Annotated in this window: 46 protein-coding genes and 2 tRNA genes; 11 read left to right on the top strand and 37 right to left on the bottom strand. The window is 40.3% G+C overall.

The window, feature by feature from the left end; genetic code table 11:
• Window positions 1–389: 389 nt before the first annotated feature.
• From BM291_RS20765 to BM291_RS20665, 21 genes are all read right to left on the bottom strand, one after another.
• Window positions 390–584: a DUF6728 family protein gene (locus tag BM291_RS20765; protein ID WP_092901550.1), complete on the bottom strand. Its 195-nt coding sequence runs from the start codon at window positions 582–584 to the stop codon at window positions 390–392.
• A gap of 106 nt (window positions 585–690) precedes the next feature.
• Window positions 691–2,673 carry a (E)-4-hydroxy-3-methylbut-2-enyl-diphosphate synthase gene (gene ispG, locus BM291_RS20760; RefSeq protein WP_092901547.1) on the bottom strand — a complete coding sequence of 661 codons (1,983 nt, stop codon included), beginning with the start codon at window positions 2,671–2,673 and terminating at the stop codon, window positions 691–693.
• Between the two features lie 5 nt (window positions 2,674–2,678).
• Entirely contained in the window at window positions 2,679–3,383 is a 705-nt protein-coding gene (locus BM291_RS20755; protein ID WP_092901544.1) for an SDR family oxidoreductase, read from the bottom strand.
• A gap of 63 nt (window positions 3,384–3,446) precedes the next feature.
• Window positions 3,447–6,911, bottom strand: a complete 3,465-nt coding sequence (locus BM291_RS20750) for a hypothetical protein (protein WP_092901541.1) — start codon at window positions 6,909–6,911, stop codon at window positions 3,447–3,449.
• 46 nt (window positions 6,912–6,957) lie between these two features.
• Window positions 6,958–10,662, bottom strand: coding sequence for a sensor histidine kinase (locus BM291_RS20745; protein ID WP_092901538.1), 3,705 nt, complete (start codon window positions 10,660–10,662; stop codon window positions 6,958–6,960).
• A gap of 56 nt (window positions 10,663–10,718) precedes the next feature.
• The gene (locus BM291_RS20740; RefSeq protein ID WP_092901535.1) at window positions 10,719–10,970 is read right to left on the bottom strand and encodes a hypothetical protein; all 252 of its coding nucleotides are present in this window, start codon (window positions 10,968–10,970) and stop codon (window positions 10,719–10,721) included.
• Between the two features lie 109 nt (window positions 10,971–11,079).
• A complete protein-coding gene (locus BM291_RS20735; protein ID WP_092901532.1) occupies window positions 11,080–11,634 on the bottom strand; it encodes a DUF420 domain-containing protein in 555 nt (184 codons plus the stop codon).
• Window positions 11,615–12,289: an SCO family protein gene (locus BM291_RS20730; protein ID WP_092901529.1), complete on the bottom strand. Its 675-nt coding sequence runs from the start codon at window positions 12,287–12,289 to the stop codon at window positions 11,615–11,617. Before BM291_RS20730 ends, BM291_RS20735 begins: the two co-directional genes overlap by 20 nt.
• A 76-nt stretch (window positions 12,290–12,365) precedes the next feature.
• A complete protein-coding gene (locus tag BM291_RS20725; protein ID WP_092901526.1) occupies window positions 12,366–12,698 on the bottom strand; it encodes a cytochrome C oxidase subunit IV family protein in 333 nt (110 codons plus the stop codon).
• 18 nt (window positions 12,699–12,716) lie between these two features.
• Window positions 12,717–13,493: a cytochrome c oxidase subunit 3 gene (locus BM291_RS20720; RefSeq protein WP_092901523.1), complete on the bottom strand. Its 777-nt coding sequence runs from the start codon at window positions 13,491–13,493 to the stop codon at window positions 12,717–12,719.
• A 27-nt stretch (window positions 13,494–13,520) separates the two neighbouring features.
• Window positions 13,521–14,102, bottom strand: a complete 582-nt coding sequence (locus tag BM291_RS20715) for a cytochrome c oxidase subunit 3 (RefSeq protein ID WP_092901520.1) — start codon at window positions 14,100–14,102, stop codon at window positions 13,521–13,523.
• 2 nt (window positions 14,103–14,104) lie between these two features.
• Window positions 14,105–15,007 carry a heme o synthase gene (gene cyoE, locus BM291_RS20710; protein WP_092901517.1) on the bottom strand — a complete coding sequence of 301 codons (903 nt, stop codon included), beginning with the start codon at window positions 15,005–15,007 and terminating at the stop codon, window positions 14,105–14,107.
• A gap of 2 nt (window positions 15,008–15,009) precedes the next feature.
• Window positions 15,010–16,086 carry a COX15/CtaA family protein gene (locus BM291_RS20705; protein ID WP_092901514.1) on the bottom strand — a complete coding sequence of 359 codons (1,077 nt, stop codon included), beginning with the start codon at window positions 16,084–16,086 and terminating at the stop codon, window positions 15,010–15,012.
• Window positions 16,070–17,953 (bottom strand): cytochrome c oxidase subunit I, encoded by a 1,884-nt coding sequence (locus tag BM291_RS20700; RefSeq protein ID WP_092901511.1) that lies wholly within the window; start codon window positions 17,951–17,953, stop codon window positions 16,070–16,072. The genes BM291_RS20705 and BM291_RS20700 overlap by 17 nt, the downstream gene beginning before the upstream one ends.
• A gap of 18 nt (window positions 17,954–17,971) precedes the next feature.
• Window positions 17,972–19,003 (bottom strand): cytochrome c oxidase subunit II, encoded by a 1,032-nt coding sequence (locus BM291_RS20695; protein WP_092901508.1) that lies wholly within the window; start codon window positions 19,001–19,003, stop codon window positions 17,972–17,974.
• A 23-nt stretch (window positions 19,004–19,026) separates the two neighbouring features.
• Entirely contained in the window at window positions 19,027–20,319 is a 1,293-nt protein-coding gene (locus tag BM291_RS20690) for a quinol:cytochrome C oxidoreductase (RefSeq protein WP_092901505.1), read from the bottom strand.
• A gap of 2 nt (window positions 20,320–20,321) precedes the next feature.
• Window positions 20,322–21,023: a c-type cytochrome gene (locus tag BM291_RS20685; RefSeq protein ID WP_092901502.1), complete on the bottom strand. Its 702-nt coding sequence runs from the start codon at window positions 21,021–21,023 to the stop codon at window positions 20,322–20,324.
• Between the two features lie 13 nt (window positions 21,024–21,036).
• Window positions 21,037–21,567, bottom strand: coding sequence for a DUF3341 domain-containing protein (locus BM291_RS20680; RefSeq protein ID WP_092901498.1), 531 nt, complete (start codon window positions 21,565–21,567; stop codon window positions 21,037–21,039).
• A 2-nt stretch (window positions 21,568–21,569) separates the two neighbouring features.
• On the bottom strand, window positions 21,570–22,934 hold the full coding sequence (gene nrfD, locus BM291_RS20675) for an NrfD/PsrC family molybdoenzyme membrane anchor subunit (protein ID WP_092901495.1): 1,365 nt from the start codon (window positions 22,932–22,934) through the stop codon (window positions 21,570–21,572).
• Between the two features lie 17 nt (window positions 22,935–22,951).
• Complete coding sequence (locus BM291_RS20670; RefSeq protein ID WP_092901492.1) at window positions 22,952–26,035, bottom strand: TAT-variant-translocated molybdopterin oxidoreductase; 3,084 nt, start codon at window positions 26,033–26,035, stop codon at window positions 22,952–22,954.
• 39 nt (window positions 26,036–26,074) lie between these two features.
• Window positions 26,075–27,334, bottom strand: coding sequence for a c-type cytochrome (locus BM291_RS20665; RefSeq protein WP_092901488.1), 1,260 nt, complete (start codon window positions 27,332–27,334; stop codon window positions 26,075–26,077).
• Between the two features lie 364 nt (window positions 27,335–27,698).
• Here BM291_RS20665 and BM291_RS20660 point away from each other — a divergent pair.
• Window positions 27,699–27,769, top strand: a tRNA-Cys gene (locus BM291_RS20660).
• A 78-nt stretch (window positions 27,770–27,847) separates the two neighbouring features.
• Here BM291_RS20660 and BM291_RS20655 read toward each other — a convergent pair.
• The 3 genes from BM291_RS20655 to BM291_RS20645 form a co-directional block, all read right to left on the bottom strand.
• Window positions 27,848–28,441, bottom strand: coding sequence for a porin family protein (locus BM291_RS20655; protein WP_092901485.1), 594 nt, complete (start codon window positions 28,439–28,441; stop codon window positions 27,848–27,850).
• Between the two features lie 288 nt (window positions 28,442–28,729).
• On the bottom strand, window positions 28,730–30,505 hold the full coding sequence (gene rpsA, locus BM291_RS20650; RefSeq protein ID WP_092901482.1) for a 30S ribosomal protein S1: 1,776 nt from the start codon (window positions 30,503–30,505) through the stop codon (window positions 28,730–28,732).
• A 276-nt stretch (window positions 30,506–30,781) separates the two neighbouring features.
• Complete coding sequence (locus BM291_RS20645) at window positions 30,782–32,365, bottom strand: glycoside hydrolase (RefSeq protein WP_245786934.1); 1,584 nt, start codon at window positions 32,363–32,365, stop codon at window positions 30,782–30,784.
• A 192-nt stretch (window positions 32,366–32,557) separates the two neighbouring features.
• Here BM291_RS20645 and BM291_RS20640 point away from each other — a divergent pair, with 192 nt between their 5' ends.
• Window positions 32,558–33,286: a lysophospholipid acyltransferase family protein gene (locus tag BM291_RS20640; RefSeq protein WP_317045676.1), complete on the top strand. Its 729-nt coding sequence runs from the start codon at window positions 32,558–32,560 to the stop codon at window positions 33,284–33,286.
• Here the strand turns inward: BM291_RS20640 and BM291_RS20635 are convergent.
• From BM291_RS20635 to BM291_RS20600, 8 genes are all read right to left on the bottom strand, one after another.
• Window positions 33,273–33,929 carry a DUF2189 domain-containing protein gene (locus BM291_RS20635; protein WP_092901479.1) on the bottom strand — a complete coding sequence of 219 codons (657 nt, stop codon included), beginning with the start codon at window positions 33,927–33,929 and terminating at the stop codon, window positions 33,273–33,275. The two genes, BM291_RS20640 and BM291_RS20635, sit on opposite strands and share 14 nt — an antisense overlap.
• 192 nt (window positions 33,930–34,121) lie before the next feature.
• On the bottom strand, window positions 34,122–35,489 hold the full coding sequence (locus BM291_RS20630) for a pyridoxal-phosphate dependent enzyme (RefSeq protein ID WP_092901476.1): 1,368 nt from the start codon (window positions 35,487–35,489) through the stop codon (window positions 34,122–34,124).
• Window positions 35,490–35,798: 309 nt separating this feature from the next.
• Window positions 35,799–37,439, bottom strand: a complete 1,641-nt coding sequence (locus tag BM291_RS20625) for a putative ABC exporter domain-containing protein (protein WP_092901473.1) — start codon at window positions 37,437–37,439, stop codon at window positions 35,799–35,801.
• Window positions 37,432–38,148 (bottom strand): ABC transporter ATP-binding protein, encoded by a 717-nt coding sequence (locus BM291_RS20620; protein WP_092901470.1) that lies wholly within the window; start codon window positions 38,146–38,148, stop codon window positions 37,432–37,434. Before BM291_RS20620 ends, BM291_RS20625 begins: the two co-directional genes overlap by 8 nt.
• A 62-nt stretch (window positions 38,149–38,210) precedes the next feature.
• Window positions 38,211–39,137 (bottom strand): aspartate carbamoyltransferase catalytic subunit, encoded by a 927-nt coding sequence (locus BM291_RS20615; protein ID WP_092901467.1) that lies wholly within the window; start codon window positions 39,135–39,137, stop codon window positions 38,211–38,213.
• Between the two features lie 2 nt (window positions 39,138–39,139).
• A complete protein-coding gene (gene pyrR, locus BM291_RS20610; RefSeq protein ID WP_092901464.1) occupies window positions 39,140–39,688 on the bottom strand; it encodes a bifunctional pyr operon transcriptional regulator/uracil phosphoribosyltransferase PyrR in 549 nt (182 codons plus the stop codon).
• A 34-nt stretch (window positions 39,689–39,722) separates the two neighbouring features.
• Entirely contained in the window at window positions 39,723–41,345 is a 1,623-nt protein-coding gene (locus BM291_RS20605; protein ID WP_092901461.1) for a hypothetical protein, read from the bottom strand.
• Entirely contained in the window at window positions 41,342–41,740 is a 399-nt protein-coding gene (locus BM291_RS20600) for an EVE domain-containing protein (protein ID WP_092901458.1), read from the bottom strand. The genes BM291_RS20605 and BM291_RS20600 overlap by 4 nt, the downstream gene beginning before the upstream one ends.
• Window positions 41,741–42,014: 274 nt before the next feature.
• Between BM291_RS20600 and BM291_RS20595 the strand changes: the two genes are divergently transcribed.
• Window positions 42,015–43,673, top strand: coding sequence for a DNA polymerase/3'-5' exonuclease PolX (locus BM291_RS20595; RefSeq protein ID WP_092901558.1), 1,659 nt, complete (start codon window positions 42,015–42,017; stop codon window positions 43,671–43,673).
• A gap of 155 nt (window positions 43,674–43,828) precedes the next feature.
• Window positions 43,829–44,116 (top strand): hypothetical protein, encoded by a 288-nt coding sequence (locus tag BM291_RS20590; RefSeq protein WP_092901455.1) that lies wholly within the window; start codon window positions 43,829–43,831, stop codon window positions 44,114–44,116.
• A 109-nt stretch (window positions 44,117–44,225) separates the two neighbouring features.
• On the opposite strand, the gene BM291_RS20585 is transcribed toward BM291_RS20590, so the two are convergent.
• The 4 genes from BM291_RS20585 to BM291_RS20570 form a co-directional block, all read right to left on the bottom strand.
• Window positions 44,226–46,751, bottom strand: coding sequence for an ATP-dependent Clp protease ATP-binding subunit (locus BM291_RS20585; RefSeq protein ID WP_092901452.1), 2,526 nt, complete (start codon window positions 46,749–46,751; stop codon window positions 44,226–44,228).
• An 81-nt stretch (window positions 46,752–46,832) separates the two neighbouring features.
• Window positions 46,833–47,459, bottom strand: coding sequence for a WbqC family protein (locus BM291_RS20580; RefSeq protein WP_175499758.1), 627 nt, complete (start codon window positions 47,457–47,459; stop codon window positions 46,833–46,835).
• A gap of 1 nt (window position 47,460) precedes the next feature.
• Window positions 47,461–48,090, bottom strand: a complete 630-nt coding sequence (locus BM291_RS20575; RefSeq protein WP_092901449.1) for an L-threonylcarbamoyladenylate synthase — start codon at window positions 48,088–48,090, stop codon at window positions 47,461–47,463.
• 3 nt (window positions 48,091–48,093) lie between these two features.
• A complete protein-coding gene (locus tag BM291_RS20570) occupies window positions 48,094–48,528 on the bottom strand; it encodes a (deoxy)nucleoside triphosphate pyrophosphohydrolase (RefSeq protein ID WP_092901446.1) in 435 nt (144 codons plus the stop codon).
• Window positions 48,529–48,614: 86 nt separating this feature from the next.
• Between BM291_RS20570 and mltG the strand changes: the two genes are divergently transcribed.
• The 7 genes from mltG (at window position 48,615) to BM291_RS20535 (ending at window position 54,258) form a co-directional block, all read left to right on the top strand.
• Window positions 48,615–49,658, top strand: a complete 1,044-nt coding sequence (gene mltG / locus BM291_RS20565; RefSeq protein ID WP_092901443.1) for an endolytic transglycosylase MltG — start codon at window positions 48,615–48,617, stop codon at window positions 49,656–49,658.
• A gap of 2 nt (window positions 49,659–49,660) precedes the next feature.
• Window positions 49,661–50,077, top strand: a complete 417-nt coding sequence (locus BM291_RS20560; protein ID WP_092901440.1) for an acyl-CoA thioesterase — start codon at window positions 49,661–49,663, stop codon at window positions 50,075–50,077.
• A 4-nt stretch (window positions 50,078–50,081) separates the two neighbouring features.
• The gene (locus BM291_RS20555; protein WP_092901553.1) at window positions 50,082–51,065 is read left to right on the top strand and encodes a YihY/virulence factor BrkB family protein; all 984 of its coding nucleotides are present in this window, start codon (window positions 50,082–50,084) and stop codon (window positions 51,063–51,065) included.
• Between the two features lie 258 nt (window positions 51,066–51,323).
• A tRNA-Ser gene (locus tag BM291_RS20550) sits at window positions 51,324–51,408 on the top strand.
• A 235-nt stretch (window positions 51,409–51,643) separates the two neighbouring features.
• On the top strand, window positions 51,644–52,879 hold the full coding sequence (locus BM291_RS20545) for a site-specific integrase (protein ID WP_092901437.1): 1,236 nt from the start codon (window positions 51,644–51,646) through the stop codon (window positions 52,877–52,879).
• 49 nt (window positions 52,880–52,928) lie between these two features.
• Complete coding sequence (locus tag BM291_RS20540) at window positions 52,929–53,366, top strand: hypothetical protein (RefSeq protein WP_092901434.1); 438 nt, start codon at window positions 52,929–52,931, stop codon at window positions 53,364–53,366.
• 34 nt (window positions 53,367–53,400) lie between these two features.
• Window positions 53,401–54,258: a hypothetical protein gene (locus tag BM291_RS20535; protein WP_092901431.1), complete on the top strand. Its 858-nt coding sequence runs from the start codon at window positions 53,401–53,403 to the stop codon at window positions 54,256–54,258.
• A 63-nt stretch (window positions 54,259–54,321) separates the two neighbouring features.
• Here BM291_RS20535 and BM291_RS20530 read toward each other — a convergent pair.
• Window positions 54,322–54,592: integrase core domain-containing protein (locus tag BM291_RS20530; RefSeq protein ID WP_139229159.1), on the bottom strand; the 271-nt coding region annotated here is incomplete at its 5' end.

Here is a 54,592-nt window from a genome sequence, read left to right as displayed (position 1 = left end):
TCTTGGACAGCTAATTCTCATTTTGAGCTTTATGTCCTTTGTTCCTTTTGTGGTTCAAAAATAATCTACCACAAAAGGCATAAAGAGAACAAAGATATTGGATAATGTATAGTCCTTTTTTAAACTATGAGAGCTATGTATCTATGTGGTTCTATAAAACTATTGCTTAATCGGTAAAACATTTCCCCCCTTATTTTGATCTATTGATAAAGCAATATGATCCAACTTACTTTTCAAGTGATGAGGAAAAAGGGCATTAGAATTATTATTAGCTAGAAAATATCGGCAGTCCGAAGACTCTATTTTTTTCGGTCAAAGTCAGGAGACTTAACTACTAATAGTTGCGCTTCGATAGCTATCGGGACTCCGCGGACCATGCGGTTAGACTCCTATATAAACCGTTTCACTATCCAAAAAATGATAGCCAATAGAAATACAACAATGGAAATCTTATTGATTCCGTGCATCATTCGCAAGTTGTAATTAGACTTCTGGTTGGGATCAGACTTTTGGAAAACCCGTACGAAGTAGTTTCCAAATTCACCCATATTAAAGAACCCTTTTACTTTATTGTTATCAGACATGGTTTGAATTTTTAATGGTTAACAGATTGGACTGGTAAATGGCTAACTCTATCCTTTGAGGTGCAACCCTTCAAGGTTTTTAAAACCTCGAAGGGTTCTATTAAAATTAAATAATCTCCGGTTCGTTCCACATGCCGTCTTCTTTGATGATTTCGATCAATTTATCTACGGCTTTCTCTGAAGGAACCGAACGCTTCATCACTTCCTTTCCTTTATAAAGTGTGATTTTTCCTTTCCCAGAACCAACATAGCCATAATCCGCATCTGCCATTTCTCCAGGACCATTTACGATACAACCCATGATACCGATCTTCACACCTTTCAGGTGATCAGTCCGCTTGCGGATCATCGCAGTAGTTTCCTGCAAGTCAAATAAGGTTCTACCACAAGAAGGACAGGAAATGTATTCAGTCTTGGACATTCGAGTTCTCGCTGCTTGAAGTACACCGAAACCAACAGAATTATGAAGTTTGATTTGCTCTAGAATTTCTTCACGAGAATGTTCTTGCTCTTTTTCCAAAGAAATAAAGATCCCATCACCCAATCCATCAATCAATAAGCCTCCTACATCCGTAGCGGCATAAAGCATCGTTTCATCCTGAGATTGATCTGGATAACTCACTTTTACGATCACAGGAATGTCAGACTCGGCTTCCAGCAAACTCACCAACGCTCTCCTCATCGCAGGCATTGCATGTTTATTGTCAGTTTTGAGGATAAGCACCGTGTCTTTTCTACCCGAAGCAAGTACTATAGCTTCAGCTATCTGATTATCATTAATTTCCAGAAAATTAACTTCCGCATGGTATTTCTCAGTAGTAGAAAACCCTACCAAATCAAACAGCGGAAACTTGTTTTGCTGATCAGTTCCCGTAGTCCAAATCGCTGAATCCTGTATTTCCTTCATGCCATTTGGAAGCATAAAAGGAATAGGATTGGATCCTGAATACACAAAATCACATCCCTGATCATTCATTTTCCACTTGTCCAATTCTGGCAAATAGAAATGTCCAACTGCCTTTATTTCCTTTTCAGAGATCTTCTCGATCTTAGAAATATCAGTAATTACTCTTGGGACATTATGTCCTCCAAAATTGTATATTTCCTCGCTATTGCGCTTGAAATGCTCGTATGGATTTACAGGATAGTCTTGAATAGGCTTGATCTCAGCATGTCCGGCACGGTTCGCATAGCGATCAATCAATGCTTTGGCAACTGGCGCTTCAAACTCAGGATCTTCAGTCAAGGAAACACGAACCGTATCTCCCAATCCGTCTTCCAGCAAAGTCCCGATCCCAACAGCCGATTTGATTCTACCGTCTTCCGCTTCTCCAGCTTCTGTAACTCCGAGGTGCAAAGGATAAGGCTTGAAGCCTCCTTGATCCAATTTCTCAACCAATAATCGATAAGCTTGAACCATCACTTGTGTGTTGGATGACTTCATCGAAATGACGATATCGAAGTAATTCTCGTCCTCACAGATCCTCAAAAACTCAAGCGCCGACTCCACCATTCCCAGGGGAGTGTCGCCATACCTGCTCATGATTCGATCAGAAAGAGAACCGTGATTGGTACCAATTCTCATCGCTGTTCCATGTTCCTTACAGATTTTCACCAAAGGCAAAAACCGCTCACGAATACGATCCAGCTCATCTTGATACGTGAGGTCTGTATATTCTATTACTTCAAATTTCTTCTTGTCCGCATAATTCCCTGGATTCACACGTACTTTTTCCACGATCCTCGCAGCTACTTCGGCTGCATTTGGAGTAAAGTGAATATCTGCAACCAACGGTGTATTGTAACCTCTTTTGCGAAGCCCATCCTTAATGTACCGAAGGTTCTCTGCTTCTTTGATACTAGGAGCGGTGATTCTTACCAACTCACAACCTGCTTCGATCATGCGGATACTTTGCTCGATTGAGCCTTCGGTGTCCATGGTATCGACGGTAGTCATGGATTGCACCACGATAGGATTATCTCCGCCGACGATGACGTCACCGATTTTCACCGGAATGGTTTTTCTCCTTGAATAACTCGTCAAGCTATCGCAATAAAGCTGATCTAATGATTTGATAAGTGGCTCCATGTGGGTTATATATCTCCTAATTGAGGTCGGATTACTATTTCTTCAACAACTGATTGGGGCGAAAGGTTATAGGCAGCCCATACACTTTCAGCCACATCTTCTGATTTCATGAATCTTTCGATAGGCAAATCAACTCCCTCCCAGCTTGAAGTATAAGTCGCTCCAGCAAGAATTGAGGTCACTTTGATCTGATGAGGTTTCAATTCCTCACGAAGGCATTTGGTCATGCCCAGCATTGCCCATTTGGACACAGCATAGCTTCCACCATTTGGGTAAGCCGTTAAGCCTGCTACTGATCCGATGCTGAAAATATGTCCAGATTTACGAGCGATCATTTCCTGAGCAAAACCTCGTGTCAAGTAATAAGCCGAGTACAAATTCGTCTCCATCATCAACTCGAAATTCCCTTCAGACTCATCATGAATAGTACCTGGGATAAATACGCCGGTATTATTCACCAATACATCAGGAATCCCTATAGTCTTGACTTCATTGACAAATCTAGTGACGTCTGCTTTTTTAGAAAGGTCTGCCTGGATTGCTAGCACCTTGATACCGCTATGTTTTTCTTCTAGAAAAGTCTTCAAACTAGCCAGATCAGCCTCATTTCGCGCGCAAGTGAAGATATCAAAACCCTCAGCAGCAAACCGCTCAATGATCGCTCTTCCTATTCCTTTGGTACCTCCAGTGACGAGGATGCTTTTGCTCATTTGATTCGTAGTTTAATAGTTAGTATGACAACTATTTAGCTTACGCAAAGTTACATTTTTTTATCAAAACAGAGCTGAAACTTGCATTCTCCCTACGTGCACAATACGATCCAATCCTTGAGAATTTCTGCCTTCATACACCAAGTTGAGTTGAAGGCCCTCTCCTATTTTCTGTAGCCAATTTACATTCCAGGTCAAATTAGTTCCTGGTGTCAAGGCTTGTAGCATTTCATAGCCTACCGGAGAATTAGACACGCCATTGTAATCGATCTGAATCAATTTCAAGTTACTTGTTAGGGTTGTCTTTACTGCCCTAGAAAAGCGAAGATCTAATCCTATTTGGTGTAGTTGAGCTTTTTCTTTGAATTCAATATTTGCCGTATTGACTTTTCCTGTGAAAAAGTAAGTTCCTGTAGTCCTGAAATATGGTGTTGGCTGCCAAGAGAACTCAGGGCCAATTTGATTTTGGGAAATCGTGTAGTTCCTATTGTCTAAGAAATCAGAAGAAGAAAGTCGATTACCTGTTCCAGCCAAAATCCTCAAAGTAGTTTGCCCACTGAAATTATACCGCGTATTCAACTTCCAATCTTTCTGAATCAAATCCTCAAAACCTCCAGAAAGCAACTGCTTGAATTGAGAATCGAAATACGATAAGTCAAATCCGTACTTCGCCGAAGCTCGATTGAAGAAAAAACTAGATCTAATAACTTGTCGAAGTGAGAGGATATCTTCTCGATTCACTCCACCCAAAAAGGGATTTATTCTATCCACAAAGTCGTCTGAAGTCACTTTTTTCTCCACACTCAGACTCGTGGTATTGGAGAACTTATGAAGAAAAGTCTGCAGGCCTCCAGCATCTTTCCATGCTTCTGGAAATTTAGCCTGAAATCTGTAATTCAAAATACTTGTGTAAGCCTGGATGTAAGTATCCGTCGGAACAAAAATCTTGATGTATTGTTTCTCTTCTGGGTTGATAGCCAAGTAAAACTCATTCAACTGCTGAACTCCATCTGCGTTATCGTCACGCCAAGTATGTGTACCATCACCATTTGGTGCAGGCAAAAAGACAAACTCGCGCTGCAACTCCCGTCCGTTTCCTATGGCATAGGAGATTTCATTTCGAATGAGGTTTTTACCCAAGCTTCCCTGATAATCCAACTTCCCCATTACGGTGAGCTCGGATTCTAGATCGCGCTGCAAATATTCCAGCTCACGATAAGTAAAGGTACTGCTTAGACTATGCTGAGTCCACTGCTTTCGGAAGGTGAAATTGGAAGTAAAAGCTCGGGTGTCATTTAGCAATTGCCCAGCAAATGGAGCTTTATCTTCTCTCCAGGCAGCATCTGCCAAGAAGGAATAGCTAAGTGAATCATTGCTTCGTAAATAGAGCAAATGCTGTTTAAAGTTCATCGCCGTGCTGACCACAGAGTCAGTCTCGGCATTTCTCAAGACATTCTGATCCAGAGAAAATTGATAGCCTGGAACGATGATTTTTGAATTATAACTCACATCACCCAAATAGCGAGTCCAATCAGAATTGAGCGAATCTTGCTTAGAATTCAACCGGAAGAATTCTTGCCTGATTCGGATTTTAGATCCCAATTGCAAATTCCAATTGGCAGAATGCTGCGTTCCATTCAGGACATTGGCTCTATTTCTAAGGTAAAAAAGATAATCAAAGCGATTGAGCGCATCTTTTGTAAAACCCACTCCAGCTCGGAAAAACTGCTCGGCAGCAGCGTTTTGCAACCCATCTTGGCTTAATCCCCAGTCTCGATCAAACTCAATGTATCTGAATCGATCTATGAAATTGAAGTTGGTGGAATTGTACTCGTATTCAGTCTGAGCTTTCATGGTATACCCCTTGAAAAGTGAGGATTCTCTGCCTTCACTTTGCAATCCTACTTTCATCCCCAGCCCTTGGTTGTCCAGATCATCTAACTCAGAAAAGAGATTTTGATCCGCCGACGAAAGTGCCAGTTCGGTATAAACCTTCTCATGTTCGTTCAGTTTGATTTTTGTACCTGCAGTCACCATTCGCTTGCTATCAGGAAGAGGAAGCTGGGACAAAATGGAGTAATTCCCTTGTGGCTGACCATTAAGACGCGGCACATATTCGTAAACCGTTCCATTGGATAATTGGCTAGCTCGTCTATAATCTCCCTGTCCAGCTCCAATTAGAGAGAACCCCAAATCATAATATGCCAATTCAGGATCATTGGAGTATTGATAATAAACGAATGGATTTCCAAAATCATCGAATTCGGTGACTTTAGCATATAAAATCCTATTCTTATCAAAGGCTACACTATCTATACGTGGAATTCTTGCTAGTTCTGCGCTATCTCCCACGGAAGCCATGAGTCCCAATTCCTGCTGAGAAAAATCAGTAAAAAGCGGACGGTTTCTATTGTCTTTCTCTTGGTAATAATTCAAGTAAACATCTACTTTCCCGTTTGACTGGGTGTGATTTGCTCCGATGATAGATCGGGAATAATTGCGTTCTGCATATTCAAAATCCACCCGAACTCGGGAATATTGTGTGATTAGCACTTTAGGAGTAAAAGTGATTTCTGCCTGATTATAATCAATCACATAATCTTCATTGAATCCACGCTTCAGTTGCTTTCCATCCAGAAATACCCGCTCGGAATTTGCCATGATGATAACAAATCGCTCATTATTTGGCCCACTAACTCTATATGGCCCGAGTACTCCTTCCAAAATCGGCAATTGAATTGACGCAAATTTACCTTTGGCGATAGAAGCAAAAGCTTGAGAACTGGCAGTCCAATTCTCATTCATTTTATACTTTGAAGTAAATTGAAGCCCTTGCACATTTTTGTAATAGCGCAGAAACTCAGATTCTCTTTGCCGCAACACCACGTCTCCAGCTGCCAAGCTGAAATCATCATTATAAAGCTCGATCAGTACATTATCGAAATCCTGGATTTGCTGGGTATTTCCCTCTGGCTGGAAAGGAACATTTTGATCCGTGATGCTTGCACGAATCTTTAGGTTTTCAGAAATATCACCTTCAAGCTGAAGGTTTAGCGCCGAGTTGACGAATACATTTTGAGTATTTCCGAAGGAAATCCCACGTGTAAGACTTCCTGATTTATAAAGGTTGTTTGTAGGGAAAAGCTCCTCCCGAAAGTCAAAGGCAGGCAATTCTGACATTCGGTTATCCTTGAACCGGGCTGTGGAGTCATAATCTGCAAACAAAGTTCTGTGGGCAATTGGCTGATCAAGACGTAGTGAAAAAGTCCGATAGCAAAGCAAAAGTGAATCTGGAATAGATTCAACATCAAAAATCACCTGAAGTTTATTTGTGCTGAGCTCATACTTGAAGTCATACGAGGCCCCATTTTTATCAGTTATCCTCAGGGTCTCCTCAAGTACCGAAAGCGAATCTACTACCGTTGGATTAACAAAACCCCTTGGATCTACCCATCGGCATTTCTCCTGAGCTTTTACCGAAGTAAAAAAGCCAAGCAATAAAACCCAGAAAAGTAGCCAAACTCTCATGCTCACTCAGAAACGCCTTTTGATTTGAAGGTAGTAAAAAGATGAATTAACCCATCAATGGAAAGGTGAGATAGAATGTGGTTCCTTTCCCAAGCTCAGTTTCAAACCAGATTTTGCCGCCAGCTGTCTCTACTCCACTTTTTGCGATAGCCAATCCTAAACCAGACCCTGTAGACTTGGTGGAGAAATTAGGAATGAAAATCTTATCCTTCAAGTCCTCAGAAATCCCTTTTCCGTTGTCTGTGATTTCAAGGAAAACAGCCTGATCGGTCATCCAAAGCCAAATTCTAATAACAGGTTTCACACCCGGTTCCACAGCTTGAATACCATTAATAACCAAATTGGATATTACTCTTCCGAAAAGCTTATCATCTCCCATAATTGGGATATGCTGTGTAAAGGAATCGTCCTGAAAAATCAATTCAACCTGCTGATCACCACTAAATAGCTCTAGGACCTGATTCAGCACTGATTTGAAATTCATCAATTCATTATTCGGTAGAGGCATTTTGGCAAAAGTGGAAAAAGATGACGCAATACCACTTAGTGCATCCACTTGGTGAATCAACGTTTCCAATGATCTTTTTAGCTTTTCCGCATCATCTAACCTACCCGCTTCTTGAAGGCGAATCAAGTGCTGCAAAGTAAGCTTCATCGGAGTCAATGGATTCTTGATCTCATGGGCAACTTGCTTCGCCATCTCACGCCAGGCAGATTCTTTCTCTGTAGAGGCAAGCACTTTCTTAGAATTTTCCAGTTTGAAAAGCATGTTGTTGTATTCATTAACCAACAAGCCAATTTCATCTTTAGAACCCCAATACATAGGCTCGTTATTCTCCAAATTAGTAGCTTTTAGCTTTTGCGTAAGCAACTTAAAGGGAAAAGTAAGATTGGTCGAAACAAAGTAGGAAACGAATAAGAACAGAATGAAAATCACAACAAAGGCATTGAAGATATTACTCAACACATCTGCGATCAGCGTATTCAATTCTGTTTCTGATTCAAAAAAGGGCACAGCCAAAATCCCTAAATTCTCTTGGCTAGCCGTAGCAGGAATAGAAAGATAAACTGCCTTATACCGTAGCTTTCCAATTTGCTCTTCCGCCAGATACTGACTTTGCCCCATTTCCTCGATTTCGGCTATTGCTTTTGGATTGATGAGTGGAGCCAGTATTTTCTTGTCAAAAATATTGGGACGGTTAGTAGACTCTAGCTTGCCCGACACATTGTACAGGTGAATATCACTTGCGGTTGTATTGGCGAGCTCATTCACCTCTTCATTAAGCTCATCGCTGTCCACATCAGCAGGTTTTTGGTTATTCAGAAAGCTCCCCAAATTCCCTCTGATCAAAGCTGCTTTTTGTATATACTGACGGTCTAAATCCTCGCGATAGCTATTTGCCAATAATCCTATAGTGATGATACTGATAATAATAATCGGGAAGAAGAAAGCGAAATTGAGGTAAAGTTGAAGCTTAGTAGAATAATTGAACTCAAAATTCCTCACTCCTGTAAACAAGGTGTTGATCAAGATGGTCAAAAAGGTCATGATCACGAAAAGCACAAAAAACAACGAAATATTACCAAAGAAATGAGCTAGAGGGACATTTCTTGAAGAAACTATAATCAGCTCTTCTCCATTTTTTATTCCAAAATGATGATATCCGTTTTGATGAACTCCCTCAATCAACAAAGCATTTCGTGTCAAAACTCGTTCAAACCCCTTGCTCATGTAATTAAATGAACCTGAGTTTCTTATGAACTCCCCTTCTTTGAAAATAGCATAATCATAAAGGACAGGATCTAGCTTGTCGTTGTACTTCTTATCCAAAAGCAATTTAGGATATACACTTGTCGGCTGTACACGTAGCTGTCGAAGTTCAAGAAAGATTGTTCCTAGGGATGAACCTTCTTTGCTCATCGGAACAAAAGCGATAAAACGATTTCCACTGTTAGACTCATTACCACGTATAAAATACAGATCCTTTACACTAGTAGCATAATCGCTTTTGATAAATTCCAATCGCATCTCCTTGAGGCTCTCGTCTGCTCCTGCCCCTTGTATTTGCTGCCCTGCAGTATTGAAAATACGGAGCTGAACTTCAAACTGATCAAAGTAATTATCCAGATAAATCCGCCGTATTTTAGTTGCTATAGGTTCTTTAGAGAAAAGTGGATCAGCTATTCTATTTTGAATGAATAAATCATTCTTGATACGTGTGAAAATTTCTCCTAAGAAAAACTCAGTCATCACATCATTTTCGATGAGATTTTGATTTGCAAATCGAGTTTTAGATTGAATTAATTCACCTTTCTCCGTCTGAAAAATGCTTATCCCCGCGATAGTCGCTGTCACCAGACAGGCAAAGAAGAACGTTAGGAATGTATCTAAACCGAGTTTAAATGCATTTTTGAATAGCTCCAAACGAATGATAGTGACCAAAAACGCGAGGTGAATCAGCCAAACAACTGCTCCCCAGATGGTAAAAAAGAATAATAAGCCCGCGACAGGAATGCCAATTATCGCTATCCATTTATAATACTCTTGCTTGCGCTGATTGATCTCTAAAAGCAAACTTAAAAGTGTCAGCGAAAGTAAAACGTAAATAGCACCCCAAAGGAAAAGCATGAAAAAGCTAATCCCTTTGAATAAATCAAATTGGGGAATGGAACTGATATCTAATGCCCACTGTGAATTGATAATCAAATCCCGGGGTAGAGACCATACCATGTACACACAACCCGAGCTCACTAGTAATGAGAAAATAAAAAAGACATGAAACTCATTAGGAGTTTTGAGTACTTTAATCTTTTCATGCATCGTCTTTGATGCTAGCTGGTAGATCACCATAGCTAAAATCAAAACTGCACAGAGCGTATTGATCAATAAATCTCCCAAACTCGGGTTAAACCACGATGATGCATAATTAGCTACATCGAACAATGCCAAATTGAGGTAGTTCCCTGGAAAATCGAGCAATAGCATCATCATTCTAAATGCTCCAAGGACAAAAATTGCGTACCCGATTGCCTGCCATCTTCTCCCAGACTTCCACTTGCTCAACACAAAATCAGAGCTTAAAATAAAGTAAAGCAGAAAGACTGAAGTAAAAAAAATCAAGATTGCAGGATTTACCACCCTGCCCGCCGGACTGTAACCAAACAAGAAATTGATCCCAAAAAGAGGTATGCCAGCAGGGTTCTTAACTATGGATGTGGCTTCATCAGGATTGGTAAAAAGCTCGAATCGACCATTCCCAAAGATGGATGGATTTGCTCCAGTGATCAGGTAGTTGTTTTCAATATTTCCCGGCCAAATCAAACGAAGTACATGAAGCATGACATATTCAGCACCATTTCTTTTGACTTTTCGAGTCTTTAGTAGAAGCGTACCATAAGGGTCTTCTAGCAATTGATACTCCTTCAAGAGATCTACTTGAGAGAAATCCAGTGTTAGCGTAAAATCTGACCAATACAACAGGTCTTTTTCTGGACTAAGAATAAAAAAAGGATGTCGATGAATAGGTGTACTAATTTGACCAAAACTTAAACTGTCATCAGGTCTGATATCCATGAGAATTTGAATGAAATCCTCATCAAATTCCTTATCAACAGCTTGAACACGATCCTGCAAAGCTTGCAAATAAGTATCCTGTTCATTTTTCTGGAAGAAAAAGAAATTAAGGATCAATACGGCAAGAAGAGAGAAAATACTGATCAAGATGATCAGGCGGCGGGAATCATGCTTCATTTAGATGTAAAATAAAAAAAGCAAAGTCCTTGATCAAACTTTGCTCCTCTATTCATTTAATGCAAGGCTAATTTAGCCTTCCTTTTTTTAGCATTTCGGTACCAGAAAAAGCCCAACACCATCGCTATTAGGTATGGCATCACAAAAAGGTACATAATTCCAAGATTCAATCCAGCTCCAATGCTGGTATCTCCATTGCTTACATTGTTTTCTACAGATGCTCGACACATGGCACACTGAGCAAAGCTTGCAGTATGAAATAGAAAAGCGACGAATGTAAAGAATCCTATTTTGAGTGCTTTTTTCATAGGTTAACCTAGTTAATTTCTTTTGTCCACAGACCCTACCCCGAACTTGTCTGCCTCAGGAGGGCTGGATTTCGTATTCTTTCTTACGATTTAAGAAGAAAGTAGGTTTTCAATGGACATAATAAGGACTGATCATCAAGTAAACTATCACACCAGTGACGGTCACATAAAGCCAGATCGGAAATGCAAATTTAACAACTTTTCTGTGCTTCACACGCTGATCTGTATATCCGTAGTAATACGCAAACAGAATTGGGAAAAGTGCAACTGCAGCCAAGACGATATGGGTAAGCAGGAAGAAATAATAGAAGCTACGAACCATCCCCTCGCCTCCAAATGATGTGCTTTCTGCTGCAGCATGATATATCACATAGGACACCAGAAATATCGCACCCAAACCAAATGCTACAGTCATTGAAGCACGGTGATATGGGATATTTCCATTTTTGATAAATAAGAATCCAGCTATCAGAGCAAGAGTTGCTGCAGTATTCATCACTGCATTCAAGTGAGGTAGAAAATAAACCCAATCTGCACCTAAGTCAAGTTTAGCTGGCATAAATATAAGCACTGCCACAGCTACTGGGATAATTACGGAAATGGCGATAATCCACCCTTTCACTTTACCCTCGTTTTCTAACAAACTATTCTTCTTCGCTTGCATGTAATAGTACTTTAGTCTCCAACATCAATAAATCCACATCCTCACGAGATGTTCCACTGTAATAACCTCTGATTCGTCCCAATTCGTCCACTAGCACAAACTTATCACTATGGACAAAATCATCCGGAACTCCCAAGCCATCCACACTAGGAATAATAAAGCCACACTTGGCTAGATCATAAGTTTCTTGGACTCCACCAGTAAGGAAATTCCACTTACCCGCTTCCGCATGATGCTCTTCAGCATATTCTTTTAGAATTTCAGGGGTATCAAAGGTTGGGTCTATACTGATGGACATGATCTGAACTTGATCATACTCACGGAACATATCATTCACACGCTCCATTTCAGAAGACATCTTAGGGCAGATACTTGGACATGAGGTAAAGAAAAAGTCTACTATGGTGATCTTTCCTTCCATATCTGTTCTTCCCACTATCTCGCCCTCCTGATTGGTGAAGGAAAATTCTGGAATATAATGCTGAGTAGTATCAGCGATAGGGCATTCTCTAAAAGGGTTATCAACCCCCTTTTCAAAAAAGACAGGTATGTCGTAATTATTGGTTCCAAAGCCTTTAAGAAACAGGAAAATCAAAATGGGCACCAAAAGGATACATACCAATACAAATCCTTGCAATATTCTTATACTTCTCATAATAATTAGCTAACAAAAAAGAAGGTCAAAGTGTCCCACTTCAACCTTCTTTTTAATACATCTATAGAAATTCTGATTAAAACCAGCGCAGTGAAAATATATCTGAGCCTTCTTTAATAAGCACTATTATAAGCCAGAATAAAAATGCGATAGGAACAAGAATGGAATAGATCAAAGGCTTAACCTCGTCACCAAGGTGCATGAATTCCATCATGATATATTTTGCTTTCCATATTGTCAAAGCCATGAACAAAACATAAAGGATAATCCCTCTAGGCATTGTAAAAGCCATCACAAATTCTGCAGCCGTAATAGCAAGCAAAATCAAAGCTGTTTTCCAGATTTTCTTAATCTTATCATCGTTCCTAGGAACAACGTTAAGAGTTGATTTATTTTCTTGAATATCCATAATTCTAATAGTTATAGCTTAGATCAGGTAGAATAAAGTAAATACAAAGACCCATACTAGGTCAACAAAGTGCCAGTATAAACCGACTTTCTCTACCATTTCGTAGTGACCTCTTCGATCGTAAACTCCTACTGCTGCTTGATAAAACACCATGAAAAGAAGGACGACTCCGATAGTTACGTGGAAACCATGAAATCCGGTAATGAAAAAGAATAGGTTGGCAAATGAAGCCGGACCATATTCATTGACAAGCAAATTCGCTCCAAATACGGTTTCAGTCACATTCTGACTAATGCCATTGATATAGTTCAAAACAGCACCTGCTTCTGACCCATGGATAAAGTGATTCCACTCCCAAGCTTGACAGCCCAAGAAAGTAATACCTCCTAGCAGCGTCCAAAGCATCCATTTAACCACATCATTTCTGTCATTTCTATGACCAGCCTCTACAGCCAATACCATTGTAACAGAACTTGCAATCAAGATGAAGGTCATCAAACCAACAAACACTAGAGGTGCATGAACACCATGCACGAATGGAATAGCATCAAATACCAATTCAGGAATTGGCCAGTATTCATTGGAACCTACAAACTCCTTGGCAGGTCCAGCATAAGCGGGATAACTGACACGAATTGAAAGGTAAGTAATCAAAAAAGCGGCAAAAGTAAAGATATCCGAAAGAAGGAAAAACCACATCATGAGTTTTCCATAACTGGCTTTGAGTGGTTCGTTACCACCTCCCCAGACGCCTCTTTTCGAGCTTACTCCTATAGCAGTAGAATGCGTAGACATAAGATATTGATTTGTACTTGGTTAATTTTAATGATTCAAAAGCAAAAACATAAAGAGATATAACCACAATGCAGCTAGAAAATGCCAGAACGTAGTGGCCATTTCAAGTGTATTCATAGACTTGGAATGCACTTTATATCTAAAGGTCGAAATTAATACAATAATCAGAAATATCACACCGCTGATCAAGTGAACAGCGTGCAATCCTGTGAATACGTAGAGAAATGATCCAGAAGGATTACCTACGAAGAACACATTTTCATCTACCAACGCTACCCAGCTGTACCACTGACCAACAAGGAAAGCAATTCCAAACAAGACAGCTAGGCCTAGACCAATTCTAAGTCCAGCTAGATTATCCTTCTTAGCAGCTGAATAAGCATACTGAAGGCAAATGCTACTTACGATGACAATTCCTGAAGTGTACCAGAAAATAGTAGGTAGATCATATTCTAGCCAGTTACCTTCTGATTGTCTTACTATATAAGCACTGGTAAGTGCAGCAAAGATCATCACTATAGTCACTAAGAAAAGCCATAGCGCAAACTTCTTAGGGTGCATTGCAATAGGCTGATCTACTAAATCGACGTATTTAAGTTCTTTTTCCATCGTTACGGTAATTTATCCAATAAGTAAGCGATCTGTACGATAGGTAGGTACAAAAAGGAACCAAACATAATTCTCAACGCAGATTTGCGTGAGCAATCTTTCATCAAGGAGAAGGTCTGCGCTAGGAACAACACGCCACACACAGTCGCTACTATACCCGATGTCATTCCTGTCAGTCCAAAATAGCTTGGTAGCAATCCTAGAGGTAATAGGAACAAGGTGTAAATCATTATTTGAATAGCAGTGTTTAAATCCTTACCACCGCCACTTGGCAATAGTTTGAATCCAGCTGCTTTGTAATCTTCGTCTCCTACCCATGCAATAGCCCAGAAATGAGGGAACTGCCAGATAAATTGTATTCCGAAAATAATCAAGGCTTCGTGGGTAATCGCTCCTGTAGCTGCTGTCCAGCCCAAAAGCGGAGGCAATGCACCAGGAATAGCTCCAACAAAAACTGCTATAGGACCGACTCTCTTCAATGGTGTATATACAAATACATAAAGCACCATACTTAACACTCCTAACCAAGTGGTCAATGGATTAGTAAAGTACCAAAGCAATCCTACACCAAGTACGGCAACTATGGATGTAACCCAAAGTGCTTCTTGAAGGGAAATAAGTTTTAAGGGAAGTGGGCGATTTTGGGTTCGCTTCATCAGCTTATCCAAATCACGCTCCAAGATCTCGTTTGCAGCACAGGATGCGCCACTGATCAGGAATCCGCCAAGCGCCAACCCAATAAAACCAGGCCAGCCAAAGCTAACGCCTCGATCTCCAAGTATGTAGCCGAATACTGCTGAGAAGGTAACCAAAGCTGAAAGCCTCAATTTGATCAACTCAGCGTAAGCTTTGATCTTGCTTACTACTAAACTACTTATATGGTCAGTTACTTCAACTGTCCTCATGATCAATTTGTATTTAATCGAAACTGAATGTTTTCTCTGATTTCAAGTAGCAAAATGACTTGCACACCAATAATAAGAGAACCTAATAAGAGATGGATAGGCTGAAGAAATGCAGGGATACCAAAGTATGCCATTGCCATTCCTGTAGCTATTTCCAGTATAATCAGAATCATCAAGACCTGAGACCAAAGATCAACTTGAGATCTTCTTAGCGTGTACTTAAACGCCCAAAAGAAATACAAAACATGGATTCCAAGCAGAATTATGGAGAAGGACCTATGAATAAGGAAATCTAACCCAATTCGACCAACCCATTCATCTCTAAGCATATCTCCAAGAGAAGAAGAGATAATATCAATCTGCTCCCTAACCTGTGTGCCTAGAACTATCTGAATAAGCATTAAGATAGTACCTACCAATAATACCAATTCAATCCTTTTAGGCACTTCCATTTTCACCCCCCTACTTTTGATCAACCTCCCCGATCTATGATAGACATAGATCAATAGAGAAACCAGCAACAACGCCAGCATCATGTGGAATGTGATCATCCAGTGAAGCAAATTGGTAGAAACTACAATAGAGCCAATCCAACCAATGAAAATCACAAGGATAAGGTTGAAAACAGATAGAATAGTAACCCATTTATCCATCTTACGAAGTGGAAATGACTTCCAAACAGTAAGAATGATCAATAACCCTATCACTACGCCAGCCAATCGATTCAGATATTCAATCCAAGTTTTCACCGCATTAAACTCTTCTTCGATAAGAATTGACTTATCGTTAGCTATTTCTTTAGCCTTTTCTGAGAATCCTAATTTTTCAAGTGTTGCCACGAACCGTTCGTTCTTGGCTAATCTTTTATTGAGATAAATCTCCTGATAATTTACTGGTAGCTGATCCACACTTGTAGGAGGAATGAAGCTACCAAAGCATTTCGGCCAATCGGGACATCCCATTCCAGAACCGGAACTACGTACTATCCCACCGATAAGAATCAGTGCATAAACAGCTATCACCGTGATCACACTCACACGGCGAAAGCTCTTTATAGATTTGTTAATGCTTTGCTTCATTAGAAACCAAAACGTCCTCTTCTTCTTTCATAATTTCCAACTCAACTTTCACCAACTCCTGCTCATGCGGAAGGTTAGATTCTGGAGTAGCAGAAAGAGGAACAGTCTGAGGAATGAAATCCTCCTCAGCGCCAGGCTTAGAATAATCGTATGGCCATCTGTAAACAGAAGGTATTTCACCTGGCCAGTTACCGTGACCTGGATGAAGTGGAGTAGTCCACTCAAGTGTATTTGACTGCCAAGGATTCAATGTTGCCTTTCTACCTTTATACATAGAGTAGAAGAAGTTGAACAAGAAGATGAACTGAGCAGCGAAAGTAATGATAGCAGCTACAGACACGAACATATTCAAGTCCGTGTACATATTCGTAAAGTCAAAGTTCGTGAACGTGTAATATCTTCTTGGGAATCCCGCAATACCAATGTAGTGCATTGGGAAGAATACCATGTAAACACCTACGAAAGTGATCCAGAAGTGAATGTATCCCAATTTGGCATCCATCATTCTTCCAAACATCTTAGGGAACCAATGGTATACACCTGCAATCATTCCAAAGAAGGAAGCAGAACCCATCACCAAGTGAAAGTGAGCTACTACGAAGTATGTATCATGCAATTGAATATCAATAGCTGAGCTACCTAGGAAAATACCGGTCAATCCACCAGAGATAAAGAAGGACACAAGCCCTATCGAGAACAACATAGCTGGAGTGAAGATCAAGTTACCTCTCCATAGTGTAGTCAGGTAGTTGAACACTTTTACCGCAGAAGGTACTGCAATGATCAAAGTCAAGAACATGAAGATAGATCCCAAGAAAGGGTTCATACCTGACACGAACATGTGGTGAGCCCAAACCACGAAGGAAAGAACTGTAATACCAAGCAAGGAGATAATCATCGCCTTGTATCCAAAAATTGGCTTTCTAGAGTTAGTAGCAATTACTTCAGAGGTAATACCCAATGCAGGTAGCAATACGATGTAAACTTCAGGGTGACCTAAGAACCAGAACAAATGCTGGTACAATACTGGGCTACCACCGGTGTTAGGAAGTGCTTCTCCACCGATATAGATATCAGAAAGGTAGAATGATGTACCAAAGCTTCTATCAAATACAAGTAACAATGCGGCTGCAAACAAAACTGGGAATGACAAAAGACCGATAACTGCAGTCAGGAAGAATGCCCAGATAGTCAAAGGAAGCTTTGAGAAAGACATCCCTTTTGTTCTCAGGTTAATAACCGTAGTAATGTAGTTGATACCTCCCATTAGAGAAGATGCGATAAAGAAGGTCATCGCTACCAACCAAAGAGTCATACCCAATCCTGATCCGGGTATAGCTTGCTCCAATGCAGATAGAGGTGGATAAACCACCCAACCACCTGAAGCAGGTCCTGTCTTTAGGAATAAGGAGATAAACATGATCACACCGGAAAGGAAAAATAACCAGTAAGAAAGCATATTCATAAATCCAGAAGCCATATCTCTAGCTCCGATTTGTAAAGGAATCAGGAAGTTGGAGAATGTACCACTCAAACCTGCCGTCAACACAAAGAATACCATGATGGTACCGTGCATTGTCACCAAGGCCAAATAGAATGTAGGATCCAAGTGACCAGTCTCATCAATCCATCCACCTAAAATAGGGCGAAGGAAAGACATGTCCATTTCAGGAAAACCTAATTGAAGTCTGAAAAGAACTGAAAGGAAACCACCCAAAAGAGCCCAAAACATACCTGTCACCAGGTACTGCTTCGCGATCATTTTGTGATCCTGAGAGAATATATATTTTGTTACAAAATTATCATGATGCTCATGATCACCGTGATCGTGTGCTGCGCCATGATTTGCGACAGATGCTGTAGACATAATCTATAATTTTGTTTGTTACTTTTCGCTTAATTGAATTTCTGCAACCTCTTTCGTCTCAGAAGGAAGTCCCGCCGCTAAGGAAGGATTCATTTGGATGAAAGACTTTTGCTCAGCATACCACTTCTGATAAGCTTCCGGCTCTACTACTTCGATAATTTTTCTCATAGAGAAGTGACCACGTCCACAGATTTCTGTACAAGCGATTTCATATTGAAAATCAGGATTTCCAGTCTCTATTCTCATCTCTGCTGTAGTCTTAGTAGGCACAAACCAGAAACGAGTTGGCATACCAGGAACAGCATCCATTTTCAGTCTCATATGAGGTGAGAAAACAGAGTGAAGTACATCTCTAGCTCTAATTTTGAAGAGAACCGGCTCACCCTTTGGTATTACTACCACAGGAGAAGGGAAGTCATCAATTGCATTCTTATCAGTGAAATCAATACCATGTGAGTTGGTCGCTGTGATCAAACGATAATCATAATCGCCCAATACATTGTCTTTACCAGGATATCTAACTTCCCACGCAAACTGATAACCCATTATCTCTACAGTATGTGCATTCTCAGGAGCTGGTGCAGTGATGTCTGACCAAGCCATCCATCCAGAAATCACCAAACCTGCAAGCACGATACCTGGCACAATTGTCCAGATAACCTCTAGCTTATTGTTGTCAGGGTAGAAAGAAGCTTTACGCTTCTCACTGTACTGATATTTATATGGGAAAATGAAAAGCAAAACGTGAGTAATCAAAAACACTACTCCAGTAATCGCCATGGTAACCCAAAATAAGCGATCCGTAACTACACCGTGTTCAGATGCAATAGGCAATTGATAGTTGTGGAATTCTTTGATAGAATACCAGAACATCAAGATGCTAGTACCAACCAAGAAAACTATAAATAAAATTGCATTTACCTTATTACTCCCTGAAGCGATCTTCTTATCAGATCCTTTTACCACAGAGACTAACGTTTGGATTCGATATACCATCCATATTATGGAAAATATCAAAAGAACCCCTACTCCAATCAGAAATCCGTACATACCTTAATTATTTCGGCTGTTTATTAAATGTGATGATGATAGCTTTCCTCAAGCATAGGATGGTTTTTAGGGATCAATTTCCCTTTTGCCAATCCAGAAAGAACTACAAACGTAAAGGCCGCGCCATATACTAGGAACATCCCTACTTCCATAAATCCAACGCCACCGTTATGTCCCAATGTACCAGGCTGAACCATTAGAAAGAAATCTACCCAGTGACCAGCAATGATCAAAGCACAAACTAACTTCAAGAATACTCCATGTCTCTTAGAATCTCTTGTCATTAATAACAGGAAAGGAAGAGCAAAGTTCATCGCTAAGTTCACAAAGATATATGGACCATAAATGTCGCTAGACAATCTTTCGATGAAGTAAACCGTTTCCTCAGGAATGTTGGCATAATAGATCAACAGAAACTGAGAGAACCATAAGTAAGCCCAGAAAATAGTGAATCCAAAAATGAACTTACCCAAGTCATGAACATGATTCTCATTAACCATTTCTAGAAGGCCTTGGCTCTTCAAGAAGATTGTGATCAAAGTGATTGTAGACAAACCTGCTACGAACCAAGAAGAGAATACGTACCATCCAAACAAGGTAGAGAACCAGTGTGTATCAATTGACATCACCCAGTCCCATGCAGCGATGGAGGAAGAAACGGCAAAGAAAATCAAAAAGTAAGCTGACCAGCTTCTGATTTTATACCAGGAAGAGGTGCCACCAATTAAATCTTCGTTATAAGTCAAACTCTGGAATTTCTTGAAAAAGAACACCCAGAATCCAAAGAACAAGACCATTCTAAAGATATAGAATACAGGGAATGTTCCTTTTGCCATAGGCCAGTAGAAGAAAGATCCTTTACCATCAATGATCTTATCATATTCTGGAGATGCTTTATCGAATAGATAGGCATGAGTCCAGTGGAATAAGTCATGATTTGCAATGAAGAAGGTAACGATCATCAATACACCTGCAATTGGCAACCAGTTTCCAAGGGAAAGCATTACTCTAATGATAGCTGTAGACCATCCTGCCTGAGCGGCATATTGAATAGCAAAGAAGAATACACCAATGATAGCAATACCTGTGAAATACACGTTGTTGATCCAAAGGTTAGCGTATAGACGCTCATACCAATGAAATGCATGACCTTCCGCTTCAGCTGCTTCGTGATGACCACCGCCAAACACCGCCATTACGATACCAAGGATCAGTAATGCGGCACCGATACCCAAAACCATAAATACGGCTTTTTTGGTCGCTGCGGTGAATTCAAATTTTTGATCCAGATTATAGTGTTGTACGTCGTGAGCCATAATTAATTAGCTGGAGTTTCTACTTGTGTAACATCTTGGTCAGCAACTGCTGCTACTGCATTATCAGCATTTTGACCTCCTTGGAGTTCTTGCTTCACGTAGTGAACAATTTTCCATCTGTTTTCAGGAGTGATTTGAGAACCGTGGGCTCCCATTCTTCCTTTTCCTTTAGTGATCACGTGGTATATATGACCTTCTGAAAGTGCAGTATATGCACCACCCGTCAGGTTAGCAACACCACCGATGATCTCTCCTACTTTACCGTCACCTTGACCACCTGAACCGTGACATGGTGTACAATACAATTGGAATAATCTCTTTCCATCAGTCAAAACCTCATCCGAAAGTTCGATTGGGTTTTTAACCGAAGTACCAGCTTCTTCTACTTCAAAAGCCTTGTACCTATAAGGCAAATATCCCTGCTTATTACGAGGAACAGTATTAGCAACTGGCTCTCTCATATTCATATTATGAGGATTGTTGATGTTACTGTTATAGTATTCACCTTTTCCATCCTCACGAGTAGAGATAAGATCACCTTTAGTTTCAGAATCCGTGATCTGAGTCAAAGGCTCGTATGCTACGGAGTGATACATCTGAGGCGCATATTCTAAGCCTTGATTTTCTCCTCCAGCTCTACAGCTAGCCAGGGTAATCCCAGCTACTGCAATCCCTAAAATACTTAGTGTTTTAGCAATCTTCATTTTTCCAGATTTACTATTCAAAACTTTTTTTATTAACCTCTGATGCTCCAGAAGATTTCAAGATCTCTTCAATTTTAGCCAATTCAACAGCGGAGTTATTTGCTATGTCAATTGCCATTACATGCTTATCATCAGTAATTCTCAAATCGAAGATTCTAGGCTGAGCCCAAGGCTTCAAATTTGTACTTACCATAAACACGCCTACCATACCGAATGCTGCTAGTAAAACAGTCAATTCAAAGGTAACTGGGATGAAATCTGGAAAGGCTGCGTAGTCTTTACCACCAATGATCATCGGCCAGTCAAATCGCATCATGTAGAACTGCATGGTCAAAGCCAGGGAAGTCCCAAGTAAGCCGAATAAAAATGCCGCAATTGGCAATTTACTTCTCTTATATCCGAGGTAGTCATCTATCCCGTGAACAGGATATGGTGAATAGACCTCATGGATTTTGATGCCTGAAGATCTTACTTGCGTAATCGCATCGAGTAATACATCCTCATCTTCATAAACTCCAGTAACAAAATGTGTATCTCTTTCCATGATTATTTATTCACTTTATCAGATGAAGACTTCAATACAGCTTTCACTTCTGCCATGTTGATTACCGGGAAGAATTTGGCAAACAAGAAGAATAGAGTGAAGAACAATCCAAATGTAAATAGGTAAACTCCTACATCTGTAATTGATGGATAGAACATCGCCCATGAAGATGGCAAGTAATCTCTGTGTAGAGATGTAACGATGATCACAAATCTTTCAAACCACATACCGATATTCACTACGATAGACAGGGCGAAAGTAGCATAGACGGATGTACGGATTTTCTTGAACCAGAAAAGCTGTGGAGAAACCACGTTACAAGTCATCATAGATGCGTATGCCCACCAGTAAGGTCCAGTTGCACGGTTGATAAATGCATATTGCTCAGCTTCTACGCCTGAATACCAAGCGATGAAAAACTCAGTGATATAAGCAATACCTACGATAGAACCTGTGATGATGATTACAATGTTCATCAATTCAATGTGGCCAATAGTGATGTAATCTTCCAGTTTGTAAACCTTACGAGTTACGATCATCAAGGTCAATACCATCGCGAAACCAGAGAAAATTGCACCTGCCACAAAGTATGGAGGGAAGATTGTCGTGTGCCATCCTGGTATTACAGACGTTGCAAAATCAAAGGATACAATCGTGTGTACAGAAAGTACAAGTGGTGTAGCTAGACCTGCAAGGATCAAAGAAACTGATTCGTATCTGCTCCAAGATTTTGCAGCGCCATCCCAACCGAATGAAAGAGCTCCGTAAATAACCTTTCTAAGACCAGTAGCTCTATCTCTAATAGTAGCGAAATCAGGAATCAAACCAATGTACCAGAATACTAATGATACAGAGAAGTAAGTTGATATCGCAAACACATCCCAAAGAAGCGGGGAATTAAAGTTTACCCAAAGTGATCCAAAAACGTTTGGAAGTGGAAGTGCCCAATAAGCTCCTAACCATGGACGACCCATGTGAAGAACCGGGAACATTGCCGCACAGATAACCGCGAAGATTGTCATCGCTTCCGCAGCACGGTTAATAGATGTTCTCCACTTCTGTCTGAAAAGTAATAATACAGCCGAGATAAGTGTACCAGCGTGACCGATACCTACCCACCAAACGAAGTTTGTAATATCCCAAGCCCAGCCTACGGTTTTGTTTAGACCCCACATACCGATGCCTTCCCAAACGGTGGCAACTACAGCAATAGATCCAATAGCCAAAACCCCAACAGACGTAAGGAAAGCAAGAAACCATCTGATATTTGGCTTTGCTTCTACATGGCGCGACACATCATTTGTCACGTCATGGTAGGTTTTACCCCCAGTAACTAACGGATCGCGAACGGATGAAGTAACCTGCATAGTTTAATAAATTTTGATTACGCTTCGTTTAAGTCTTTATTTCTGATTTTGGTAAAGTACCAAACGTTTGGACTCACGTTGATCTCTTCCAATACATGGTATGCTCTTTCCTCATTCACTTCTTTCAATGCTGAAGTAGTGTTCTCCTTGATTTTAAGAAGTTGAGAAACTTTAGAGTTCGAATCATTCATGTCTCCGAATACCAAAGCGTCAGTAGGACAAGCCACAGCACAAGCTACATTGATGTCTCCATCTTTCACTTTACGCTTCTCACGCTTAGCCTCTAGCTTACCAGCTTGAATTCTTTGAACACACATGGAGCATTTTTCCATTACACCACGTGCACGAACGGTTACGTCTGGATTCAAGACCATTTTACCCAAATCATCGTTTTGAGCTACATTGACTCCTGCGAAGTCTTTGTTATCGTGGTATTTGAACCAGTTGAATCGACGCACTTTATACGGACAGTTGTTTGCACAATATCTTGTACCAATACATCTGTTGTATGTCATTTGGTTAAGCCCCTCAGAAGAGTGGGTAGTTGCAGCAACAGGACAAACAGTCTCACAAGGAGCATTGTTACACTGCTGACACATCATCGGCTGGAAAGTAACCTCAGGATTATTAGCTGCTATTTCCATAGCACTCAAATCACCCGCTGGAGCATCAGAAGAATAGTAACGATCAATTCTGATCCATGCCATCTCTCTTCTGTTCAATACTTCCTGCTTACCTACGACTGCCACGTTGTTCTCAACCTGACAAGCAACAGAACATGCAGAGCAACCGATACAAGAGTTCATATCGATAGCCAATCCCCAGTGATGTTGGGAATACTGGTGTCCTGACCAAAGTGAAATCTTAGAAGGTTTTACAAACTCACCATCCTTATAAACTTGTGGATGGTATCTGCCTGCAGAATTATCTTTCTGATATTCACTCAACACAGATTCTTGGATTACGTTTTCACGTCCCATGAAAGTCTGGTGTGTTTGTGTGCGGGCAATTCTATAAGAATCTCCAGTAGCAGAAACCTCTACTCCAGAAGTAATATCGAAATTAACAAAGCCTTTAGAAGCATCTAGCAAGTCATAAGCGTTTACACCTACTCCATTTGCTACACGTCCAGCTTTTGTTCTACCATAACCTACTGCCAAACCAAAAGTACCATCTGCTTGTCCAGGTTGGATAAGGATTGGAACGATTAACGATTTGCCATTTACAGAGATAGTAGCTTTGCTTGTCTCTCCCTCATACATGGTGACACCATTGTCAGTAGCCCATTTCTGAGAAACTGTCAAGTAGTTATCCCAAGTTGCCTTAGAGATAGGATCTGACAATTCCTGAAGCCATGGAACGTTTGCATAGATACCGTTACCGATACCTACTTTAGCATACATCACCAATTCAGCAGAAGTATTGTCAGCAGAATATGCTTTGGCAACTGCAGATGCAGCAACACTAACATCACCTACTGGAGCCAAAGCTGCAGAAGTTGAGTTGATTGCTAATACACCATTGAATAATGTCTGATCCCAGAACTCTTGGAAAGTTCCACCAGTTTCTACCTGAGTGAAAACATCACCCTGCCAGTTGGACTGAAGGAAATCGTAATACGTAGTAGAATCACCAGCCCATACCAAGAAAGATTCTTGAGCTTGTCTGGTATCAAAAAGTGGAGAAATTGTTGGTTGAGCTAGGGAGAAATGACCTTTCTTAGGTTCAAAATCATTCCAAGACTCAAGAAAGTGATGATCTGGAGCTACTATTTGTACCAAAGATGAAGTCTCATCTAAAGTGCCATTGGTAGAGATACTTACTTTTGCTTTTGCAATACCAGCAGCGATTTCAGCTCCTCTTGCAAAATCATAGACAGGGTTACAGTTGAAGAATACAACTCCTCCTACTTTTCCTGCATTCAAATCAGTTACAAACTGATTCATTTTAGCATCATCCCCTTTTCTATAGTAAGCTGGATTAGAGAAATCTACCGTTACACCGTTGCTTCCAAGCAATTCGTTGATTGCGTTGATTACAACTTGTACGTTTGGATCATTTGAGCCAGATATTACTAGAGAAGCTCCTCTGCTAGCCCAAAGGTCAGCAGCAGCTTTTTCTAAATGAGCGATTTCAACTGCTGGAGCTGAAACTGAAGCTGCTCCTGCTTTCTTCGCGATTGCGTTATAAAGAGCTAAAACTGCCAAACCGCTTTGAGAAGCTCTGATTGGAGTTCTATAATCAGCATTTGCACCAGCTAGAGACAAGGTAGATTCAAACTGATAATGTCTAGACATTTCAGGTTTCTCCTTGCTTATTTTTCTAGTCTGAGCATATTGACGAGCAAATTCAATTGGAGAAATCCAAGATCCTAAGAAGTCAGCTCCGAAGGATACGATTGTTTTTGCTTTGTCAAAAGAATAGGAAGGAAGAACTGCAGTGCCATAATAAGTCTCCGCAGCCTTGGTAATACCATAATTAGAAAGTGGATCATACATGATCACTTCCACGTTGCCATTTGCGTCAGCTAATTGCTGAATGGCCTTCATAGTAGAAGGTGACATAATCGTATTAGCTACGATTTTCACAGTTCCTGCAGAAGCTAAAGCCGACTTGGCTTGCGCATCTACTGTTTTCCAATCAGAAAGTTGGCCACCACTATAAGGACCCGCAAGTCTCTCTTTATCATATAGAGAAAGAATAGATCCTTCTACGATAGCATTTACTTTTCCTTTATTAATAGGAGAAAGCTCATTACCGTCGATTTTGATAGGACGACCTTCTCTTGTCTTCACTACGATAGAGGCATAATCACCAGCTGTAGCGTAAGTAGAAGCATAATAGTTTGGAATAGATGGGTTGATATCAACCGGCTTATTCACGTAAGGGATCATCTTTCTAACAGGAGCCTCACAAGCAGCCAAAGAAGCTGCTGCTAAACTGAATCCCATTACTTTAAGAAAATCTCTTCTGGTAGCACTACCCTCTTCGTTGAGTGTAGAAGGAAGCTCAGCAAATTCCCTGTCAGCGTTCTTTACAAACTCTGGATCGTTGTTGAGCTGCTCAAGCCCTTTCCAGTACGTTTTTTTATTTTCCTTCATTTTATGATATAAGAATGAATTTGCGAAAAGAATAATGAATTAATAGTGGCACTTAGCACATTCCAAACCACCGATGTCTTTTACTTTCAAAGCATCTTTAGAATCAGAGTGAACTTGTACCAACTTATCATAATAGGCATTGCCTTCGGTAGTGATCTCGGTCTGTCTGTGACAGTCAATACACCAACCCATAGTAAGCGCACTATGCTGCCCAACTACTTCCATTTCCTGGATAGGACCATGGCAAGTCTGACACTCAATCTCACCCACCATTACGTGTTGTGAGTGATTGAAATAAGCCAAATCAGGAAGGTTGTGAACTCGTACCCACTCGATAGGCTGATTGTTATCTACGGCATCGTAGATTTTCTGAATTTCTGGAGAAACACCTTCTTTGCCCTGTATATTCTGCACGTGTGTGTGACAGTTCATACAGATGTTAGCCGAAGGAATATTCGCTGATTTTCCGATCTCTACACCAGTATGGCAATATTGACATTCGATCTCTAAAGTACCGGCGTGAAGTGCGTGGGAATAAGCGATAGGCTGTGTAGGTGCATATCCTTGCTGAATACCTACAGAGTAAAGTCCATCTAACGCTGTCTTGGCTACTAAAGCAATAACAAGTGCAGTCACAATAACCACAAACATATCACTCTTGAACACCTTGCCTAGGTTAGTCTTCTGATTAACAAACTCTTTGTCGTCTTCATCGAGATCTTGCTTGGTCAGGTATTTGGTCAATACGGATATAATTAATCCCAATACAACCAAAATCAATAAAAGAACTACAACTAATACCCCTAGAATAACAGTAAGGTATTCGTTTGGAATTCCTCCTCCAGCTGAAGCGACGGCGCCATCTCCACCTACAGCAGCGACTGCGGCAGGATCAACCTTGTCTCCGAACTCAATGTAAGCGAGCAAATTATTCAGGTCAGCATCACTCAAAAACTCATGAGAGATCATTACTGTATTATTATACTCTTTAAATAGATCTGTGTAATAAGAATCTCCAGAGGCAATTACAGCCTGAGAATTCTTAATAAAGCTTTTTACCAGATCAACAGGCGCTCTATCAGTAGCACCCCTCAAGGCTGGACCAATCAATTTCTGGTCTAGCTTGTGGCATGTTTTACAATTTGCATTGAATACAGCCTTTCCTGCTGCTACTGCTTCATCGCTACTATCAACTGCCGGATCCGCGGCAAAAGCCTGAATCCCGATCAGCATGAAAAACAGCACTGCCAGTGTGTGGAAATTCATTCGAACCCCTACTAACGAGCGTTTAGATAACATATTATAGCTAATTAAATAGTTTAAGCGGTTTTTTATAACCCTTGCAAAGGTACTACCCGAAGCCTATTTTTCAAACTTGTATTGATGGATGGCAGATGTGAGATGTAACAGTATTTGATTTCATATACACTTGTATTACAGATATTTAAGATGAAAACTGGGATTAAAAATCAATTTAGAATCTTTATAAATAGAATCTATTTCGCAGTGTTTGTAAACTTAGATTGAAATCCCACGATACAAGGCTATGTATTATTGAATTCAAATCAATGAAGATGCTGTTTTGACCTTAAAGATTTAAAATAATTAGAAGCTTTATTGCAGGGGAAAAGATATTAACTACATTTGCATTCCAATTCTGATTGGTCGAGTGGCCGAGTGGCTAGGCAGAGGTCTGCAAAACCTTCTACAGCGGTTCGAATCCGCTCTCGACCTCAACAAAAAAAAGCATCCCGAATTCGGGATGCTTTTTTTATGTGCTATTATTTAGAAACCAATTTGATTTGCCGCAAATCAAAAGTTGTAACCAACTCCAAGCTGAACTCCTAGCTCTTGTAAGACTTGCTTATAGTTACCTTCTTTTTCAAAAGGGATCGTATTATGCCTTTTGTAATTAGGGAATACAGAGAAAGTCAACTTCTCAGTTTTTACTTTTGCTCCAAGCCCTAGCAAGAAACCCACCCCGCTTTGGTTGGAGAGATTATTCCCTTCTGATAACTGGAAATCTAAGACCGGCCCAGCTGCTGCATAAAAAATCTTTCCTAAGGCGTATTCCGCATAGATAGGAATGGAGAGCATTTTAAAATCCTGATTGTAAGGATAAGGTAGGCCAGTCTCGTTGCACAATGGACAACTGTTAATTTTAACCTTAGCAAAAGAGTAATTCACGCCTCCAGTCAGCGAGAATTTCTCACTTATACTTTTCGAAAACAAAACGCCCACCTCCATTAAATTCTCAATATCTACAGAGCTAGCTCCATCGAGATCTTCGTTCCAATTGGCCATAGCTCCCGAAGCACCAAAATAGCCTTTCACCCCTAACCCTGATTGCGCAGTGGCCGAAAAACTAATTAGAAGGATAAAACAAAGTAAATATGCGTTTTTCATTAGGTCGAAATTAATGATAAAAATAGTTTAGCCAAGACGAAAGCAGAAACTGAAATGCTACAAGCCTATTAAAAATCAAACCACCAAATAATCTCTAGAAGTCCAGCTTCTGGAGAAGCAGGAAAGCAATGAACCCAATTAGGCTTCAACTTCGCTCAGCCTGACAATTGAACCCTCTGTGCTCTTTCTGGTTAAACTATTTTCAACAAAAAAACGCCGACTTTTCAGTCGGCGTTTTCAATATAGTCAAGTAGTAAGTCTTGATTCTAAGAGCTAGAATCTAACGTCTTACTTCTTTCCTTCCATTTGCTCTTTCAATTGAGTCAATGCATCCAAGTCACCAAGAGTAGACTTCTCAGCTGGAGCAGAAGATGAAGTAGAAGCAGAACCTGATTCAGATTTCTTCTTAACTTCTTTCTTAGCAGGCTTAGCAGTATCTTCTCTGAACATTGCAGTGTGAGAAAGAACGATTCTCTTATCATCTTTAGAGAATTCAGAAACTTTGAAATCCAAAGACTCACCAACCTCTACTTGAGATCCGTCTTCTTTTTCCAAGTTCTTCACAGTAGCAAATCCTTCAAGACCGTAAGGCAATTCAAGAACTGCACCTTTGTCATTCTTAGAAACTACAGTACACTTATGAACTGATCCGATTGGGAATACAGATTCGAAAGTATCCCATGGATTTTCTTCCAATTGCTTATGACCAAGAGCAAGTCTTCTGTTGTCTACGTCAAGCTCAAGAACAGCTACTTGTAGCTCATCTCCTACTTTAACAAACTCAGATGGATGCTTGATTTTCTTAGTCCAAGAAAGATCAGATACGTGAACCAAACCATCGATACCTTCTTCCAATTCAAGGAATAGACCGAAGTTAGTCAAGTTTCTTACCACACCTGTGTGCTTAGAACCTACAGCGTACTTAGTACCCATGTCATTCTTAGTCCATGGATCTTCAGTCAATTGCTTGATACCAAGAGACATTTTTCTGTCGTCTTTGTCCAAAGTCAATACTACAGCTTCGATTTCGTCGCTTACTTTCACAAAGTCAGCAGGATTTCTCAAATGCTGAGACCAGCTCATTTCAGAAACGTGGATCAAACCTTCAACACCTGGAGCAAGCTCAAGGAACGCACCGTAGTCAGCTACGTTTACGATCTTACCTTTAACTCTAGATCCGATTTCAAGGCTAGAAGCCAAAGAATCCCAAGGATGAGCAGTAAGCTGCTTCATACCCAAAGAAATTCTCTTCTTATCATCATCAAAGTCAAGAACCACAATCTGAACTTTCTGATCAAGTTGCAATACTTCTTCTGGATGATTGATACGTCCCCAAGAGATATCTGTAATGTGAAGAAGACCATCTACACCACCTAGATCGATGAATACACCGAAATTGGTCATGTTTTTGATCACACCTTCCAATACTTGACCTTTCTCAAGGTTGTTTAGGATCTCAGCTTTTTGCTTCTCAAGATCCTTCTCGATCAACACTTTGTGAGATACTACTACGTTATCATTTGCGTGGTTGATTTTCACCACTTTCACTTCCATTTTCTTACCTACATAGATATCGAAATCTCTGATAGGTTTCACGTCGATCTGAGAACCTGGCAAGAATGCTTCTACACCGTAGATATCTACGATCAAACCACCTTTAGTTCTTCTTTTCACCAAACCTTCGATCACGTTGTCATTCTCAAGAGCATCTTCGATGTCCTGCCATGCACGTACGATCTTAGCTTTCTTACGGGAAAGGATCAACTGACCAAGCGCGTTTTCTTGCTCTTCGATGAATACTTCTACAATATCACCTGGCTTGATGCCATCAAGATCTCTGAATTCAGAAAGAGGAACCAATCCATCAGATTTGAAACCGATGTTGATGATTACGTCCTTGTCATTAACACCTACTACAGTGCCTTTGATTACTTCTTTCTCAGTGATCTCGCCCAACGTACCTTCGTACATTGCAGCCATTTGCTCACGCTGTTCTTTGGAATAGCCTTCTCCAAAACCTTTGGTTTCGAAGTTGTCCCAGTTAAATTCTTCTTTGTTAGACATAATAGTACAAACCCTGAATAGCAATAGTCCTCGGGTCAGCGAACTATCGTTTTTAGTTGTAAATCAATGTATTAGGCAAGCCAAATACACTCCATTCACTCGAACGGATTGCAAAGGTAGGGAATTATTGACAAATGAGGAATTCTAGCCAAAAATTTGGAATGGAAATGTGAGCGGCTGATTCTCAATACCGTCTACGCGTGGCGTATATAGGTACAATCATCTTAGTCTCTATCATTTAGAACAACGAATTGCGTACGATAATCTGTCCATACACTACCTCTCAGTCACTGCTGTCACAATAGATCTGGCTGGAATAACGATGTTATTTACTGATACATCTATTACTTCTGCTTCCAAATCCTTATCATTTGAAGTGATGTAAAGACTCTTGATTGATTTGGAATCACCGTCCTCGAACAAACCCACTTCTACATCCTTAATTCCGGAATTCACGAAAACCAGTACCGTTTCATGCTGATCAGCGGATGAGTAAGCAGAAACCAACAAGTCAGGCGACTGCTGCTTTTGACTATTTATTTCTACTGAAAGACGTTGATATCCAGGGCGGATAAATCTGCTATAATTACCCAACGCCCAGAGCATTTTGCTTTCATAAAATTCACCGTCTTCCTTGTTCTTATCGATGTAGATCAAGCCATCCTTATAGTTATAAGGTGAAATCGCAATCCACCAATGCCAAGCACTCGCATCCGAAACCGTGAGATCATTATGAATCACCTTTGCTATATAAAGCGCCGGCTCAATCCCCAAATCCCTTCCATTACCATTTATTTCTCCTCCATTACCTCCCAATATGCAATATTCACTCATCCAATACTTAAGGTCCGGGACTGATTGAATCATAGCGTTAAGACTCGCTCGCTGCTCCACTGCTGATTCGTATGGAGAAGTAGTGAAATAACTATGCGCTGAAATCGTGCGACTCAGATGCTTGAGATCACCAATGTAATTCGAAGACGATGGATTAAAGAAATTCGTAACCTGCTCCCCTCGCCCTTCCTTATCTGCTTGCTCATATAAATAATTAATTTTACCAGCTTCGGCGATATCAATCTTCGTCGTTAGATTATTTTCCTCCAACGCTTGGTCTACTGCTTTTGCAATTCCTGCTATTTCATTGTTCCAGAAGGGCGTTCCTTCCTGCCCTCCATCTGACCAATCCCACTGTGGTTCATTCACCGGACTCACATAGTCCACCTTCAGTCCTTTTTCACTCAGCCCTTTAATAACCTGTGCTAGGTACTCGCCAAAAGCAGGATACTTATCCTCCTTCAAATTTGATTGTCCATCCTTTGCGTAAGCTTTTCCAGTCTTGGTCATAGATACGGGAGGACTATTTGGGAAAATCAACAGATTGCCTACTCCATGCGCTCTAGCGGCTTTGGCAAACCAAACTTGGCCAGCTTGCTTATTCCAGTCATAGGTTCCATCCGCATTCAGAAATGACTCCGCTCTCCTCCACTCGTCCCGAATACCACTTTGCTCGCCTTGCTCAGCACTTCCTGCACCAGCATTAAACCTCCACATTGACAGTCCTATTCCCTTGGGATTTCCATGAGCATCAGCCTCACTGCTAAAAAGCAATTCTGCGATTGCATTCTTTTTTTTCTCTGGCCAAAGTCCTACAAACTGCGCCGACCAAGCATCTGAAGCACCAAAATGCTCAATCATCTGATGAGTTTCATTAGTGATTACATTAATCTTTAAAGTCTCTTTTAGGGTTGCATTTCCCTCTTGTTCCTGTGCCCAGCTCTGATTGACCATTAAGACAAAGCAGGTCACAAAATAAAGCGCCTTGGAAAGAAGTCTTTTCTCCATCATATTTCTAATTAACATATCCTATCCATTCAAAAAAAGGGCAAACTTAAAAGCATCCCTTCAAACTATTAATAACTTGGATTAAATATCCCAGATTGACTTAAAGAATGACTCTTTACGCCGAAAAATAAAAAGCCTCCGAACGCTCGGAGGCTTAAGCAAGCAAAGAGTGAAGATTATATTTATACCCAAAATTACCAATTCTCTCGAATGATAAAAGTCATCCAAGTAATATTTACCACTTACTCTATTATTGTCTTCTTCACACTGCTCCTGATCCTTGGCGTTTTTATCGTAATCCCTGTAAGTATCAGCCCTGCTGGAGGAAGAATCTCTTTTCTATTGATTCGAATTTGGGCAAGAACCTGGTCTTTTCTATCCGGAATCCGATACGAATTTCATGGAAGAGAGCTAGTCGACAGAACACAGCCCTATATCTTTATATTCAACCATCGTTCTTTTTTAGATGCAGCAATAATTCCTTTAGCCATTCCTCAGCAGGTACGGGCTTTGGGAAAAAAGGAATTGTCAAAAATTCCATTTTTCGGATGGGTAGTGGGAAAAGTCGCCATCTGGGTAGATAGAACTGATGCCGAGTCGAGAAGAAAAAGTATAGATCGGTTGGTGTCCTTTCTGAATAAGGGAATCTCCGCAGTAGTAGCTCCTGAAGGAACAAGAAATGACACGGAAGCGCCCCTATTACCTTTCAAATCCGGCGCATTTCGTCTTGCTGTAGAAACCGGCATTCCTATACTTCCTATCGCCGTAATCGGAGCCGACAGTATCATGAAGAAGGGATCACTATTGATCAGTCCAGGCAAAGTCAAAATCACTTTCTCCAAGCCTATTGATCCACCTACATCTTCTGAAACTGCCGTAACTGAGCTTACAGAAAAATGTAGATCACGGCTAGAAGCCATGATTCTTACACATGAATAATGTTATCCTTTGGCTCTTCGTCAATGGCATCTATTGTTAGTTCTTCAAAAAGAATATAAACAGCCAAATAGGTCATCGGAATCGTGATGAATAACCCAACAATCAAGCATAGAAATCCGAAAATATTGAGCGCGATAAGTGCCAAGGCAAATAAGAAGAACTTCAACCAATTGGTGTGAACCAGCCTACGGCTAAGTTCCATAGAAGTCCAGAAATCAAACCCTCCAAAAATCACAAACAATAAGCTGAACATATAGCCTATCAGCAAGTATATCCCAGGGATAATCAAGAGGATAATCCCGCCAACGATGAAGATAGAACTGATCAAATTGGTGGAAATAAGATTCCACCAATACTTAAATCCATCGAAGTAATTCTGAAAATCGAGGTATTCCTTTTGACTTTGGCGATTAGCGACCAAATAAAATCCGCAAACTAATGGTGGTGCTAAAAAGATGGAATATAGAAAAGTGAAGTCAGCAAGGTAAACGGTAAAGGCAGCCTGAATCGCCCCAATCAATACCATATAACCTACATGAAACAAAGCCCGGGATTTGAACATTTCCCAGGCTTTTGTAAGTATTTCCTTAATATTAAAATCTACTCCCGAATCAATGATCCGTTGAATTTTATCTTGATTCATTTTTAATTATATAATTATCCGCAAAGTTGCGAATCACCTTCTCTTCTTTGATTTAGCGGACGGAAGACCGAAGACAGGTGACCGAAGTAGCCTCAGAGCTATAGGAGAGGCCTATTCGGTCTTCGGTCTCCCGTCTTCCTGCCTACTAAACCAAGAAAATTATGGTTATTGGCAGCAGAGAGATGAATAATTTTACTTAGTAAAAGCTTCTAAAATATCATGCTTGGTGATGATGTGAATTTTATTCTGCACATCTCGTACAAGTACGGCCTTTTCTTTTTCTACCATAGAAGAAAGTACGTCCAGCGTACTATCCAGCGCCACAAAATGCATGGAATCTTCCATTACATCAGCTACTAAAGCGTCTTTCAAGGATGGGTTGTCGATGATTCTGGCAAGCAATTTATTGTCAGTCAAGCATCCTACCACTTCGCCATTTTCCATCACTGGAATCTGGGAAACGCTAGTCTTGTTCATCAATCCAATTGCATCCTTTACGGAGTCAGTTTTCAGCGTAGAGACCAAAGTATAGGCTCCATTTCGCTGCGAAATGATGTCACGTGCAGTGGAGAAAGTTTTATCCTCCAAGAAACCGTGGTTTCTCATCCACTCATCGTTATATACTTTTCCTAAATAGCGAGTCCCGTGATCTGGAAGAATAATCACCATCTGGTCACCTTCTTTCAGATTATCTTTGGCCCATTCCAAAGCTCCGTGCACAGCCGATCCACAAGACCATCCTACAAATAAACCTTCCTCTTTGGCCAATCTGCGAGTCATTACCGCAGAATCTTTATCAGTGACTTTGACGAAATGATCGATCATATCGAAGTTCACATTCTTTGGAAGAATGTCTTCGCCTATCCCTTCAGTCAGGTATGGATAAACCTCTTTTTCGTCAAAAATGCCTGTTTCCTTATATTTCTTGAATACAGAGCCATAGGTGTCTATACCCACTGTTACCACATTTGGATTCTGCTCTTTCAGATACATTGCAGTACCGCACATAGATCCGCCAGTTCCTACACCGGCTGCGTAATGTGTGATTTTGCCTTCTGTATCATTCCAAATCTCAGGGCCAGTCGTCTCATAGTGAGCAGCTGTGTTAGATAAGTTGTCGTATTGATTTGGGTAAAAGGAATTAGGAATGTCCTGATTCAATTTCTTCGCAATAGAATAATAGGACCTAGGATCTTCAGGTGAAACGTTTGTAGGACAAACGATCACTTCAGCCCCCACGGCTTTAAGAATATCTATCTTCTCTTTTGACTGTTTGTCTGCCATGGTAAAAATACACTTATAGCCTTTTGCAATAGCCGCAAGTGCCAGACCCATTCCAGTATTTCCAGACGTCCCTTCGATGAGCGTTCCTCCTGGTTTCAGTAAACCCGCTTTCTCGGCATCCTCCACCATTTTGATCGCCATACGATCTTTCATGGAGTTACCAGGATTGAAATATTCCACCTTCACCAGCACATCCCCTTTGATATGTTGCGCAAGCTTGTTTAGTCTGATCATCGGGGTATTTCCGATGGTTTCGATTATTGAGTTATAAATCATAGTCGGTTAAAATTGGAACTCAAAATTACAGGATTTTTCTTGGTGAAGCGATTACGAAGAACTTAAAACAGAATAAAATTCGGTTGATCGATTTCAAAACCGAAAACTAACAAACACTTATAATAGCAATTACAAGTAACCAAAGTCAACTTGCTCCACCTCGAATACACTCGGTGTCCGTTAAATTGAAACCTAATGGAGGGGAGGGAGAGTGCTGCCGAGGCCATTTACAAAACAATAAAAAGCAGATAATCGTAATTATAGATTTCGATCTAATGCTTCGACCGAACACTGATCATTGCGACTTTTTTAAATCTCCTTAAATTCCAATTGCTTCAATACATCTAAGGTCACATGCATCAAGATGGCCGCCACGAAAAACATCCCAAAGGTTCCTCCAAACAGCGCCCAGACGAATTGCTTTGAAACTATAAATGAGACAATACTGAAGGCAAATGCCGGAACAAAACCGAAAAGCACTATTCCGCCTATCATAAAGGGCTTGATCAATTTTCTATCCCAGCCCTCATCCAAGGCGATTTGAGGAATAATATTAATACCAAAACCTATCAAATAAACTTCTATAGTTGCGAATAAAAAGAGAGGCACTATAAACCAGTTTAACCCAGCTATCAGTACAGAAGGAACAATCAATGCGACACAAAACAAGGAAATCTGAAGAATGTCCAGCTTTATCATGTTCCAGAATTTAGCAGCCCATGTAGCGGGCACAAGGATGAAAAAAGGCTTTTTCAGGTCTCCTACATTTGCTCTACCTATTCCGGCAAAGAAATATAAAAACAGCATAATCAGCAGATAGCCATAGAGGAAGTAATGCGAAAACCATTCGAATAAGGAAAGTACTGCAAGCACTAGTCCTATCGCCACCATGATCAGAGAATACAACCCAAACAGCGGATGAAAATCCTGCCGAGAACTGTGTACGTAATTTCTCCAATAAAAAGCCTTTGCCCCAGTTCCGAAATCTGGAAGCGCCAATTTCTTTTTAGTATTCAAGCTGTAGGAACTCTCGCCAACTTGCTTCTTGCCTTTTACCTTCTCTAGCTTTTCTTCATTCGACTTCGTCGCCTCCAGCACATCTTCATAATAATATCCAGCAAAGCGAATGACCAATTTCAGAATCACAAAATAAGATACCCCATAGAGCAAAATAAAGCCGATCGAAATAATCGCATTCCCATGAACAAGGTAGCTCGCAATTCCGCGGCTCCATCCTACAATTGGGAAGAAATCAAACCAAGGGGAAGTGATCCATGCAAACATTCCTTGCCAGAATTTCTCTGCCATCAGCCCTGGAACAACTATAATTCCTACGAGTAAAACCGCCAAGGCAATCACACCTGAACGGATATATTCCATCACATCATACTTGGTATTCAGCGTGTAAACCAGGAATTTGATGGGAGAAACAATAAAAAAGAACAAAGCAAAAGCGAGTATCAGGAATATGAAATTCGCAACAGTCATCTCAAAAGTGTCTATTGCTTGGCTAGCTCCGTAAATCACAAAGATGATAGCACCTCCCAAAGAAGGCAAAATCGATCTGGCCATGTAGTAAATCAGAATATTCTCGGGCTTGACTGGCGCAGTGAAAAGCAGATTTACATCCGCCATTTTGAAAAAGCTGACGTTATTTTTCGTAGCGCTATAAAGCTGGTAAATGAGAAGTCCCAAAGCCAGAATAGTCACTCCTCCAACTATATTTTGCATTGCAAAATTTACCTCAGGAAGACCATTAAGATCCAATTCTGGCATTTCCTGCGCAGGAGCCTCATCGCCCCTGTCCTTGAGGCGCAGGTAATACATAAAAAATATATAGGCCAAAATTCCAGCATACGGCAAAAGACGAAGAGGATTTCTTAGTATTAGCTTGATATTATTAATCAGGATGAGAATATCCTTCCTGAACAGCAGTCGGATTTCATTCATCTTTCGTCATTTCTAAAAACAGATCTTCCAAAGTAGTTCCTTCGCCCTGCACAAATTGCCGCTTCAAATTAGCTACGGTGTCATTTCCGACAATATTCCCATCTTTCAAAATCATGATACGGTCTGCAATAGACTCTACACTATCAATCAAGTGAGTGCTGACCAGGATTGTCTTTCCTGCTTCTTTCAACTGCTTAAAAATCTTCTTAGTGTTTTTGATTGCTTTTGGATCCAAGCCTATCATTGGCTCGTCAAAAAATAATACTTGAGGATCAGGAAGAAGTGCACAGCAAATCGATACTTTTTGGCGCATGCCCTTGGATAAATCACGTCCGAGTTTATCCTTTTTATCAGCTAACTCAAATAGCTCCAAATACTCATCGGCTTTCTCCCTCCACTCTTTTACTCCGTAAGCCTGAGCTACGAATTGCATATGCTCCTGCACCGTGAGCAAATCATAGACATAAGGTGTTTCGGGAATATAACTGAAAAGCCGCTTGGCCTCCACACTCAAATGGTCGTGCCCGCCCAGGGTTATCTCTCCGGAGGTTTTGCGAAGTAAACCTACTATACACTTCATGGTCGTGCTTTTTCCAGCTCCATTTGGCCCAAGCAGCCCAACTACCTCTCCTCCCTGAAGTTCGAAAGATATATCGTTGACAGCATTTTGCTTGCCATAGGTTTTTACCAGATTAGTTACGCTTAACATAAAAGTGAATTTGAGATTTAATGCAAAAAATTTGAAATCTCAAATCTGAAATTTCAAATTAATTACCCTTTTGTTCCTGCAAGTAAATAGAGTACGGCCATTCTTACAGCCACTCCATTTTGCACTTGCTCTAGGATAATAGAATGTTCTGAATCCGCCACATCTGAACTCAATTCCACGCCGCGGTTGATCGGTCCTGGATGCATGATTACGATTTCTTTATCCAACTGACTCAATAGTTTTTTATTGATGCCGTAATAAAGTGAATATTCGCGCAAACTTGGGAAATATTTGATCTGCTGTCTTTCCAGCTGAATTCTCAGGACGTTAGCGACATCACACCATTGCAGCGCCTTTTTCACATCCAATTCTACTTTCACGCCAAGACTGGCAATGTATTTCGGCAGCAATGTAATCGGTCCACAGACCATCACTTCTGCACCAAGCTTTTGCAGACAAAAAATATTAGAAAGTGCTACTCTCGAATGTAGGATATCACCGATGATGGCGACCTTTTTTCCCGCTACATCTCCTAATTTTTCCTTGATAGAGAAAGCATCGAGCAAAGCCTGAGTAGGGTGCTCATGTGTCCCATCTCCAGCATTGACAATGTTTGCATTTACATTTCGAGAAAGAAAATGAGGTGCTCCAGGACTAGAATGCCTCATCACCACCATATCCACTTTCATGGAAAGAATATTATTCACGGTATCAACGAGCGTTTCTCCTTTTTTCACCGAGCTATTTGCCGAAGAGAAGTTCACTACATCTGCAGAAAGTCTCTTTTCAGCAAGTTCAAAAGATAGTCTGGTCCTCGTGGAATTTTCAAAAAACACATTGGCAATCGTGATATCACGGAGTGATGGCACCTTTTTGATCGGGCGATTAATCACCTCTTTGAAATTAGCCGCCGTGTCTAGAATAAGCTGGATATCTTCCTCCGTGAGGTTTTTGATTCCAAGTAAGTGTTTCGTACTGAGTTGCGACATGGTTAAGCTTTATCTTTCTCTGTGATCCAAATTGCGTCTTTTTCACTCCCCTTCTCTGCCCATTCCACAAGGACATATTGGCTTTCCAAGGTATGAACGCGAATGCCATAATAATCTGGCATGATGGGATAATCCCGGGTAAGCTTGCGGTCTACTAGCACCATAAGCTCCACTTTCTGCGGTCTGCCGAAAGCAATCATCGCATCCATTGCTGCACGAACTGATCTGCCTTTGTACAGCACATCATCTACAAGGATGACTTTTTTGCCTTCTACGAGAAAGTTGATTTTGGTTTCGTTTGCTTTGAGGGGAAAATCTCTCCTACGGAAATCATCTCGGTGAAATGTAGCATCGAGATATCCCGAAGGAACTTTCACTCCAGAAATTTCTTCTAGAAGCTTTACGATTTTATCTAACAAGATCGGACCCCTAGGCTGCAAACCCAGAAGTACGGTATTGTCAAAATCATCGTGATTTTCGATCAGTTGATGACAGAAGCGTCTGAGTATGATCTCAATCTGTCCTTCGTCTAAGACAAGCCTTTTTTGCATGGGGTAGATTTGCGGGTAAATATAAAAATAAAATCTAGTCCGGGAGTTGTTCTGGCTGATACAAATCCCCATCAACCACGATTTTGGTGAGAAAGTAAACCTCTCGGACTTGATCACCGCCCGACTCATTGATGTATCGGATACGCTGTGTGCCGGAAAGTAGGTAGTATTTATCGTACCAATGTATCAAGCGTAAACTCTCCAGATTTGTGTCTCGAATACGCTCATTTTCATCTATTAGAGCCAATTCAAACTCTTGATTTTCAAAGATCTTTTCTCCATTTCTGAAAAAGCTCAATTTCATAAGCTTATCCTCTACAAACATGTGATACAAATCCTCTCCCACCACGGCTACTTCGCCAAATGCTTCTGGGTAGGTGGTAACCATTTCATTGTATGAAGTCGCATTGTCCCAAAGCACCTGACCAGTCTTTGCTACTTTTACAAAATGAGCAGAAATATATCTGTATTCAGGAACCGTCTGATAATTACTGGACATAGGAAATCTACTCGCTAAATATGGATCATTAAAAATGGTGGTTCCCATTCTACTCCATCGATCGTATCGGTAACCACCTGTAGGTGAATACATTCCATTTTGAAATCCAGATCTACTACTAGTCACCGTAAACTGATCAAAATAAATGAAGTAAGCATTTGGGGTTTGTCGTATATCTCGAATAGAATAAAGACTATTAATTCCCGGAATTCGCCTCCTTTCTAGTTCCCTCTGTACTTCAGCATCTCTCTTACCTTTCTGTTTTTCATTGAGGTAATTATAAAAATTCGGAAAATCTTCGAGTGTATATAATTTGAAGTCAAACTCTCCAAATTCATTAATATCCATGATGTACATGCCTTGGTAGGAATTTCGACGTTCCAGGCCATAAGCACCTACCATGGCTTCCTGGTAATTGCTGGTAGAAAATAAAATCCCATCCATAATCTCCTGTCCAGGATCTGCGAACTGATCTACTTTCACTTCCTGAATTACATTCCCGATCATATCATAGGTATTAATGAGTAAATCACGGTTTCTATAGGAACCCTTCCTACTCAATACTACTTCCAGCGAATGTGTTTCAGGCATTTTACGGATTTGAAGAATTTGCGTATCATTTCCATATATCCCCTGCAAGGTGTGGACACTTTTTGACACCAAATCATGAATCTGTAATACTGGTCTGCTATCAGAGGTACCCATGAAAATAGCCTTTTGATCCTGAACAAGAAACTCTACCAGCTCCATATCCAATACATTATCAACGACAAACTCTAACCCTTTTTTGGTCTTCAAATTCATCTGAAGGATGTACTTGGATGAATTCATCGCGTAGCCCTTAGTAAAAAGAACAAACAACTGATCCAGTTCAGTATCATAACCCAACATATCATAACCCTCTTTGACAGGAAACTCTACTATTCCTTCGGTGGAATTCAAGGAAGAATCTGAAATAAAATATTGAAATCTCTTTCGCAAATTCAGCCCTTTCTCTGGAATAGTCCGAAAAGATATCAAACCTGCTTTCGAGTCAATCATCTCAAACAAGGGGTCATTCATCTCAGAGGCTACTTCATAGCGCTCAATGAATTTCAGCTGCGCAAAAGTCTGCTGCCCGAGGATGACGAGGAAAAAGATAAGGAGTGATTTTTTCATGAACCCATTTTAAGAAGTAAGTCAAACTCTTCTTTCCCGACTGGCAAAACTGATAACCTGGACTGCTTCAGCATAGGCAAGTCAGAAAGTCTATCCTCAGCTTTAATTGAAACTAATGAAACCGGCCGTTTCAGCTGGCTTTTCACTTTCAATTTCACGGCCACCCAGGCTGCATCCGTTGGATCAGGAAACTGTTCCTGGCTTACTTCGGCGATTCCAACAATTGCTTTTTCCTTACCACTATGATAAAAATACACCAAGTCACCCAACTGCATTTCCCGAAGAAAGTTCCGAGCCTGATAATTTCTCACACCATCCCAAACATCTTCTTTTTTCGCAACGAAATCATCCCAGGAATACGATCCTGGCTCAGATTTGACCATCCAGTACTTCATGCTTTCGGTATTGGTTAAGAGTTAAAAACGCATTGATTTGATAAAGGCAAATACATTCTCGTTTCAATAACGTAAGAAATGAGAATGAATACTACTCCATTCCAGTGCTTTGCAATACTAAGCTCATGGAAAATCAAATTTCAATTTTAAGTTAAGGCATAGCCCCTTAAATTGAAACATTATTTCAAGACATTTGTCTGAATACATTCACTCAACCCGAGAAATTTTGGATCACAAGACTCTTCTGAAAAAAATTAAGCTCAGCATTCAGCTGATGGAACTTCACGACGAAAACCCATTCAAAATCCGCAGTTACCAAAGTGCATTGATTTCGCTAGAGCGTGGAGATCAAGACATCATGGGACTGAGCGAGGCAGAACTTGGAGCTTTGCAAAGCGTGGGAAAGAGTATGGTAGAAGCGATTCAGCAACTTAAGGAAACAGACACATTCCCATTTCTCGAAGAGTTATTAGCCAAAACTCCTGAGGGAATTTTGGAAGTTCTTCAAATTAAAGGCTTGGGGCCAAAGAAGGTAAAAACCCTTTGGGAAGAACTTGGCATCACCTCCACGCATGAATTGATGGAAGCATGTCAATCCGGAAAAGTGGCCAAAATCAAGGGTTTTGGAGAGAAAACTCAGAACACGATAATTGAGAATCTCGAGTTCAAAGCGTCCAACTCTGGCAAATGGCTCTATGCAGATATCGAGGAAATGATAGCCCAACTGAAAGAGACTTTCCGAGTAATGGCTGGAGATGCAGACTTGACAGTTGTAGGTGATTTTGCTAGACAACTGGAAATCATCACCGAAGCTGAGTTTCTAATCGCTTCTGATGAGTTAACTGCCGTGAAATCCAATATCAAAGCAATGGATTCCATCGAGTGGATTTTGCTGGAATCTGGCCCAAGAACGCTGAGAGGTAAACTCAAAGAGATCGACCTTCGAGTGAGTATTCACTTTTGTGCTAAGGAGGATTTCCTTTGGAAGAAACTTTCTCTAATCGCCTCACCTCTACATCTGGAAGCTATGGTGGATGAGAAGGAAAGCATTGCCAAAAAACTACAAAAGAAAGATTTCTCCAGTGAAGAGGAGTTTTTCAGCATCAACAATCTCCAATTTATCCCTACAGAAATGCGTGAAGGTTTTGGAGAAGTAGAGCTGGCCAAAGAGAACAAAATACCTGAATTACTAACGGAAAAAGACCTGAGAGGAATCTTACATAATCACTCCACCTACAGTGATGGTAAACATAGCTTGAGACAAATGGCAGAGTATTGCAAGGAGCTCGGTTATGAATACTTGGGTATTTCCGATCATAGCAAAACAGCTTTTTACGCTGGAGGATTGACGGAAGACCAGATTCTAAAACAACATCAGGAAATCGATACATTAAATAAAGAATTGGCTCCTTTCCGGATTTTCAAGGGAATAGAAAGCGATATTCTTAATGATGGAAAACTGGATTACGCAGATGATGTGTTGGCGAGTTTTGACTTTATCGTCGCTTCTGTTCACTCCATACTAAATATGGACATCAAGCGAGCCACGACCCGATTAATCACGGCGATTGAGAATCCTTACACCACTATTTTGGGTCATCCTACGGGAAGATTACTTCTTCGCCGCCAAGGATACCCTATCGATCATAAAGCGATCATAGATGCCTGCGCTGCAAATAACGTCGTGATAGAAATCAATGCAAATCCTTGGAGATTGGATCTGGACTGGAGATGGGTTCATTATGCCATGGAGCAAGGAGTAATGCTCTCTATCAATCCAGATGCACATGCGATGGAGGGTTATGCTGATATGAAGTATGGTGTGCTTGTAGGAAGAAAAGGCGGGCTCACTAAAGAAATGACGCTCAATGCTATGTCAGGAGAAGAAATAAGAACATACTTCAATACAAGACTGGAAAAAGTAAAAGGATAACGGAGGTGCAATTGGACCTAGGAAGTCTTGTATCTTTGCGCACTCAATCAAGAATATAAACAGATGAAATCGTGCATGACTCAGGGATCACCAACTGGGATGATTAATATACATGCGAGATTCCATCGAGCCGTTAACAAACCAATTACAAACAGATGAAATGGACTGACCATTCAGATAAAACACTTTTACAACGTTCCTTTTTATTTGGAATCACAGGTATTGTGCTTTGTACACTTTCGCTTTTAAACACTTATTTCCAAGTAGTAGCTGCGCCAATGGGGCCGCTGAATGGCGTAGGGTTTGCTTTGCAACTCGTAGGCTTAAGCCTGGCGGTTCTTGTAATCCGTAAGCGGAAATTAGCTCCTGAAATCAAAGAGAAAGCTAAAAAAATGATATTGGTCCTTGGAGTAGGATTACTATTTTTCATTTTGACTCTTTGATTTCCTAAAAAAAGGAATCTCTCATCCCTACGAAGAGCATATATATTAACCTACAAAAAAGCCCCGAATTCATCATTCGGGGCTTTCTGTTTATTAATGCAGCTAAGTATTAATCAGCTTTTTCTTTCTTCTTCACGGCGATGGTCAACTCTGTACCTTCACCTAGATAATCAGCGGTGATCACGTCTCCTTCGGATAGGTCACCTTTCAAAATCTCCTCAGCAATCGCATCTTCCAAGTATTTCTGGATAGCTCTGTTTAGAGGTCTTGCGCCATACTGCTGATCGTAACCTTTTTCAGCCAAGAATTCCTTCGCTTTCTCAGTTAACTCGATCTTGTATCCTAGATCCGTGATTCTTGCAAACAACTTACCTAAGCTGATATCAATAATTTTATAGATATGCTCTCTGGTCAGTGAGTTGAATACAACCACATCATCCAATCTATTCAAGAATTCTGGGCTAAATGCCTTTTTCAAAGCAGACTGAATTGTTGACTTCATCACTTCATCCATATTATCAGATTTGGTCTGACTGGCAAAGCCAATTCCTGCACCAAAATCTTTCAAGTCACGAACTCCAATATTCGAAGTCATGATGATGATCGTATTTCTAAAATCTACTTTTCTACCCAAACCATCTGTCAGGACACCATCATCCAATACCTGTAAAAGGATATTAAATACATCTGGGTGAGCTTTTTCGATCTCGTCAAGTAAGACTACAGAATAAGGCTTTCTTCTGACTTTCTCAGTCAGCTGTCCACCTTCTTCATAGCCCACATAGCCTGGAGGTGCTCCTACCAATCTGGATACAGAGAATTTCTCCATATACTCAGACATGTCTATTCTGATCAAGGAATCGTCTTTGTCGAAAAGATAAGTCGCCAGCATTTTGGCCAACTCCGTTTTACCAACACCCGTAGGTCCTAGGAAAATAAAGGAACCAATAGGCTTTTTAGGGTCTTTCAATCCAACTCTCGTTCTCTGAATTGCCTTTGTAAGCTTCTTAATCGCTTCATCCTGACCAATTACTTTACCAGAAAGATCCAAGCCCATATTCAAAAGCTTTGCGCCCTCTTTCTGAGCTACTCTCTTAGCAGGAATTCCAGTCATCATAGCAATCACTTCTGCTACGTGCTCTTCATCTACGGTAAATCTTTTAGACTTACTTTCTTCTTCCCACTTGTTTTTGGCTACTTCAAGTTGCTCAAGCAATTTTTTCTCCTTGTCTCTGAGCTGAGCGGCTTCCTCATACTTCTGAGATTTCACCACACGGTTTTTCTCAGATTTGATGTCTTCTACCTCACCCTCAAGTTTCAGGATTTCCTCCGGCACATGAATATTATTGATATGGACTCTGGCTCCTGCCTCATCCAAAATATCTATCGCTTTATCAGGAAGAAATCTATCCGAAATATATCTATCGGAAAGCTTCACACAAGCGATGATAGCCTCATCTGTATAATTTACATTGTGGTGATCTTCGTACTTATCCTTGATGTTGTTCAGGATCTGCACTGTCTCCTCTGGAGTAGTGGCATCCACCATCACCATTTGAAAACGACGTGCCAAAGCTCCATCCTTCTCAATGTACTGACGATACTCATCTAGCGTAGTAGCTCCGATACATTGGATTTCTCCACGTGCCAAAGCTGGTTTGAACATATTAGATGCATCCAAGGAACCTGAAGCTCCACCTGCCCCAACAATGGTATGCAGCTCATCGATGAAAAGTATCACGTTTGGAGATTTCTCCAGCTCGTTCATCACAGCCTTCATTCTCTCTTCAAACTGACCTCTATATTTGGTCCCAGCTACTAGCGATGCAAGATCTAACGTGACCACGCGCTTATTGAAAAGCACGCGAGAAACCTTCTTCTGAATAATTCTAAGTGCTAAACCTTCGGCGATAGCTGTCTTACCTACACCTGGTTCACCGATCAAAATCGGATTGTTTTTCTTTCGTCTGGATAGAATTTGTGCCACACGTTCGATTTCCTTCTCACGACCAATGATCGGATCAAGCTTATCGTCCTCAGCCATTTTAGTCAAATCCCGACCGAAATTATCCAAAACCGGAGTTCTTGACTTCTCAGCACCAGGCTTAGAAGCACCAGAACCACTTCCTGTAGATCCGAATAGCTTGGAGCCGTCATCATCTCCATCTTCAGCCTCAGCTTTGGAGCGAGGAGGAGAATCGGATGACATTTCAAGCATCTCTTTTACAGAATCGTAATTGATTTCAAATTTGTTAAGTATCTGAGTGGCAATATTGTCTTCGTCTCTCAAGATGGACAGCAGCAAATGCTCCGTACCAATCAATTGACTTTTGAAGATTTTAGCCTCCAAATAAGTGATTTTCAACACCTTCTCTGACTGTCTAGTCAGAGGGATATTTGCCATATTCTTTACGTTGTGATTTGCAGTGCCTTTTACAGCGCGTTCTATCGCATTGCGCAACTCGTCCATTGGCACTCCCAATTTCTTAAGAATGGAAACAGCAACACCTTCTCCTTCGCGAATCATCCCTAGCAAGAGGTGCTCTGTGCCAATGTAATCATGTCCCAGGCGAAGAGCTTCTTCGCGGCTAAGAGAGATCACCTCTTTGACTCTGTTCGAAAATTTTGCTTCCATTGAATTCCTATCTGATTGTTTAATAATCCTGTACGTATGTTACCGAATTTGTTTTAAAAACACAATCCTTTTGCGGATTGTTCACTGTTTTTTTACAGACTTTAAGATTATGCTTTTAGATGCAGGTCCTTCGCAAAACAACAAATCCAGAATGCTGAGGTTAGGATCAAAGTCTAAGCCAAAAAGTTGGAAATATGACTCGGGCTGATAGTAATCCCGCTCCGAAAAAGGCACTGAGGGCATCAATTCCCCTCTTATGTCCTTTGTCCAGGTTTGATCCTGATCTTTTTCATGCATACACATCTTGACAGATGACCCTAAAAGCTTGAGACAGATTGTCAGCATTTCCCAATTCAATGCCCACAAACTTTCATGGTTTTTCTGAAAGCCCTTTTCAAAATAAGGGAAATAATACTCGTAAAACGGAGCTTTTCCATATGCACTTTGAATTCCCCGCAGATGAATATTTACCCAATTTTGACTAGAATCAATTTTGATTTTATTCTGTGAAACCCTTGGTCTTCGGCCTTGAATAGGCACACTTAACGTCCCAACTTTATTTGCCAGACGTATCTGAGTGCGATTAAAAAAGGATTGTCTTTGGTAAATTTCCTCTGGAAAAAAAACCAATTCCTCCGCTTCAGCAATCGCTGCAAAAAACTCAAGGTTGGGGAAATAGTGCAGATCTACTGCAATGCTCTTTATCATTCTAATCTAAATCATCCAGTTTTCCCCGGCCTTCTCTTATTATCTCCACCTCTTCTCCAGTACAGTCTAAGACTGTAGAACCGATATTTTGACCATATCCTCCGTCAATTACAATATCCACGAGGTGCTGATATTTTTCGAAAATTAATTCAGGATCGGTACTGTATTCGATCACTTCATCTTCATCATTGATGGAGGTAGTGAGAATAGGATGCCCCAATTCTTCCACTAGCATCCTTGGCACATTATGATCAGGCACTCTTATTCCTATCGTTTTCTTTTTGCTGTGCAATATCTTAGGCACCTGATTGCTTGCTTCCAAAATGAATGTAAATGGACCAGGAAGACCTTTTTTCATCATTTTAAAAACTGACTTACTGATCATTTTAGTGAATTGAGAAATGTTACTCAAGTCAGCGCATATAATGGAGAAATTATGTTTTTTGGGATTGATACCTTTGATTTTGCAGATGCGCTCTACCGCCCGCAAATTCATAATATCACAGCCCATACCATAAACTGTATCTGTAGGGTAAATCACTACACCTCCATCACGAAGGGTAGCAGCAATTTGTCTGATCTTGTCCGGATCAGGATTTTCCTCATATAAACGAATCAATTCAGCAGCCATATCTTAATTTTCTCTATTGTATTCAACTAGTTGTTCCTGAATATTGTTCCAATTCACATATAAGTCCTCCACTATAGGGATATCTGCCTGAGCCCAATTCAAAGACTTTAATTCTTCTTTAGCAAGCCACTTTACCTCTTGGTGTTCAACTAATTTCAGCTTCCCACTTCCCCAAACGCAAATAAAAGGCATCAATCGAATCACTTTCACATCTGAATAAGCATGCTCATTAGATCTCAAAGAGCCAATTATATTAATAGAAATCGCCAATTCCTCTTTAATTTCACGAATAAGGCAATCTTCAGGGCTTTCTCCTTTCTCAATTTTCCCGCCAGGAAATTCCCATAGGCCGGGAAGTTGCATCGCCTCAGATCGCTGAGCACAAAGTACCTTTTGGTCCAAAAAGATAAGGGCACAGGTGACTGAAACTACTTCCATAAAAAACGTTTTTGCACAGAAAGGTATAATTACATTGCCTCAAGCACAAACTCCAACATATATTTTTCCCTATTTTTGCCCTCTGTATGCTAAGCGAAAAAAGAAAAAACATCTACCTCGTCCTAGTTATCGCCTTCTCGGTGATGGCTATCTCTCTGAGTTTCTATTTCTACCAGATTTTTTTCAGCCCAAATGCGCTGATTGATTCCAATCAGAACTATATGCTGAAAATCGGTAGTAACGACACCTATAAGACTGTTGCCAACCGCCTTTATGACGACCACGTCGTAAATGATTTGGTTAGCTTCAGCTTTATAGCCAAAGTATTGGGATATCAGGACAATGTAAAACCAGGACTATACACTGTGGCTCCTAAGATGACCAACCTGGAATTGATCAGAGTGCTAAGGTCAGGAAAGCAAAGCCCAATCCGTGTGACGTTTAACAATGTGCGCACGAAAGAAGACTTGGCAGAGAAGATCACTGCTAATATGGAGATTTCGGAAGAGCAATTTCTGCACCTGATTCAGGACTCCGTGTATATCAGAAAGTACAATTTCAACGAAGAGACTATCATGAGTATGTTCGTCCCAAACACGTATGAACTTTGGTGGAACACAAGCGCAGAAGCTCTTTTCGACAGAATGTATAAGGAATACGAAAGTTTTTGGACAGATGAACGCAAGCAGAAAGCTAGCACAATGGGTCTAAACCAAACGGAGGTAAGCACACTTGCAAGTATAGTACAAGCAGAAAGTCAAAAAGCGGACGAAAGACCAACGATAGCTGGCGTTTATCTGAACAGACTTAAATTAGGAATGCCACTACAGGCTGATCCTACTCTGGTTTTTGCTTTAGGAGATTTTGAATTAAAAAGAGTCTTGAACGTTCACAAGGAAACTGATAGCCCATATAACACTTATATGTATGCTGGACTTCCTCCCGGACCGATTAACCTTCCAGACATCAACTCTCTGGATGCTGTACTGAATGCGAAAGACCACAACTATTTATACTTCTGTGCCAAGGAAGACTTCTCAGGCTATCATTCTTTTGCCAGCTCGTTAGCGCAGCATAATGCCAACGCTAGAAGATATCAGGCTGCACTAAATGCGGCTAAGATCTATTAAACATGTATAAAGCTGAAACCCAAATTCGAGTTCGATACGCTGAGACTGACCAAATGAGTTATGTTTATTACGGCAACTATGCGATGTATTTCGAAGTAGCCCGAGTAGAAGCGATGCGGAGTATTGGGTTTTCATACAAAGAAATGGAGAACGAGGGAGTGATGATGCCAGTGCTGGAAAGTCATTTTCGCTATTTAAAACCGGGCAAATATGACGAACTCCTTACTATCAAAACAACTATCCCCACCCTGCCTGGCGTACGAATTCGATTTGAATACCAAGTCTTCAACGAACAAGAAGAAATGATCACGGAAGGATGGACAATACTTACTTTCCTCAAAAAAGAGAGTCACCGCCCGACTAGACCTCCACAGAATTTGTTAGCTTTATTGAAAGGGTATTTTCAAGAAGCAGGATAAAGTGATCAAAACAAAAATCCTTAGGTTAGAAGTCCAGTTACTTTGGCAGGCTAGAAAGCTCAAAAAAATTCATTTCGGAGATCCTGATAAAAACATCTATGATGTAGGAAGAATATTTTTGATTCAGCTGCAAAAGGATGACATTATTGAGCGTGCAGGATCAATGGCATTTAATTTCACGATTGCCCTTTTTCCGCTAATACTCTTTCTACTGAACCTTATCCCCTATCTACAGGATATTTTCCCATACATCACTACTCAGAATATATTATCCTTTATCCAAGAGATTCTTCCTGAAGAGGTATATAGTCAATCTGAGAACACCATAATGGACATTGTCTCTAAACCGAGGCAAAGCATGCTTTCATTGGGCTTTTTCTTCGCTCTTTTTGCATCTACTCAGGGAGTGATGTCCATGATGAACTCATTCAATTCTGTATATCAAACTAAGGATAACCGAGGATTTCTTCAAAGTAGAGGCATTGCTGTAAGTATTGTGATGGTTTTGGCGTTCACCGTGATCACTGCCAGCATAGTGATGATTGTAGGAGGCGTGCTCATTAGAAGACTTGATGAGATGCAGGTATTCAATTCTGGATTTATGATTTTCTTATTCTCCAGTCTAAAATTTCTGATTCTGTTATTGATGTTCTACATCACTACTGCGTTCATTTTCCGATTTGCTCCAGCGGTCCATGATAAATGGAATTTCTTTTCCACCGGGGCCAAATTAGCCGGCCTCTTGATCACTTTTGGCTTCTACGGGTTCTCATTCTATCTAAACAATTTCGCAAGCTACAACAAGCTATATGGCTCTATCGGAACTTTAATAGCCTTGATGCTATGGTTATTGATCACCTCCATCATAGTAATTGTATGCTTTGAAGTAAACGTAAGCCTAGATCTAGTAGACGAAAAGAAAAAGCGGGCAGGAAGCGCAGAAATTGAAGAATTGATAAAAGAAGAGAAAAAAGCAATAGCTGAATAAGCCTGATATTGGCTGGACTTTTATACGCAAACCGTATTGTATACGATGAACTAATAAACTTGTCCCCACCTACTGAAAGAGGAATAGATGTCTGAAAAGCTTATACTTCACGAATCGGAGGTTAAAAAAGTAAATAAATTAAAAATTAATCCCAAAGAAATCAGAAGGTTAGCAGAAAAAGGCAAAATGTGTTTTGCAAAAGTTTACAATTATCCTACTTTTGCAATCCTAATCGGGCACAAAACCTGATGACGACCTAGAGGAATGGCAGAGCGGTCGAATGCGGCGGTCTTGAAAACCGTTGTACTGTGAGGTACCGGGGGTTCGAATCCCTCTTCCTCTGCTTTTAACACTTTAGTTATTTCGAAAAGCCCCATATTTAATCGATATGGGGCTTTTTATTTTTACTCCTACCCTAAAAATCCGTAGATAATTCGGATTATCCGTGACTAATTCGAGACCTGGCACTTTTTCCATCGAGACCTATCCCGTTGGTGATCTTTTTGGTGATAATGTAAATCTGATAGGTCAATAAAGCCCTCTGAAATAGCTTTGCCTCATACTTAAACAACCAGGCAATGTATATACCGACCCTCAATTATTGGCTCAATCAGAAAAAACTGAATAGAGATGGTCTCGCTCCTATTTATCTTAGAGTAACTATCAATGGGTCGCGTACAGAGATCAGTTCCAAAATCAGCATACCTATCGAAAAATGGGATTCGAAAAACTCCAAGGTAAAAGGCAAGCAGCCTATTGACATTAGGTACAATAAACAATTGTCTGACCTCGCGATCAAAGTTCATCAGTCGATTGATGTTTTGGTTCAAAACAAATTCCCCATCAACGCCAGTAACATCAAACTTGCCATTAACGGTGAGCTTATAAAAAAAACAATCCTTTTAGATGTTTATCAAGATTACTTGCTTCATCTCAAAGGTCGGATTGGTGATAATTACACTCACAGTTCATTTGAAATAAACCAAACCACTTTTGACCAAGTACAGGAATTCTTAATAAAAGAAGGCAAAGAGGATCTCCCGCTTGAGGAATTTATGAATCCATATTACCTAAGACTGGAGCTATTCCTTAAGAAGGTAAAGGTGAACCAGCACAATACCGTCTATAAGAAAATCGAACGGCTAAAATCAATGTTCAAATGGGCCTATTCTATGGAGTTTGCAGAAAAAGACTTGAGCAGGAAGTTCAAGATGAAAAAGCATAAGAAGGTGATTGTTTTCCTTACCCAGGAAGAGCTAAATAGAATTCATGAGCTAACTCTAATACCCAGGCTGGAAACCATCCGAGACGGCTTCTTATTCATGTGCTATACAGGTCTTCCATTTAATGAAATTGAATCATTGGATGAATCAAACTTATCCAGAAAAATTAACGGAGGATATGGGTTAATCTTTTCACGCAAAAAGACCAGTAAAAACCTACCCGAGATCCCATTACTTCCACAAGCTTTGGTTCTTCTGGAGAAATATAAAGATCATCCAAAAAGGATCCGGGAGAAGAAACTTTTACCAATCCCTTCCAATCAAAACTTCAATGCATACTTAAAAGAACTTGGGACTCTTGCACGCATAGAAAAGTCTATAACTACCCACACTGGAAGAAAGACTTTTGCTACAACTGTGGCACTCAGGAACGGAATGAGTATGGAAGTACTCAGCAAGATCTTGGGGCATAGTAATATGAGAATTACTCAAGAGCATTATGCCGAGGTTCAGAATGAAAGAGTAAATGAAGAGTTTGAAAAATTATCTTTAAAACTAGATAGTAATGAAGGTCGAAGCGCCACTTTATAGAAAGGTAGAGTTTTCGTTTTCCCACATTTGCCAACCAGTTATTTTTTGGATGACGGATTCAGAAATAGATGATTTTGATAAAAGAGATCTAAGTGAATTTGATTTGTATAGACTAAAATCAAGCCCATCAACTTTAATAGAGTTTAGGATTGATGATATGACTGGTTGGGTTAAAACTACTGAAATAAGGCATGAGGAAAGCCCTGTTGTTTTAAACACTTCCATAGCAGGAATTGATAGATTTAAATGTCTTAATAAAACCTCAACAGTTCCCTCATTCAACCGCACACTTTCTGCTACTCTTTACTTAAAAATCGACGAACCCTTTCAATCCTTTTACTTAAAGGAAACTCCAGAGTTGAAGTCTCTCTTAAACTTTTCTTTTACATTTTTCGATGATTTTTTCTACCAAGATATTGGCAATGAAAGTTTCTTTGAAACAAGAAACATAGTTTTAGTAGAATACCTCTTACCATATACCCCTTGAGATTTAACTAAAGGCCTGATACTTTAGCAAAAAAATGATTCATTACGATAAGGTATCTGCTGATCTGGTAAAAATAAAAAATCTAATTGCCCCAGACAATTGGCATTCCTATACTGAAGTTCATTTTTCGGAAGACTGGATCTCAAGAAAAGATTTCGATTGGAGCACCTACTTATGGACTCTTTTGGATAACGTTCAAGATTTGAAAACGCAATATCTATCCCTGATAAGTTTGCAATTAGAAGAAAATGGTGGCTTTATTGAGCAAGGATCTGAAATCCCCATAGTAATCCACCTTGCAACCAATGAAGAAGAATTTGAAGTCGCCAAGGCAGAAATAGAAAATACAATTTATGAAAGATATAAATTCTCAAAACGTCACCTTAATCTAATTGAGAACCTTGTAGTGGACATTCAAAAATGTTTTAAGTTTTTTGAAGAAAATAAAGACTTGCCACCTTATTCTGAAAAAGTATTATCTATAGATAAAATCCCATTCTGGGGAGATCAAATGGAGTTCACTCTTTTGCTCCATTTATTATTTGAATCTGACTTTATCCCAATTAGAAAAAATGGAGTTCGGAAGTTCAAGACTGATGTTTCTACTGATTTGAAGAAACAATTTGAAAGCCATAAAAGTCTTACAAAAAAAAATGCCATTGAACTGTCATGTACTTATTTCAAAGGGGTAACCCTCGAAAAAAATCTGATTAAGGAACATGCTTTTAAACCTGGGACCGTAAATAGTAAAATGGACAACACTTCTTTAAGCACAATAAGCTCAAGCAACTTTGCTGAATTTGAGGAAAAATTATCTTCAATTTTAGAACATTTCAAAGCTATTAAAGAAACTAAAGAACTACCAAGCAACTTGAGATTTCGAAGTACTTAATAAAAGACATACAATCACATTCCTGACTAGTCCTGAATAGGCGTTACAGTTTTAAAGGATAATTTAGATAGCATCGGGTTTCGACACGGTGCTATTTTTCTTTTTGTAGGTTCTAATCTTTATGCTGTCTTGCAGGTGCATTTTGGTTGGTGTTTCCATCCGACAACTCCAATGTGGTCTTTCATTATTGTAAATATAAATAGACTCTTTTATCAGTTTGTCCATCAGTTCTAAATCATGGATTATGATCCCCAGAATAAATTCATGTTTCAGTATTCCGTTGACTCTTTCTGCCACCGCATTTTGGTATGGATCATAGCTTTCTGTCATGCTA

The sequence above is a fragment of the Algoriphagus aquimarinus genome (assembly GCF_900112005.1).
Lineage (GTDB): Bacteria > Bacteroidota > Bacteroidia > Cytophagales > Cyclobacteriaceae > Algoriphagus > Algoriphagus aquimarinus.
The sequence above is the reverse complement of the archived record's forward strand: the minus strand, read 5'-3'. Positions and strand labels throughout refer to the sequence as shown.

What these genes read in the sequence shown, in the direction of transcription:
- BM291_RS20615 (WP_092901467.1), bottom strand. Translation starts at nt 39,137, where the DNA reads ATGTCGCAACTCAGTACGAAACACTTACTTGGAATCAAAAACCTCACG.
- BM291_RS20620 (WP_092901470.1), bottom strand. Translation starts at nt 38,148, where the DNA reads ATGTTAAGCGTAACTAATCTGGTAAAAACCTATGGCAAGCAAAATGCT.
- BM291_RS20705 (WP_092901514.1), bottom strand. Translation starts at nt 16,086, where the DNA reads ATGAAGCAAAGCATTAACAAATCTATAAAGAGCTTTCGCCGTGTGAGT.
- BM291_RS20725 (WP_092901526.1), bottom strand. Translation starts at nt 12,698, where the DNA reads ATGGATATTCAAGAAAATAAATCAACTCTTAACGTTGTTCCTAGGAAC.
- BM291_RS20735 (WP_092901532.1), bottom strand. Translation starts at nt 11,634, where the DNA reads ATGCAAGCGAAGAAGAATAGTTTGTTAGAAAACGAGGGTAAAGTGAAA.
- BM291_RS20720 (WP_092901523.1), bottom strand. Translation starts at nt 13,493, where the DNA reads ATGTCTACGCATTCTACTGCTATAGGAGTAAGCTCGAAAAGAGGCGTC.
- BM291_RS20575 (WP_092901449.1), bottom strand. Translation starts at nt 48,090, where the DNA reads ATGGCTGCTGAATTGATTCGTTTATATGAGGAAAATCCTGATCCGGAC.
- BM291_RS20535 (WP_092901431.1), top strand. Translation starts at nt 53,401, where the DNA reads ATGATTCATTACGATAAGGTATCTGCTGATCTGGTAAAAATAAAAAAT.
- BM291_RS20695 (WP_092901508.1), bottom strand. Translation starts at nt 19,003, where the DNA reads ATGTACGGATTTCTGATTGGAGTAGGGGTTCTTTTGATATTTTCCATA.
- BM291_RS20630 (WP_092901476.1), bottom strand. Translation starts at nt 35,489, where the DNA reads ATGATTTATAACTCAATAATCGAAACCATCGGAAATACCCCGATGATC.
- BM291_RS20670 (WP_092901492.1), bottom strand. Translation starts at nt 26,035, where the DNA reads ATGAAGGAAAATAAAAAAACGTACTGGAAAGGGCTTGAGCAGCTCAAC.
- BM291_RS20585 (WP_092901452.1), bottom strand. Translation starts at nt 46,751, where the DNA reads ATGGAAGCAAAATTTTCGAACAGAGTCAAAGAGGTGATCTCTCTTAGC.
- BM291_RS20740 (WP_092901535.1), bottom strand. Translation starts at nt 10,970, where the DNA reads ATGAAAAAAGCACTCAAAATAGGATTCTTTACATTCGTCGCTTTTCTA.
- BM291_RS20685 (WP_092901502.1), bottom strand. Translation starts at nt 21,023, where the DNA reads ATGAAGATTGCTAAAACACTAAGTATTTTAGGGATTGCAGTAGCTGGG.
- BM291_RS20730 (WP_092901529.1), bottom strand. Translation starts at nt 12,289, where the DNA reads ATGAGAAGTATAAGAATATTGCAAGGATTTGTATTGGTATGTATCCTT.
- BM291_RS20750 (WP_092901541.1), bottom strand. Translation starts at nt 6,911, where the DNA reads ATGAGAGTTTGGCTACTTTTCTGGGTTTTATTGCTTGGCTTTTTTACT.
- BM291_RS20545 (WP_092901437.1), top strand. Translation starts at nt 51,644, where the DNA reads ATGTATATACCGACCCTCAATTATTGGCTCAATCAGAAAAAACTGAAT.
- BM291_RS20625 (WP_092901473.1), bottom strand. Translation starts at nt 37,439, where the DNA reads ATGAATGAAATCCGACTGCTGTTCAGGAAGGATATTCTCATCCTGATT.
- BM291_RS20540 (WP_092901434.1), top strand. Translation starts at nt 52,929, where the DNA reads ATGACGGATTCAGAAATAGATGATTTTGATAAAAGAGATCTAAGTGAA.
- mltG (WP_092901443.1), top strand. Translation starts at nt 48,615, where the DNA reads ATGCTAAGCGAAAAAAGAAAAAACATCTACCTCGTCCTAGTTATCGCC.
- pyrR (WP_092901464.1), bottom strand. Translation starts at nt 39,688, where the DNA reads ATGCAAAAAAGGCTTGTCTTAGACGAAGGACAGATTGAGATCATACTC.
- BM291_RS20580 (WP_175499758.1), bottom strand. Translation starts at nt 47,459, where the DNA reads ATGATAAAGAGCATTGCAGTAGATCTGCACTATTTCCCCAACCTTGAG.
- BM291_RS20640 (WP_317045676.1), top strand. Translation starts at nt 32,558, where the DNA reads ATGATAAAAGTCATCCAAGTAATATTTACCACTTACTCTATTATTGTC.
- BM291_RS20600 (WP_092901458.1), bottom strand. Translation starts at nt 41,740, where the DNA reads ATGAAGTACTGGATGGTCAAATCTGAGCCAGGATCGTATTCCTGGGAT.
- BM291_RS20665 (WP_092901488.1), bottom strand. Translation starts at nt 27,334, where the DNA reads ATGTTATCTAAACGCTCGTTAGTAGGGGTTCGAATGAATTTCCACACA.
- BM291_RS20765 (WP_092901550.1), bottom strand. Translation starts at nt 584, where the DNA reads ATGTCTGATAACAATAAAGTAAAAGGGTTCTTTAATATGGGTGAATTT.
- BM291_RS20595 (WP_092901558.1), top strand. Translation starts at nt 42,015, where the DNA reads ATGGAACTTCACGACGAAAACCCATTCAAAATCCGCAGTTACCAAAGT.
- BM291_RS20680 (WP_092901498.1), bottom strand. Translation starts at nt 21,567, where the DNA reads ATGGAAAGAGATACACATTTTGTTACTGGAGTTTATGAAGATGAGGAT.
- cyoE (WP_092901517.1), bottom strand. Translation starts at nt 15,007, where the DNA reads ATGAGGACAGTTGAAGTAACTGACCATATAAGTAGTTTAGTAGTAAGC.
- BM291_RS20715 (WP_092901520.1), bottom strand. Translation starts at nt 14,102, where the DNA reads ATGGAAAAAGAACTTAAATACGTCGATTTAGTAGATCAGCCTATTGCA.
- BM291_RS20605 (WP_092901461.1), bottom strand. Translation starts at nt 41,345, where the DNA reads ATGAAAAAATCACTCCTTATCTTTTTCCTCGTCATCCTCGGGCAGCAG.
- BM291_RS20655 (WP_092901485.1), bottom strand. Translation starts at nt 28,441, where the DNA reads ATGAAAAACGCATATTTACTTTGTTTTATCCTTCTAATTAGTTTTTCG.
- BM291_RS20755 (WP_092901544.1), bottom strand. Translation starts at nt 3,383, where the DNA reads ATGAGCAAAAGCATCCTCGTCACTGGAGGTACCAAAGGAATAGGAAGA.
- BM291_RS20645 (WP_245786934.1), bottom strand. Translation starts at nt 32,365, where the DNA reads ATGTTAATTAGAAATATGATGGAGAAAAGACTTCTTTCCAAGGCGCTT.
- BM291_RS20700 (WP_092901511.1), bottom strand. Translation starts at nt 17,953, where the DNA reads ATGTCTACAGCATCTGTCGCAAATCATGGCGCAGCACACGATCACGGT.
- BM291_RS20690 (WP_092901505.1), bottom strand. Translation starts at nt 20,319, where the DNA reads ATGGCTCACGACGTACAACACTATAATCTGGATCAAAAATTTGAATTC.
- BM291_RS20590 (WP_092901455.1), top strand. Translation starts at nt 43,829, where the DNA reads ATGAAATGGACTGACCATTCAGATAAAACACTTTTACAACGTTCCTTT.
- BM291_RS20635 (WP_092901479.1), bottom strand. Translation starts at nt 33,929, where the DNA reads ATGAATCAAGATAAAATTCAACGGATCATTGATTCGGGAGTAGATTTT.
- BM291_RS20570 (WP_092901446.1), bottom strand. Translation starts at nt 48,528, where the DNA reads ATGGAAGTAGTTTCAGTCACCTGTGCCCTTATCTTTTTGGACCAAAAG.
- BM291_RS20745 (WP_092901538.1), bottom strand. Translation starts at nt 10,662, where the DNA reads ATGAAGCATGATTCCCGCCGCCTGATCATCTTGATCAGTATTTTCTCT.
- rpsA (WP_092901482.1), bottom strand. Translation starts at nt 30,505, where the DNA reads ATGTCTAACAAAGAAGAATTTAACTGGGACAACTTCGAAACCAAAGGT.
- ispG (WP_092901547.1), bottom strand. Translation starts at nt 2,673, where the DNA reads ATGGAGCCACTTATCAAATCATTAGATCAGCTTTATTGCGATAGCTTG.
- nrfD (WP_092901495.1), bottom strand. Translation starts at nt 22,934, where the DNA reads ATGCAGGTTACTTCATCCGTTCGCGATCCGTTAGTTACTGGGGGTAAA.
- BM291_RS20560 (WP_092901440.1), top strand. Translation starts at nt 49,661, where the DNA reads ATGTATAAAGCTGAAACCCAAATTCGAGTTCGATACGCTGAGACTGAC.